Raw genomic sequence first — 41,501 nt, 5'->3', positions numbered from 1 at the left:
CCCCCACCCCCCCCCCCCCCCCCCCCCCCCCCCGCCCCCCCCCCCCCCCCCCCCCCCCCCCCCCCCCCCCCCCCCCCCCCCCCCCCCCCCCCCCCCCCCCCCCCCCCCCCCGAAACTCTAAAAAGAGCTCAGACATGCCGCTCAATTGGGGCTAAGAAACCAGTTATCCATTTACTATTTCAACAACATATTTAATAGATAACCTCCCCAAAATAAAAACCAAAGCATTTTTTATTTATCTGATTTTTAGCCTTCACCAGAATGTAAAAACATTTGTGATTCATAAAAATTTAAACAATTCTCCATTGTTTCAAAAAGACAAAAAAATTCCTGACGGTGAAGTCAGGAACTCAAATATAGAATTAAAATTAATTTTTGACAATGTAACCATCCTGCTTAACAATCGTTTTTCCGTTTCGGTCAGTTACGGTTAAAGTATACGGAGCTTTTTTCGCCGAATTTGTTAAATAATTTCTCCAGATCTGATAAGTATATCCGTTATTATTAAACTCATAGTAATAATTTCCACCCGTTCCGTCCGGAATTAATTCTCCGTCCGTAATAATCATACTTGGCTTAGAAGTAACCTTTCCGTTGACTGCCCACGATTGATAAAGATAATTTCCGTTCGGTTGCTTATCAATTTTTATTTTAAACTTTTTCGTTTTAAAAATAAATGATTTCGGAACCTTTTCCTGTTGATAATGAATTTCTGAAACCGGATTTTCATTAAAAGCTGCTGCCTGTACCAATGAAAACTGTGCAATACAAAATACTCCTAATAAAATTTTTCTGATCATTTTAGATATATATTACACAAAAAATTAATCAAATTTAAAGCCAATTTATAACGATAGGGTTCGTTTTCCGTCTAATTTCACATTAAAAACCACCTGATTTTGATTAAAAAATAATATCGCTATAAAAATAATTATATTGATTATCAGTTAATTAATAAATATTCAGAAAAATATTTAATTTTTTTGAAACAAGTAAATATTTTTCTTGCGTACATTTGTATCATCAAAAGGATCTCTTTCCTTTCTTATCAAAATGAAACTAATTAACTTTAAGTTTTTTCTTTTAAAAGTATCAGAAATCATCTTCACGATTTTCAATACTTCTCCTCCTGCACTTTCTTAATTTTTACGAAAGAATTATCATATAATTCGTACTCTGTTTTTCTTTTATGAAAAAATAGAGCACAATTTCTGTTTTCAAATTTAATCAAACAAAAAAAACAAACAAACTATGGAATTAGGTTTTCATGGCTGGATGATTCCGGTCGTTATTGCACTGTTGTGCATCATTTTTTACAAATTTATCTTAAGAATTTTCTTTGGATTAGTGATTGTTCCACAAGACAGAATAGGATTGGTAACCAAAAAATTCGTGTTGGTTGGTAAGCAGGAACTTCCCGAAGGAAGAATTATCGCTACCAACGGAGAAGCTGGTTTTCAGGCACAGACTTTAGCTCCCGGAGTTTATTTCGGAAAGTGGATCTGGCAATATTCTATTGATTTTCAGCCTTTCACCGTAATTCCCACAGGAAAAATTGGTTTACTTCTTGCCAAAGACGGGGTAGAACTGGAAACCGGAAGAATTTTAGGAAGAAAAGTAGACTGCGATTCTTTTCAGGATGCGGAAGCCTTTTTAAAGAATGGAGGAAGAAAAGGTCGTCAAACCGCCATCATTGCTCCCGGATCTTACAGAATCAATACCTTATTGTTTGAAATCGAACTTACTGACATGACTCAGATTCCCGATAATGCAGTGGGAATTATCACAACCATGGAAGGAAGTCCGTTGGAAGAAGGACAGATTGCCGGAAAGATCATCAATGACCATAATAAATTTCAGGATGTCGATACTTTTTTAAACAGCGGTGGTTACAAAGGTCTTCAGGAACAGGTGATTTTGGCGGGTTCATATTTCTTAAACCCTTGGTTTACAAAAGTTGAAATGGTAAAAATGACGGAAATTCCTATCGGTCATGTTGGAGTCATTATCAGCTATGTAGGAGAAGAAGGGCAGGATTTGAGCGGCGTAGACTTTAAGCACGGAAATATTGTAGAAAAAGGACATAAAGGAGTTTGGGCAGAACCTATCGGTCCCGGAAAATATCCGATTAACCCTTACATTATGAAAGTGGAACTTGTTCCGACAACCAATTTAGTTTTAAACTGGGCTTACGAAAGAAGCGAATCTCACCAACTGGATAAAAATCTTTCTACGATTACCGTTCGAAGTAAAGACGGTTTCCCTTTCAACTTGGATGTTTCGCAAATTATTCACATTCCGACGTATGAAGCACCAAAAGTAATTGCCCGTTTCGGAAATATGATCAATCTGGTAAGTCAGGTTCTGGAACCTACCATCGGAAATTACTTCAGAAACTCTGCGCAGGACAGCGATGTAATTGCCTTTTTAGGAACCCGTAAAGAAAGACAGCAGTCAGCGAAAGATCATATCAGCAGTGTTTTGGAACAATATAATGTAAATGCCGTTGATACTTTGATCGGAGCTATTGTTCCTCCTGAAAGTTTAATGAAAACTTTAACAGACAGAAAGTTAGCAGAAGAACAGAAAATTACTTACGAAACCGAAATGCTTGCTCAGGAAACCAGACAGGCTCTTGAAAAAGAAACTGCTGTTGCAGATATGCAGAAAGAAATTGTAAAAGCAGATCAGGGCGTTGTGATTGCAGAAAGAATTGCCGATGCATCCGTGAAAAAAGCAACCGGAGACGCGAATTCCGTAAGATTACAGGCAACTGCGGAAGGGGACAGACTGAAACTTTTAGCAACCGGTGAAGCAGAAAAAACAAGACTTCTTGCAAAAGCCGAAGCGGAAAAAATCGAATTGCTGGCAAAAGCTAGTGCAGAGCAGATTTCATTAACAGGTAATGCAGAAGCGGAAAAAATCCTTGCCATCGGTAAATCTAATGCGGAATCTTACAAATTGTCTGTGGAAGCAATGGGCGGAAATAATTTCACGCAGTTAAAAATCATGGAAAATATTGCCAGCCAAAACGTAAGAATTATGCCTGAAGTGTTGATCGGCGGAAACGGAGATTCAGCCAACGGAGGAATCAGCGGACTTTTGGGATTACAGCTTTTGGAGCAGGTTCAGAAGAAAAATTTAGAAACGGTTCCTGTAACTGAGGAAAAAGGAGATAACCATGCTTAATAATTTCTGTCAGAATCAGAATCAAAAAAACACAACATCATATATATTCAAAGTACAGAAATTTTTTCTGCCTCACTTTAAAAACTTTTAACCATTCTATATATCTTTTGCCGGATTTCGCTGCAAAAGAGGAAAGCTCCAGATTTTGGAGCTTTTTCCTTTTATGCAGTATAGTTTGCAAATGCTTCTTCCAGACTTTGAAACTTGCCTTTAAATTCGTCAATCGGGCAGTCCTGCAGAATATTTCCTTTATGGATAAGGATCACGCGCGAGCAAAGTGCTTCCACTTCCTGCATGATGTGCGTGGAAAGTAAAACCGTTTTTTGTTGACCGATTTCTTTCACCACATTTCGGATTTCGATGATCTGGTTCGGATCCAGTCCGTTCGTAGGTTCATCCAGAATCAAAAGATCAGGCTGATGAATAATTGCCTGTGCAAGGCCTACTCTCTGTTTGTATCCTTTGGAAAGCTGACCGATCTTTTTAGATTTTTCAGGCGTAATTCCTACGAGCTCAATCACTTCATCTACCCTTGAAGCCGGAATTTTGTGAATATTGGCAACAAACTGTAAATATTCTTTTACATACATTTCCAGATACAGCGGATTGTTTTCAGGAAGGAAACCTATCTTCTTCTTGCTTTCGATTTCGTTTTCCGTGATGTTTTTTCCGTTAAAAATTATTTCGCCTTCATCAATTTTCAGTGCGCCGACAATGGATTTCATTAAAGTCGATTTTCCGGCTCCGTTCGGACCCAAAAGACCGATAATTTCATTTTTATCAATGGAAACGTTAATGTTGTTCAGAGCAGTCTGCTCACCAAATTTTTTGGTTAAATTGTTTATTTGAAGAGACATAATTTCGTAATGATCTTTTTGCAAAAATAAAATAAAAAAACTCATCCGTATGAATGAGTTGATGCAATATTTTAAAAAGTTTAATTATTTTTTCGACTTCTTACCTGTACCGGAAGCAGATGGTTCTGCGGCTGGCTGAACTGCAGCTTGTTGCGGATTGGAAGCACTCATTGTCTGAGCATTATTCTTGGTTCCGGGTTTTTCATAAAGCGCAGATTTTCCGTTGGTTCTGCCAAAGATTTTATCAATTTGCTTTTTGGTCAGAAGCTGGGATTTTCCTACGAATTTTCTGTTTTTGTTGATATACTGGATAAACTGAACAGTAGGAGTACCATAGTTTTTCTCAAAATGCAGTTCAATGATATCGTTCGGAAGCTCCAGAATAATGTTTCCTACAGGAATATCAATAAAGCCGTTTTCGATAAGTTCATAAAGTCCGGAAACGTCCTTATTAAGATTCTGAAAAGAGAATGATCTGAAGGTATTAAGGTTTGCCGTATTCAGATCCTGATAATTGAACGTAAATTTATCATCTTTTTTATATAAACCTACGGCATTATCTTTACCAATTTCTATCAGAGTTTCGTTTTTCAACACCTTGATCTGTGAGGAAACTGAAATACCGATCATACATACAAATAGTAGAATTATTTTTCTCATGAGTAGATTTTTAATGCTATATAATGTGGTATTCTAAAATTAACAAATAAAAACGCGAAAAGTAATTTTTACGCCCTCAAAAACAAATGTAACACTTTTTTTTAATATTTGTTAATGGGATTTAATAGATAAAACTTATTCTTTACTGCGTGAATTATATTAAATCTTTGAAATTTAATTATTTATGAAAGATACCCGATCTCTGTTAATTAATTGATAATTCTTAAAACAGTGTACTTATCTCATAATAATTTAAAAGTCAGCAGCTTTGTCCTATTATAAAAGCAATGCTTCAAATAATTATTTCTGAAAATTATTAAAATAGGGATTGGAATTTTCGATAACAGAATGGCAGTTCGGGAATGGGAATGTTGATTTTTTCATTTCGTGTATGTTTATTTACTGGCAAATTTAGCAAAATAATCTTTGCAAATCCTACAGTTTCCTATTAAATGCCACTTTTAATAAGGTGCAGCAATTTCGAAGCTGCCATAGTTCCCATACTGAAACCGTCATTGATGATACACTCATACGAATCGTCCAGATATCGTGGAAGCGTACCCTCTGTAATGGCAATAACTTTTACATCGGAAGTCTGTACCTTCTTTTTGATAAGAGAACTGTGCAGCCCGGCAAGCGTTTCATCACTCATCGCGAAATAACCGTCAAACTGTTCATAATCCAGAATAATATTCAGTTTCTCTTTTACACTTTCCGCAGACTCACAATAAATTACCTTGCATTCCATTTCCGGATATTCTTTTAATTTTTGCAGGAAAAAATCTCTTCGGGTTTGCGTGATGTCCAGATTTTCATCCCCGAAAATGGCAAGAATCTTTTTACATTGGTTTTGGGCAAGTTTTTCCGCGGCAGCTTCCACATTCAGTTTATTGTCGAAAACAATCTGCTCAAAAGAATTCTGAGAAATCGTTTTATCAAACATTACTACCGGAACTTCTATTTCCCTGAGTCTGTTTAAGTGGGAAAGATCTTTCGTTTGTCTTGTAAGAGAAATAAGAATTCCGTCCACACGCGAGTTGATGCAGGTAATGATATTTTCTTCCTCCATTCCCACAGATTCTTCTGAGGACAATACAAAAAAATGATATCCTTCTTTATGCAGCACCGAAGAAATTCCTCTTATAATAGAAGGTATAAAAAACATCGACATTTCTGGAATGATAAGTCCGATAACTTTTGAAGATTTTTTTCTGAAATTGATCGCAAAATCATTCGGAATATAATTAAAAGTTTCTGCAGCCTCCTTCACTCTCAGCTTTACAGCATTGCTGATATCAGGATGATCTTTCAGTGCTCTGGATACTGTAGATACACTGATATTGAGCATTTCTGCGAGGTCTTTTATTGTGACTCTTTTCATTTTTAAGTTAATTGAGGCAATTTTTGGGTTAATTTAGTGATGTTTTCGGGTTAAATTTAAGTTAAAAAATGTTAAAATAACCTTTATAAAAGTTAATAAAAAGTTAAAATTTTTAAAAGTTATCCACCGCAAACGTTTGCGCAAACGTTTGAAATTAATATAAATTTAACACAAGGGAAAAATTATGTTTTGAATATGTTAAAAAAAATACTTTTAGACCATAATTAAAAACTCTCAAAAATTATGGAATCAAAAATTTTTACCAAATTGCTCATTTTCGGTGCGATGAACACAGCAGCATTCATGTTTTCTCAGAGTACAGAAAATGATACAATTACAAGAGGAAAAGCGATTGATGAGGTTGTGGTTACCGGAAACGCAAATCCTAAAGCTTCTATTAAAACCAGTACTTCTATATCTACCTTAAAAATGAAAGATATAGAGAATGCAGCTCCAAGAACTACTGCAGAAATCTTCCGTACCATTCCGGGAATCCGTTCAGAATCTTCAGGGGGTGAAGGTAATTCGAATATTACGGTAAGAGGGGTTCCTGTTTCAGCAGGAGGATCAAGATATCTGTTGATTCAGGAAGACGGTTTACCGGTAATGCAGTTCGGAGATATTGCTTTCGGAACTCAGGATCAGTTTACAAGATTCGATTCTTTTGTTGCCAGAGTGGAAGCGTTAAGAGGAGGTTCAGCATCCGTTTTTGCAAGTAATTCTCCTGCGGGGATCATCAACTTCATTACGAAGACCGGAGAAAAAGAAGGCGGAAGCATCACGCAGCAATTAGGTTTAAACTATAAAAACTACAGAACAGATTTCGACTATGGAACTCAGATTGCGGATAATACGTTTTTAGCTTTAGGAGGTTTCTACAGAATCGGGGACGGACCAAGAAAAACAGGATTCAACTCTAATAACGGAGGACAGTTCAGAGTATCTTTACTGAAAAAGTTCGAGAAAGGTAGCTTCAGAATTTATGCTAAATTTCTGGATGACAGAACGGCTTCGTATATGCCGATGCCGGTTGCGGTTTCAGGAACAGATGCAGATCCGAAATGGTCTTCTTTATCCAATTATAATATCCTGAACGGTGCGTTACAGACAATTAATTTACAGCACGATAGAACATTAGGGAACGATGGTAATATCTTCAACAGCGATGTTTCAGACGGAATGCATTCTATTTCAAAAACCATCGGTGCGGAATTCAATTACGATCTTGGAGAAGGATGGAAATTTGAAGACAGAATCCGTTACTCAGCAAACGATGGTCAGTTTATTGCGCCTTTCCCTGCAAGCGTAAGCAAAGGAAGCGATTTCTTCAAAGCTTCTAATTTTGCCAATTTTGGAAGTGCAGTGTATGCAGGAACCAATACTCCGGTGGATATGAATGCTTATTACATGAAAATTGCACTTTTCAATGTAAAGCTTAACAACTTCAATAATTTTGTGAATGATTTTAACATCAGCAAAAAATGGAGCAATGTGAAATTCAACGCAGGATTGTACAAAGCTACCCAAAACATCAATATGGACTGGATGTGGAACAACTATATTCAGGAAGTAAGCGACAGCAATGCAAGATTGGTAGATGTTAAAAACCTTTCAGGAGCTTTCATCACAGATCAGGGGTTACTTAATTACGGGATGAAAGACTGGGGGAATTTAAAAAGAAACTACAACACGAAATATGACATTACTGCGCCTCACGCACAGATCGAAATTAACGCAACCGATAAATTAACCATTGATGCGGGTGCAAGATACGATATCGGAAAAGTGACAGGAACTTTCTCTGGAGGAACCGTTACCTATACAAGCCGTGATATGAATGGAAACGGAGTTATCGATATTCCTGAACAATTGGTAGGTTCTAACGACAATATCAATGTTCCTGTAAAATACAGATACGGAATTTTCGGATATTCAGTAGGTGCTAATTATGCTTTAAACAGCAAAAATGCCGTATTTGCAAGAGTGAGTCAGGGTGGAAGTGCTTCTGCGGACAGAATTTTATTCTCAGGATACAACTATACCAATAATGATGATCCTGCTTTGGATGCTGTAAAAGTAAACAAAGTAAATCAGGTGGAAGCCGGTTACAAATTAAGAGGAGCAGGATATTTCCTTAATACAACGCTTTTCTATGCAGGAACTAAAGAAGCGAATTACGAAGCAACTACACAGAGAAAAACAGAAAATAAATACGAGTCTCTTGGGGTAGAATTGGACGGATATTATAAAATTGCTAAAGGTTTTGATGTAAAAGCAGGACTTACCTATACCCATGCGGAAATTAAAAACGCACTTGATCCGACTGTTGTTGGAAACACGCCTAGAAGAACACCTAAACTGATGTACTCCGTAAATCCTAACTTCAACGTAGACAAACTGAATGTTGGTTTCTATCTTATCGGAGCAACAAAAGCTTACACTCAGGATTCAAACAAATTAATCATGCCTGGTTACGCGATTGTAAACCCTTATATTTCTTACCAGTTGATGAAAAATCTTTCGGTTAGCGTAAATGCAAACAACATCTTCAATACCATTGCAGTTACAGAAGCTGAAGAAGGATCTATCGCAGGAGGAAACGGAATCGTAAGAGCAAGAACGCTTCCGGGAAGCAGCTACAGCGCAAGTGTAAAATTTGACTTTTAATACTTTTACCTTAAAAATGTGGAATGAATGAACGTTCATTCCGCATTTTTTTCAAAAAAATAAAATATGTTTAGACAGGAAGCCATTGAAATTATAAGAAAAGCCATTACAGAAGAAGGAATTCTGGCATCTGCACAACAGAGAGACAACTACGCAAGAGTATGGGCGAGAGATTCTATGATGACGGGATATGCCGGAATTTTAGTACATGATGAAGAAATCCTTGCCGGACTGGAAAAATCTGTACTTACACTCGCCAGACATCAGGCAGAAAACGGACAGATCCCTTCCAATGTGGTAAATGATAAAGCAAGCTACGGAACACACGTAGGCAGAACAGATGCCACAACATGGTGGATTGTTACAACTTGTGAATATCTTAAAAGCAAGCAAAATGAAGAGCTTAAAAAAAGTCTAAAAGAAAAAATTTATAAAGCTCTTTCATGCCTTAAAAGCTGGGAATACAACCAGAGAGGTTTGGTGTACAGTCCGTTAGGCGGAAACTGGGCAGACGAATATGTGACTTCAGGATATACTTTGTATGATAACGTTCTGAGATATTGGGCTTTAAAAAACGCCGCTGAAATTTATGATGATGAAACATTGAAAATTTTAGCGGAAAATACAAAAAAGCTGATTCAGGAAAATTTTTATAAAAATGAAAACGGAACAGATTCAGCCAGATATCACGAAACAGCCTATTCGAAAGTTTTACCCAAACCCTATTTCTATGCTTCGCTGAATGCTAACGGATATGACGGACGTTTTGATCTTGCAGGAAATGCGCTTGCTCTTCTAATGGATTTTGATCTTGATACAGAAGCTTTTTCAGAATTTCTGAATGGTGTAAAGGCTGAATTTAAACATTGGATGCTTCCTGCATTTTATCCTGTGATTTTTCCGGGAGACGATGATTGGCGCCTGCTGGAAAACAACTACAGCTACAGTTTTAAAAATGAACCTTATCATTTTCATAACGGAGGTTCCTGGCCGATATTTCTGGGCTGGCTTTGTCTCGGACTTAAAAATAAAGGCATAAAAGACATTCCTGAAAAAATCCTGAAGCAGTACGAAGAACTGATGAATGAAAAAGGAGAGCATTTCAGAGAATATTATTCCACAGATCAGTTATTGCCATTGGGAACGGAGCAGCTTTGCTTTTCTGCATCGGGATATCTTTTAATGACTTATTAAGGTAGTTTTTCAAATTTTTCATTTTAAAAAAGTAAAAAAATGGTCGGCGATATTATAGAATTAAAAGAGAAACATCTGGCAACAGCCAAAAAAATAACAGCAATATTAGAAAAGCGCTTTTCGTTGAATGGAAAACAGAAATTAGCTATCGGAATTGCGGGAGAAAGCGGAAGCGGTAAATCGGTAACGGCTTTTGCCATACAGAAAATTCTGGAGCAGGAGAATGTAAAAAGTCTGGTGTTGCAGATGGATGATTATTTTAAGCTTCCTCCGAAAACCAACCACGAAAATCGTCTGAAATCTATTGAAAATGTGGGAATTCAGGAAGTGGATCTTGAAAAACTGTCCCAAAATATAAAAGATTTTAAAGCAGATATTCATGAGATCGAAAAACCGCTGGTTTACTATAATGAGAATCTGATCAGTAAAGAAAAAGTAAAAACTTCAGAATACGAAGTCATTATTGTAGAAGGAACGTACATTCTGGAGATTGAAGAATTTGATTTTAAAATTTTTATAGACAGAAACTACAAAGACACTCACGAAAACCGCATGAAACGTAATCGTGACGAACAAAGTGATTTTGTAGAAAAAGTTTTGGAAATTGAGCATCAGATTATCCGCAGTTTCAAAAATAATGCAGATCTTATTCTCGGAAAAAACTATGAACTTGTAAACACAGATTTATGAACGCAAAAAGAATCATTCCGCGCCTGAGTTTCTGGCAGATCTGGAATATGAACGTCGGATTTTTCGGCATTCAGTACAGTTTCGGACTTCAGCAGACAGCGGTTAACCCCATCTATTCTTTTTTAGGAGCCCACGCAGAACAGCTTCCGATTCTTAATCTTGCCGGTCCTATTACAGGGCTGCTTATCCAGCCTTTGATCGGAGCCATCAGTGATAAGACCTGGAGTCCGAGATGGGGGCGAAGAAAACCATTCTTTTTGTTGGGTGCAATATTCTGCAGTATTGCCTTGTTTTTATTCCCTTTCAGCTCATCGATTTGGATGGCGGCAGGACTTTTATGGATTCTGGATGCGGCAAATAATACGGCAATGGAACCTTACCGCGCTTTTATCGGAGACAAACTTCCCGAAGATCAGCAGACTTTTGGTTTCCAGATGCAGAGTCTTTTCGTTGGCGCTGGGATTACGCTTGCGAATCTTTCCTTATTTGTTTTTCAAAAATATTTAGGCGGAAATTCTGCAAACGGAGGAATTCCGGTGTGGGTTTATTATTCCTTCTTTCTGGGTTCATTCTGTTCCATTGCTTCTGTGGCGTGGTCCGTTTATAAGACACCTGAAATTCCTCCAACAGATGATGAAATTGAAGAATTAAGAATAGCAAAGGAGAAAAGTACATTTTTCACACCTTTTACAGAAATCATTGTGGCAATAAGAGAAATGCCGAAAGTACTTTGGCAGCTGGCACTGGTTTATCTCTTCCAGTGGTATGCGCTTTTTGTCTATTGGCAATTTATTACACCCATGCTGAAATCTTCGCTGTACGGAATTTCTGAAGCTGATGAAACCAAAGCAAATGCAATAGTAGAAAGTGCCAAAAAAGGAGTCTCTATTGTATCTTCCGACTTAAGCTGGGCACAAGGAATACTTCATCAGGTTGAGGTTGCTGTAGGACAAACGGGATTAATGAATGGTTCTTACAATATTGTTACCATGCTTTCCGCTTTGCTTCTGGTTCCTTTTGCTAAAAAATTTGGTTCTAAAAACACATATATATTTTGTTTGTTCCTTACAGGTTTAGGCATTATGACCTTACCTTTTATTAAAAACGAATATTTCATTTTGCTTCCTATGGTAGCATTGGGAATTGGATGGGCTTCAATGATGGGGTTACCGTATTCCATGGTTTCTCCATCTATTCCTCACAGCAAAAGGGGAGTTTACATGGGAGTTATCAATATGATGATTGTTATTCCGATGCTTATCCAGACTTTATCCTTTGGTTTTGTATTTAACAACTTTTTAGGAAACAATCCCTGTTCTGCAATTATTTTAGCCGGAGTGCTGTTTGTTGTAGCGGGAAGTTGTGTATTCTTAATAAAACAGGATGTGGCAAAAAATTAAAATTAATGTAAAATAGATCTTCATATAATTTGGTTAGGAAGCGCGCTGCAAAATTTTTGCAGCCGCTTTTTATTTGAATATAATACCTTTTATAATATTGAGAAATTTATATGAAAGAAATAGGAGAGAGCCTAAGAATTAAGAAAAAGAAATAGGATATAATAAAATCGGTGTCAAACAACTCTGGTTTATAGGATTAAACTACTCAGGAAAGGCTCGGATAGTTTAGTTTAAATTTTTAAAATAAGCCGTATTTAATCTCATAATTCATTTTTAGTTCTTAGTAAACGGAATATTGTTATAAAATCCGATCTGGATCTGTCCTCGGTTTCTGTTTTCCTGAATCTGATTCATGTATCCCGCTTCAATTCTCATATTTTTATTAATGACATATCCCAAAGCTCCGTAAACTCTGTTTCTGTCGAAAACCGGACTGTCGAAATGAAGAAAAATTTCATTATAAGCCGATGCGTAGAATGTTTTGGGAAGCATTTCCTTATTATTGATCGGAATATTAAATCCTAAAAAATAACGGAACCTCATCCTGAAATCCTCTTCCAGAAATCGTTCTTCCAGACGATAACGATGCTGAATATTAAAACGTCCAAATTTCTGCTTTGTAATATACTGCTGAAAAATCCTGTGCTCTATATTTTCTGTTTTCTCTCCTTTCACGTAAGGCTGACTTAGAATAAAACCGTAACCCAACAAAACATTGTTATTGTTTTCTGAGAGATCGTAGCCAATTCCGGTACGGATTAACAGTTGCTCCAAGTCTCCTATTCCGTCGAAATTCCTGTACTGGATTTCGTTGTGAAAGTTCAGTTTTTTGCTGATTTTGTTATTCCCGAAATACATATACCAAGCTCCCAAATCACTTTTCTGAGCCTGTGAAATAGCTGCACCCAACGTAAAAATTCCTAAAACAGCTTTTTTTAAAATATTCCTCATGTATTTTTATTACTATTATCTATCGTTTTTAACAAATTTAATATTTTAAATCAATAATAGCAAACTGCATATTGTAAGCCGCTTATATTTTATTTGACCACAAAAAGCTTTTATTTAAGATGGAATAAGCGTCAATAGTTTATAATGAGCTTGTAAAAGTTGTACTGCTTACGAACAGGATATAAAAAAACTGACAGAATTTGTCAGTTTTAAAATACATAAAATATTAAGGATGCTGCTCCATTTTTGCAGGATCGTCATAATTTACCATCCAGTTGATCCCGAATTGATCGGCAAACATTCCGAAGTAAGCTCCCCAAAATGTATCGGACATCGGCATTGTCACATTTCCGCCTTCAGAAAGTCCAGCGAATAATTTGTCCGCTTCTTCTCTGGATTCTGCGTTAATGGAAATTGAAAAGTTGTTTCCCATCACCAGATGAGCGGCCTGATCGCAGCCTGCATCACTTCCCATTAAAATAGTTTCTTTCGAAATCGGCAGCGAAACGTGCATGATTTTGTCTCTGTCTTCTTCTTTCGTTTCCTGACCTTTCATCGGAGGCATTTCCCCGAATGTTCCGATGTAAGGATATTCTCCGCCGAAAACAGATTTGTAAAAATCGAAGGCTTCTCTGCAATTTCCGTTAAAAGTTAAGTAAACATTTACTGTTGCCATAGATGTGTCTTTTTTATAGTTTAGTTTTAATTTTTAACTTGTCTAAGCTTTTTTACCACAAAAGATTTTGACACTTTAGTTTTTTAAGTTTAATAGTTAAATGGAAAAAAGAGCACGTAAGTTAAAAATCAAAGATTTTTTCTCTTTGCAGACTTTTGAAATACTTTAAATTCGATAAAGTCTTTTGTCTCTTTTGCGGTTAATTTTAAAATGTGTTTAAACAAACTTTTAAATAATGATTCCGTCTGAACTTTTTATCACATAAGAGTTTAAATTGATTTTTAAACCTGATAAAAAGAACACTTTAGTTATTAAAAACCTTTGATTCTGCTCTTTTGTGATATTAAAAAGAACGAAACCTTATCTGTGCTGATCGATCAGGATCATATTTCCGTCGGGATCTTTCAGGTAAATATGTTCAGGACCGGAAGTATTTTCATCGGCTTCCTTCTGTAATTCCAGACCCTGTTCTTTCAATTTTTTCTGAATTTCCCGAACATCGTCGAAAGATTCAAGATTCTGTGCATTCTGATCCCAACCCGGATTGAAAGTAAGCATATTCCCATCGAACATTGCCTGAAAAAGACCAATGATATGATCTCCGTTTTTCATGATAAGATAGTTGTGATCGAGATTTCCAGCCATCTGGCTGAATCCTAATTTTTCGTAAAAATCCTTAGACTTCTGAAGATCTTTTACGCTGAGACTGATTGAAAAAGCACCTAAATTCATACTTGTTTATTGTTTAATGCCAATTTATATCCTGCCAAAACTAATCCCCATACTGCAATTCCCAAAACCCAGAACCAGAAAGGAGTCGGAAGCATCACCATATTGTAAATGGTAAAAAAAGTAAAAATAACTCCACAGATGATTGCTGATGTCGGTTTTCCGTTGTTGGCAACTTTAGTGGAAATAAATCCCGCGAGCAAGGCTCCCAAAGCGTAACCGAGAATCACGATAAATTTCCCCATGAACGGTAAATTTTCCACATACGCTTTGAATCCTTCAATATCATCCGGTCTTAAACCTGAAGGAAACGGATACAGCGCATGACCTAGTCTTTCCATCAGCCAGACTCCGATTGATCCGGCGATCATTCCTGCGATTACCGCTAAAATTCTTCTTAACATAGTGATTACTGATTGTTCATTCTTGTTTTGAGATCAAGCGTTCCGTCATAGCTTTTCCAGTCGCCGATCAGTTCGATGTACTGGGATTCCACTTTTTCAGTGTCTTTATTCCATTTAAAAGTATAAATGAATTTTCCATTTAAAATGCCGGAATGCTTTCCTTTGTTTTCTTCTGCCAGTTCGTATTCTCCGAAAACGGTTCCTCTTTTTTTAGCATCCTTATATTTGGTAATAATGAATTTGCCTTCGAATTTAGCATAGGTTTTATCAACGAGAGTATATCCCGAAACAAAATATTCCTGATCATTTTTCTTGTTCTGCTCGGAAATATTGATTTTCAGTTTGATTTCCTGATTTTTATTTCCGATGGTTCCTGTATACGCTTTGCTGTTATTCAGCCAGACATTGGAAATATCGGGCATCTGTGCAAAGATAAAATTGGAAAGAAGTACAAAAAGTAATAAAAGTTTTTTCATATTGTTTTTAGTTTTTTTAAACTCCGAATTGAGCGAGATGATGATTCAGATGTTTTGCAAACATATTGTTCCATTCCTGTGCTTTCAGTTTTCCGAAAGAAAAAGATTCTTTCCCGTCAAAAGCAGAAGTTCCCAATTGCTGTGTTTTCTGGATAAAGCCAATCAGTCTTTTTTTCTCTTCTTCAAAGTTTTTATGATCCGAAATAATAAACTGAGGCGCAGTGGGTCCGTTCTGCGGATATGCTTTTTCACCGACAACTTTAGATTTTACAAAAGATTTAAGGATGAATTTTGCAATAGCTTCCGGCTTTTTATGCTTTTCCGGTTCGTAAACCATTTCGTAAGACACGTTACAATGCGCCAACATCTGGTCTACAGACATTTTCCCCCACAAACCTTTGGTTTCCGGCGTAAGATTATTAATCCTATCAATGTAATTTTGAGCATCTTTTGCATCAAAAACGTTTTCCATAGTTTAATTTAATTGTTAAAAAACAAATATATCAGTTTTTTTTCATCCTTTTTTTATCATTTAATAAAAAGAATGCAATCCATTATAAATCATGTTATTAATGGAATAAAATTTAATCTTAGGATAAGGAGTTGTGATCAGAGTTTTCTTTCTAATTTAAAAATTAGGAGTGATATTCAGAATTGGTGATAATAAATGTTTAGAGAAACCGTTAACCAGAGTAAAACTATAATTTTGAAAAATTCTGTTGCTTTTTTATTGCTTTTCATTTGTTCTTTTTACAATGCACAGGAAATGGAATTATGCAAATGTGATCTTTTAAAAAAATCCGAAGACAGCATCAGCGCTTTTAATACAAAACATGAGTTTAAGGCGATTTCCAAAAAAGAAGCATTGAAGCCCAAGTATGATTACATTTCAGTTCAATATTTAAAAAAATATTCAAAATCGCAGGATATTGTCGATTCTTTGGAGCTTAAAATCAATAATGAGATAAGCAAAATCGTTCCTGATACAGCTTATGTTTCTTATAAAATTCGGGACTCTATTGAAAGACTTGAATATTCAGAAGAATGGATACATACGGAGAGAAAACCATATTTCTGACTTCTAAGGAGTATTCTAATTATTTAAAATATAATTATGGTATTAATTATTGTAATTACAGTAAAATTTTCAAATGTGATGATCAAAAAGATACTTATATTTTAACTTTTGACGGCTTAATAATTGGTGAAACCTATATTTTTATCAAAATTCCTGAAGGCTGGATTGTGAGAATCGGACATAGATGGCAAGCCTAAACAAAAATTCCCCGCAAATAGCAGGGAATTCATATTTAAATTAAGTTAATTTATCTCTGAACAGCTTTCTTCATCGCATCGGGACGAAGAATTCTGTATCGTACTTCCATATCTTTAGGAACGTAGAAAACCAATGGTAGCTTGCTGTTGTATCTTACGGTTTCCGGCTGAATATACACAAACTGTTTTGTCATTTTTTTATCCGGACAAGCCATTAGCGTTCCGGCAGTTTCTCCTTTCGATTCTACTTCATAATAATTGTACCCCCATCCCTGAAGATCCTGTGTATTCACTTTCCCGATTAAAAAATGTCTGTTACAGTCAAGCATTTTTTCTGCTCCTACAAAAAATTCTACTTTAAGGTCATTTTCATTCTTAGCAATCGGAAGCTGTACATACACCTGCTTAAAACCTTCTTTTGCTTTTGGGAACATTTCAATCTGCAATTTTTCAAACTTTTCTGTTTTCTTTTGCGCGAATGCATTTACTGCTGCAAACATCATTAATCCCGAAATAAGTGTTTTTGAAAATTTCATAAATTTTGTATTTATTTTTTATACATTCTTTAAGGACAAAAACTGTTCCAATTTAAACAATTGTTTAAATTAATTTACAGATGATATTGAAAAAAATTAGTTTTATTTTCTGAGAAACCAATCCGGAAACGGTTAGTGTTCTGATTATACTTACAGTGTTCTTTTAAATAACAGATGATGCTACACCTATTGTATTAAATTTAAAGTTGTTTAAACTCATTTCAGAATTAACTCAAACATAAAAACCTTACCTATTATTGTTCTTGCATAGTTTTATGGTTATTTATACAGTCGGAGAACCTTCTGAATCCTGATGATCGTTTTCTAAAAAGGAAAGAATATCTGAGTTCGGAGGCAGATTATATTTTTTTCTGAATCTGTTTTTTCTTATTTCGACAGTACTTACATTTACATGAGTATAAGTTGCAATATCTTTATTGGAAAAATTTAATTTAAGAAAAGCACACAGTTTAAAATCATTTTTATTGATTTCAGGAAAAGTCTTTTCAATGGTATTGCTGAATTCCGGATAAGCGTCTTTAAACCTTACTAAAAATGAAGGATCATTGTTTTGAGCCAGCTCCAGCACTTCTTTGGAAATATCATTAATTCTGTCCTGAAGTTGAGAGATCTGTTCCTCCTTTTCTGTAATATACTGGCTGGTTTCTTCTTTTTGTTTTCTTTCGGTATGATACTTTTTAAATATCCTTCCTGCAAAAAACAATATCACAACAAAGGCTGAGAAAAACAGGATTAATATGTAGTAAAACTGATTTTTTTTCTTTCTGTTGTTATCTTCCAGTAAGTATTCGTAAGTTCCGTTGATGTCTCCTTTCTCTTTTTTGCTCAACGCATACGCAAGATCTTTCGCTTTTTTCGTATAATACAACGAAGTTTTACTTTCACCGAGATTTTCGTAAATTGAAGATAAATCTTCATAGATGTATTGCTGCTGATAATCCTGCTTAAGATTTAAAAATAAAGGCAACGCTTTATTGTAATAATACAGGGCACTATCATTTTTGTTCACATTTTTAAATGCTTCTGCAATTCCCATTAAACCAAACGCAATATCATTGGGATTTTTTGCCTTAAGAGAGAGCGAATAGGCTTTTCTTGAATAATATAGTGCCGAGTCCGGTTTGCCCACCGCTGAATAAGAACTGCCCAGATTATACGCCTGTGTAGCGGTAACCGTAATTCTTCTGTATACATTTTTAATTTTTTCGCAGGAAAGAAAGCTTTTAAGATCGTATTTTAAAATAATTTCCGGCCCGGAACCCCTCATTTCTTCAATTTCTGCGTGTCTTTTATAAAAATCTCCCATGGCATAATAAAAGTCGTCTCCCTTCAGATTTTTCGATAAAGATTCTGCTGTTTTTAAAGAGCTGTCTGCTTCTTTGAAGAACCCTAAATATGCATACGCTGATGCTTTGGTTCCCCATGCAAATACCTGAAAAAGATAATTGTTTTCCTCCGATGCAATCTTTTCAAGCTGATTGGCATATTCAATGGCTTTTTTATTGTTTCCTGTGTATATATTAATGTTCACCACACTGTACAAAGCCCGCATTTTACCATAACCGTAACCCATTTCATCCGATAGTCTGTAGGCTTCAGATGCATCTTTTACTGCCTTTTTTATGTTAGATTTGCTGTATGTTGCCGAAATAATACTGTCGATCTGCTTTTTTGAATATGCCTGAGTCTTTATTTGGGAAAATACTAATTGAGATAATAAAATTAACAACCATTTAAAGTTTTGCATTATTTTTTTAATAAAAATAAGAAAATTTAGATATTTTTTTAATTAATCATTAGAATAACTTGTTGAGAAATTGATGGGTATCATCTCATGACTGATTAATAAATATTTTTTTCCATTTGGTAATGGTATTTCTGCTCATTTTAAAATGACTGGCAAGCTGGGTATTGTTGAGGTTATTGATCTTTTGATATTGCAGAATTTCGAATATTGTTTTTCGGTCATAAGAACGATGCTTATGATTAAAGTCTTCATTGCTGTTCCCAAATATAAGGTCATTCAGCTTCATAATGTCTACAAAAGACAGATACTTTTTGGAAAGTATCTGTACACATTTTTCTTTTTTTTCGGGATATTTTTCTGACAACAGATCATTGTAAATTCTTTTATAATTTGGTTTTTTTAATTCTTTCATACCAATAATAATATCTTTCTACTGTAAAACTTACCTTTTCATTTTCAAAATACACATACAGAACTTTCTTCATTATTTTTTTTCTTTCCACATAAATCCACAGGTCTTGTTCGGAATATTCGGAATCTTTTTCTCCAAGAATATGAATGATTTCCTGTTTGCTTTTTCCCTTCAGCTCTTGCCGGTTTGTATTTTCTACATTTTTATTTCTCATTGCTTATAGTGATGGAGGATCGTTTTTTTTAATGAGACTTTTCTCGTGTTTATAAATCCATTTATATAATGTAGTCTTAGGAATGTTATAGTGTTCTATAACTTCATTTTTAGACATTTTTCCTTTGTTGATTTTTTCCAGAATAAATTCAATAATTTCTTTGGTATAGATATTTTTCCGGAATTGCGGTAAGGAAGACTTTTTGGCGGTGACTTTATTATAATGTACGTTTCTCTGAGGAGCGTATAATATAAGATGCTGTGTATAAATTCTGAAAAAATCATATTCCAGTAATTTAGACCATTTCAGCAGATCCTCACAATAGAGATCTCTCCTTTCAAAATGTTCCTGTATTTCTTCTTCACTGCATTTAAAGAACTTCGCAATTCTCGCCATATCCAGATCACTTTCTTCCACTCTTTCTTTTAAAAGTGATCCCATGTGAATTTTTTTTAACTTCATAATAAGCTGATTTTTTTATTCCCGTTGTATGAATGAAAATGAAATACAGTAAATTTTTGTCCGGAGTATCATATCGTGTTTTTAGAATTCTTTATTTCCAGTAATTCCACTTCAGACCGTCAAATACCGCTAAAGATTTGCTTGCCGTATCATAACACATTGTTCCGACATGGGGTGACTTTACATTAATATGCGGATTGTTTATTTTAGGGAGAATCATTGCCTTATCCGATGATTCCAGTACCAAAACTCCTTTTGCATTGCTGAAAGGCGCACCTATCGTTATTCCTTGTCCCAGTTCTGGTCCGCTGTTTGAAGTTGCTCCGGCAGCATTTCCGGCATCAGAAAGGTTTTTCCACACACCATTTTCAAACATCTTCAATTTTAAATCACTTTTATCAAAAATAAAAGTCCCGTTATTATTGGATGTTAAACCCGTTGGAGCGCTGTTTACGGCAGGTAATATAATCGCTCGTGTATTGGAAGCAGAATCTTCAAAATCCAGTAAAGTACTGCTTCCGTTTACATTGGTTTTTGCAACAGCGATCTGCGCATGGGATATACTGAATATCCAAAAAAAGAAGAATAATATATATGCTTTATTTTTCATTATTTCCAATTTTAATTGTTGTTTTTAATTATTGCAACTTCTTACAATACAGTTCCATACAGTGCCGTTATATAACTTCACGCAATTGGCTGCGATATCATAAATAATCATTCCTTCCTTAGGATTAACGATGGCGTTTTCATTGGCTACTCTTGTAATAACAAAGCCTTTGTCTTTAGACTCCAATGCTATAAAACCGTTGGAAACCGCATCTGGAAAATCAGAAGATTTTGTAAGATATGTTGAGATCCCTATCAGTGAATATGAATAGTCCGGTGTCCCGATTGCCGCAGGCTGGGTACAATAGGAAGGACAAGTAATTATCTGTACCGGAACACTTACCGTAGGACTGTAACATCCTCCTGCAGCATCATAAAATGCAGCATAATACGTTCCGGAGACAGAAACTGCGTCAGGACTGGCTATTTTGTTGGAGTCCGTAGCCGGAGTCCCCGTATGCCACGTTACCGGAAGATTACCACTTTGTACCAATGCCGTAAGATTAACAGTAACAGCAGGACAAATGTTGGATATCACAGTACAGCCGTTAATACTTACAGTAACGGGAGCAGAAGTGGTACTGTAGCATCCGTTTGCCGCATCATAAAACGCTGCATAATAAATTCCTCCCTGATTTACGGCACCCGGTGTTGTCACTTTATTGGCATCCGTAGCTGTGGAACCGGTGTGCCAGGTTAAGGTAACGTCCGCATTCTGATTGCCCGCTGTAATTGTTGTTAAATTTACCACAGCTGCAGGACAGGTATTGCTTATACTATAAGTACTTAATGCCGGACTCGGATCGTCACTTGCCAGACATGGGATCGTTATCGTTGCGGGACAGTTAAAAGAAGGAGAAACGACACCGCCGTTGTTCGTATTACCGAAAGTGTTGCCTCCGCCATTTATGTAATTTGTATTTACCGGAGCTGTAGTTCTGGGAAAATATTCATGACTTAAATAACTATTAATACCGGATAACTGTAATTGATTATTAGCCAGCGTTAAAGTCCCGTGAGTTCCAAATTGGCTTCCACTGTATAACGCGATATCTGCCGCAGTATTTCCGTTGCCTGCCGGAAAACAAGCCGGTCCGGATGTTGTATTGCCTCCAACATTATTACCATAGAACAGGCATCCCGTAATGGTGCTTGCAGCACTTGTAGTACCTCCTGAGTTCACCATGAATATTGCGCCACCTAAACTGCCGTTTGTATAATTGCTGACAAACTTACTGTTGCTGATGCTGGTAAGACCGGAGTTTGGATAAGTATAAATAGCACCACCTCCCTGAATATTAGCATTGCTTACATCAAGAGTATACGGAGAACCGTTGTTGTAGAAAACACAATTATTTACCGTAAGAGTATTTCCCACTCCGCTGCTGCTGCCGTATGCACCTCCGCCATAAGCTTTATTTCCATAGAAATTACAATTGTTAAGGGTAACATAGCCGTTTGAATTTAATATGGCACCTCCAAAACCAACGTTGGTAACTGTATTATTACTAAATGTACATCCTGTAAAATTAGCTGTAGCAAAATAACTGCTATAGCCAATCTGTATGGCACCACCTCCCCATTGTGAGGTATTGCCGCAAAAACTGCTGTTGGTAGCCGTAAAATCTCCCATTGTGGTAATTCCGCCTCCACTGCCTACAGATGAAGTATTGGAACATCCAACCACAGAACTGTTATTAAACGAAATGGAAGTCGTATTGGTATTGGCATAAATTGCAGAAGCAAAACTCCCAGTACTCAGATTTTTCAGTAAACAGTTATTAAATACTGCTTTACTACCGGCTACAGTGGTAAGAAAATCGAAGGCAATAGCACACATGTCGTGTACATAAAGATCTGTAAAATTGATGGTTCCTCCGCCACCTGCCGAAAAGCCATTATTGCCCGTTACATAGACCCACGCACACGTTGTGGAACTTGCTGTTATATCCAGACCTTTTATTTCGGCAGATTCTGTACCCGCCATATTGGTTTGCCCGAATAACTGATAGGCTGTGCCTCCTGTAATCGTAATACGCGTCGTATTAATTACCGGATTATATCCCGAAAGATCATTACCTGTAGCCGTTGCAGGAAAACCTCCCTGTATAAGCACACCCGGACTTACCCTGATAACCGGTGCTGAAGATCCTCCCAAATAGGTGTAACCCGTATTTGCTTTTATATAGACTTTAGTGTTCGCCGGAATAGTACCTGAAGAAAGGCTTCCGAAATAAGAGCTAAATGACTTGGCATTATTCCAGTTGACACCGGTTCCGGCACCTCTGTTGGCGATGTCCAGAAAAACCTGTGCAGCTAAATTTTGTGAAAAAATAAAGAATATTAGGAATACAGAAAGTCCGGATATTCTTTTGTATATATTGAATAAATTACTTTTCATAACGTTGAAATTTGTAAATAATAAATCTTTGGATCTTAATTTAAGATGGGGGCAAAAGATCCTGCCACACAATAGGTAATCTTTGAAGGACAACTGAAAGTAGGTGCATTCAGCCCTCCGGAAATATTACTAAACACATTCCCCGTACCAAAAGTGTAGTTATTAGCTGTTGCCGTAAAAAATGCGTACGAGCGATAAGAGTTGGCAGCAGGCAGCTGCATCCTGCTGTTGACAATGCTGTATTTGCCGCTACCTGCAGAACCTGCATAAATACCGATGTCACAACCTGCGGTAACAGTAGAGGTTCCTAATTTATTATTTATAAAAGTTACATTACTAAGAGCAATATTGGTATCAATGCTTCCTCCGAAAATATTGCTCAGGAAAATAGCGCCTCCGTAACTTGTAGAAGGAACTGCATTACTGTCAAATACACAATTGCTGATATTGATGGTTTTCAGCAGTGATTGTCCTGTAAAAAGAATAGCTCCTCCGCCCTGATTTCCTCCTCCTGACGGTGAAGAACCGGTAGTAATGCTATTGTTGTAAAAATTACAGTTGGTAATAGAAGTCGTAAGATAACCTGCATCCAAAGACAATGCTCCGCCTCCTGAACAACAGCTCGTTTCCGAATTACTGTAAAAATTACAGCCACTCATGGTAAGAGTATTTATACCGCTTCCCGTAGGTCCCGGATTCAGACAAAAAGCTCCTCCCGTATAAGCTCCTGATGTATTGTTACTGAAAGTACAGTTGGTAACGGTCCAGTTACCCGCCGAAACTCCTGTGCCCGCTCCGTTTCCTAGAGCACCTCCCGAACCACTGGGTGTACTGTTACCACAAAATGAACTATTGGTAATAGTGGTTGTATCTGCAACACTTGCCACAGCACCGCCTCCGCCTTGTTGACCGGTGCTACTTTTATTATTGGTAAATGTACAACCATTAACAGTAAGTGTAGTTCCTGTTCCTCCCAAAATATCAATGGCTGCTCCGTCATTTGCTGCGCCATTATCGTGGAAATAGCAGTTGGTAAAAGTATAATTTCCGTCGTCCTGTGTCCAGAATGGCTGCCATCCCTGTCCATTGGTAAAATTTCCAAAATGGAAAAATTCACAATCCATTACTTGAAGGTCAATCGTAATGAGTGAACCCAAAGTCCCGTAATAAATTACATGAGAAAATCCTCCCGCAGTTAAATCTCCTTCTCCTTCAAAACGGATTCCTTTTATCAGCATACTGTTGACGGAACCTGTAGCATTCAGGAATTCGTAAGGCGTGGAGGTTCCGGCTCCCGAGAACTTAATATTGGTCTGATTCGCCAATGGATTGTAACCTGTAATGTCCGTTCCTGTAGCCGTTGCAGGAAAACCACCTATTAATCTGAATCCCGTTGCTGCAGATATTGCATTAACAGCGCTGTAATTGTACGTTCCGGCTTTCAAGTAGATCGTAGTATTGGCAGAAACGGTAGTAGCAGATAATGTTTGCAGAAAGGTAACTCCTTTTGGACTATTCCAGCTTGTTCCGGTATTCGAATTATTTCCTGTTGTGGAAACATAAATTTCAGCGGCTGAAATCTGATCAAAAGAAAGAATGAAAATCACTGATAAAAAAATTCCGTACATTTTTTTCAGAATTTTTTTGTGCTTAAAAAAAATTGGGTTCATCATTTTGTTTGTTATTTATCATCATTTTTATCTCGTTCATAAAACTTAAAAAGTAAGCAGAGAACATTTGAATGTAGTTCCTATACCAATTTGCTCATTAGTGAACAGATGAAGTATAAATCCATTAACTGTTGATAATTAAAATACATCAGAAATGGCTTTGTGAAAAATTTTGTGGAATGTGTTTTTTGATGAAGCAAAACTACTTCGTGATCCATTTGTAATCCAAATTTCGTTACCCTACATTTACTTAACAAATAAATAAAACACTGTTATTCAGATATTTAATTTAATAAGTTAAATAATCAATCTAGTTATTATAATGAAAATAAATTTTAATCTTTTCATTAAAAACTGAGTGATATTTAATTTTAAATTAGGCAAACCGTCAAAAAAAAACAGACCAGTGAATGTAAACTTGAATGATGGCGTTATAAAATTTACTTTATTTCTTGAAGATCAAAATCACAAAAGACCAAGATTATTAAATAGAAATTTGAGCTTACCTATAAGCTGTAAATTAATTGATTCTTTTTCAGCCTGAAACGTAAATAAAGAAATTTAATTCATAAAAGGCATATTTATTGTAAAGTATGAAGGACACCAAATAAAAAATTTAATATGAACAACGAAAAAAATGTAGCAGTATTAAACGATTTACTGAACATTACCAATGACAGAATTGAAGGATTTTCAAAAGTAGAAGACAAAGTATGGGATACCCATTCTGCATTGAGAAGTGACTACGACAATATGGTTTCTCAGTCTCAGATTATGAAAAATGATCTGATAAGACATATCAACGAACACGGAGGAGAAGCAGACAACACCACAAGTACAGCAGGAGCTTTCCACAGAGCATGGATAGATGTGAAAAATGCATTTTCAGCAGATAAAGATGAATCTACTTTAGAAAATGTTGTTTTCGGAGAAAAAGCAGCCATCGATGCTTATCAGGATGCTCTGGACAGTGGAGATCTTTCTCCTGAATGTTCCACACTGGTATCGGATCAGCTTCATCACCTGAAATCTTCCTATTCCAAATTTGAAAATCTTGAAGAAAGAAATTAGTACATACATTACCATCCAAAGAAGAGAGTTTTTTAGCTCTCTTTTTTGTGGTACATTTTAAAAATTAAATTACCCATGAATACCATCAACAGTATTGCCCTTATCGGTGGAGGACCGGCAGCTCTATTTGTCGTAAAACATCTGATTGCCGAAAAGGTTTATCCCAAAGAACTTTATATTTTCGAAAAAAATGAAACTTTAGGATCCGGTATGCCTTACAGCCATTACGGAGCTAATTTAGAACATGTCGCCAACGTATCAGCAAACGAACTTCCGGAACTTCCGCACTCTTTTACAGATTTTGTCCTGAGAAAAGATCTGAAAGACTATCCCGATTTTGCCGGCGGAGACAATGGAAATATCAATGAATATAAAGTAATCCCCAGGCTTCTTTTGGGAAATTATCTGGAAGACCAGTTTAATATTTTATTAAAAACCGCCAATAAACTCAATATTATAGTAAAAGTTTTCAAAAACACAAAAATTGTAGATATCGACAGGAAAAATGATGATTTTTTTAATGTGATTACAGAATTCGGTGAAATTCATAAAGTTTCTAAAGTCATTATCTGTACCGGACATCAATGGTCTTCTGAAAACGAAACCCGAACCAAAGGATGGTATGATTCTCCATATCCTCCGTCAAAATTTACTTTTGCATCTGATCATTCAGTTGCAATTCGCGGAACATCACTTACTGCAGTAGATGCAGTGAAAACTCTGGCAAGATTAAACGGAAAATACATCGAGGAAAATAATGATCTGAAATTTAAAATTAACGAAGAAAGTAAAAATTTTTCGATTACCTTATTTTCAAAAAGAGGATTTCTTCCGGCTTTAAGGTTTCATTCTGAAGGAAGTCCTTATTCTGAAGGCTGGATCATGTCTCATGACGAAATCTATGAATATAAACAGAAAAATAACGGTTTTGTGGATCTGGATTATGTATTCGATATTAATTTTAAGCAGCCACTAAGAAAAAAGAACGAAAAGTTTTACCAGGAAATTAAAGATCTCAGCATCGAAGAATTTGTTGAAAAAATGCTTGAACTGAGAGAAGAACTGGACAGTTTTCAACTTTTTAAAGCTGAATATGCAGAAGCCGAGAAATCAATAGAAAGACATCAAACTATCGCATGGAAAGAAACATTATCAGCTTTCAGCTACGCGATTAATTATCCTGCGAAACATTTTTCTGCTGAAGATATGATGAGATTAAGAAAAACTTTGCTTCCTCTTATTTCCGTTATCATTTCATCTCTTCCTCAGTCTTCATATAAAGAACTTATGGCACTTTATGATGCCGGAATTCTGAATCTGGTAAGTGTAGATGAAGACAGTTATATCGAATCTCATGACGAAGAAGGCATAATTTATCATTACACAGATGAGGCAGGAAACAAAAGATCAGATCATTACAGACTTTACATCGATGCTATTGGTCAACAGCCTGTCCAGTTCAACAATATTCCTTTTGAAGGTCTGAAAAAAGGAAGATTCATAAGTTCAGGGTATATTAAATTTAAAGATCCGGACAAAGGCAAAAATGAATTCGAACAGGATAACCGAAATATCGTACAAACTGAACCCGGCAATTATTATCTGCGCGTGGACGGACTGAATATTAATGATAATTTTCAGGCTATGGATTATTACGGAAGAGTTACAGAAGATTTGTACATCATGGCTGTACCATATATTGCAGGCTTAAATCCGGATTATTCCGGACTTGATTTCTGCGATACAGCAGGAAAAAGAATTGTAAAATCTTTATTGTAAATGTGAATTTATCATTTTATAATCTGAAATACACAGCTATATTTAAAATTTCCGTTTTCGACTCTTTAAGAAATTTTATTGAGCTATATATCCATCGTATAGTTTTCTTTTGTAACTTTTGAAATTAAATTTAAAATCATCTTAAGTAAATGATTCTAAAGTAAACTTTCATCATTTTTGCATTCAATCATTAAAAAAACAGAAATATGAGTTATCCAATTATTGTAGAGCAGAAAATAAATGCTCCGGTTTATAAAGTCTGGAGAGCATTAACAGATAAAGCTGAAATGCAGATATGGTATTTCGATATTTTTGATTTTGAACCGCAAATCGGGAGAATATTCAACTTTTACGAACCGGGAGATGAGAAAAAGTATCATCATCAGGGAGAAATTCTGGAAATTTTTCCTAATGAAAAGCTAAAATATTCATGGTCATATCCTGAGTTATCAGATAAAAAAACAACTGTAACCTGGGAATTGAAACCCGATGAAAACGGAACTTTAATAAAGCTTATTCACGAGGATATTGACTATTTTAACGATCTGGGTGAAAATTTTTCACGGGAATCTTTCACGGAAGGCTGGAACGGAATTTTGAAGGAAAGTTTAAAACCCTATCTCGAAAATTAATTAAATAGGAGACTTAAAATATAAGTGATGGCAAAATTCAATTCCCTTCGTCCCGTTTTATGGACAGAACAATTCGATGAAACAATCGGTTTTTATACGCAGATTCTTGGTTTTACCCTACAGGAAAGAAATGACGACTGGCAATGGGCTTTTTTGCAGAAAGATGAGGTGCAGATTATGCTTACAAAACCGAATCAGCATAAGAAATTCAACGGAATCGGGTTCACCGGTTCATTTTATTTTACGGTAAATAATGCAGATGAATTATGGGAAGAGCTGAAAGATAAAGCAAAAATCTGCTATGAAATTGAAACGTTCGACTGGGAAATGAGGGAGTTTGCAATCTACGACAACAACGGCTATATATTACAATTTGGTCAAGATGTACATGAAATTAGTTCAGAGGAATAAATTTTGCTAATTTTGGGAAAATTATTTTAGAAATCAATGAAAAAAAATATAATAGCAGGTTTTGCAGCGATTTTGTTGTTGGCTTCATGTAAAGATGACAAAAAAGTACTGGATTCTTTGGCAGATTACAACAACTCGATGATGGAAAAAGGATATCATTTCGGAGATAAACTGAATTTGCCGAAAGATGTGCTTGATGATGCAGAAACCATTTCAATTAGTTTTGGAGACAAAGAAACATCAGGTCTTACCATAGATCCTAAATTTTTTACGTTGGGCGACAATGCTGTTACTTTTAATATCAAAACAAAAGGCGGTGAAACATTAACGCAGGACGCCACCATCAATGTATTTGCTAAAAATCCAGAACAGAAAATTAATTACGAAATCATTGCCGAATATCCTCACGATCCGAAAAATTTTGTGCAGGGTTTCCAGATCGAAGGCAACACGATTTATGAAAGTGACGGACAGAACGGTTCTTCGCAGATTTTAAAATATACGTTAGGCACTACAACACCTTTGGCTTCTACCAAACAGGCTCAGGAAGATTTTTCTGAAGGAAGCACCATTGTTGGCGATAAAGTTTATCAGCTAACATGGCAGAGTAAAAAAGGATATATTTACGATAAAAATTCTTTAAAATTGATCAAAGAATTTGCCTATCCTAATGTTTTGGGTGAAGGTTGGGGATTAACCTACGACGGTAAAAACCTGATTGCTTCAGATGGTAGTAAATTGCTATATTTCCTTGATCCGAACAATCCTTCAAAAATGGTAAAATACATTGCTGTTGCAGGAAGTTCTCAGGCTTACGATCAGTTGAATGAACTGGAATTCCATAACGGATTTATTTACGCCAATGTTTGGCAGAAGCCCATCATTCTTAAAATTAATCCTGCGAACGGAGAAGTAGTGGGAACGTTTGATTTTACTGAAATTGCCAAGCAGAATACCAAAGGAAGCGACGACGTCCTGAACGGAATTGCCTTCAAAGGAGACAATATGCTGATAACCGGTAAAAACTGGTCTAAAATTTACGAAGTGGCAATCAAATAATTGTCGAACCTTTTGTTTTCTAATTTAAATAAAAACTTGAAGTGAAGAAAAGTCTGATCGCAGGTTTTGCAGCAGCTTTGCTGCTGATGTCCTGTAAAAACGATAAAAAAATTCTTGATTCTTTGGCGGATTATAACAATTCGATGGAGCAGAAGGGATATCATTTTGGTGATAAACTGAATCTTCCGGAAGAAGTTACCGACAATGCAGAAAGTATTTCTATAAGTTTCGGGGATAAAGAAACGTCAGATTTAACGATTGATCCTAAGTTTTTTGCATATGGCGATAATGAGGTGACCTTCAATATTAAAACGAAGGGCGGAGAGATTTTAAATCAGGATGCCACCATCAACGTTTTTACCAAAAATCCTGAAGCCAGTATTCCTTTTGAAATTGTAGCAGAATATCCTCATGATCCGAACAATTTTGTGGAAGGTTTTCTCATAGAAGGAAATACGGTTTATGAAAGTGACGGACTGGAAAAAGCTTCACAATTAATAAAATATACTTTGGGAAGTACAACTCCGGCGCAGACTGAAAAACAGCCCGCCGATATTTTCTCCGAAGGAATTGCTATTGCGGGAGATAAAATTTATCAGTTGACCTATCAAAATAAAATCGGATTTGTTTATGATAAAAATACGTTAAAGAAAATCTCGGAATTTCCTTTGCCGAATGAATTCGGAGAAGGTTGGGGAATGACCTATGACGGGAAAAATCTTATCGCTGATACAGGTTCGAATAAACTGTATTTTCTGGATGTAAATAATCCTTCAAAAGTGGTGAAAACCGTTTCTGTGGGTGGGAATAAGGAAATTTACAATCAAATCAACGAGCTGGAATATCACAACGGATTTATTTATGCCAATATCTGGCATCAGCCTTATATTTTAAAGATCAATCCTCAAACCGGTGAAACTGTAGGTAAATTTGATTTTACAAAGATCACGGAAGAATATACTCAGAATAACAGCGAACACGTTCTTAACGGAATCGCCTTCAAAGGAGATCATATGTTGGTGACGGGTAAAAACTGGTCGAAAATCTATGAAGTTGCGATTAAATAAGTTAAAATGAACCGCAATTTCTGTTGAAATAAATAAAAATAGTAAATTGGTAGCGTTCCTTTCCGGAGCGCTATCTTAGTAAAAGAATTTGAAATTATTATCCTTCATATTTGCATTGGTTTTCTGTTTGTTATCCGCGCAGAAAGCCCTTCCTTTAGACACGCTGAAACTGAAGGAAGCAAAAGATATGCTTGCCGACGATTACGGAAATCTGTATATCTATAAAAACAAAGATTTCAGCTTTACCAAATACGATTCCTTAGGGAGGCAGATCGGGAAGATGATGCTTACGGTTCCTTATAAAGTGCAGACGGTACAAAATCCGTTAAGCGTGCCTTTGTTTTCTGAAAACGCTCAGGAAATGAAATTTGTGGATCAGAACTTAAACGAAATCCAGAAGGTTGATTTTAAGCAGAAATTCGGGTTTATTAAAATGGCTTATGCGGAAGATCTGCAGCAGCTCTGGCTTCTGGACGACAGTACAAAACGTCTGATCCAGTATAATTTCAGAAATGAAACCACCATCAATTCTTATCCTTTTGATGCAAGTATTGACGATTTGACGGATCTTCTGGTATATGAAAATAAAGTGTATGTTTTAACCAGAAAATACATCCGTGTCTATTCATTAAAATTTGAAAAGCTCTTTGAAGCACCTTTGGAAAACGGAAAACGTTTCAGACGAGAGAATGAATTTATACTTGTTATTACCAATAATTCCATCCTGAAATATGTTCCGGAGAAGGAAATGGTGAAGATTTTTGAAGATCCGGATGCACAGATTGTGGATAAAAATACGCTGTCTTATTTTGAAATAAAAGCCAACAAACTTTATCTTTACAGTCTTGAAAAAAACAAGGAATCCAAACCACAAACAGAGCCTGATCCTAAGCAGAAAGCAGCGGAACAGGAGGTAGAAAAATCTGCTGAGAAAGCAGCGGAACCCGATAGTCCTGAAGGAAAACTGGAAAAGAAAACTCAGGAAATTGAAAGCAAAAATCCTGCGGAAAGTTCTCTTCAGAAGCTTCTTGATGATACTTCCCAGATTCAGGCTGCCGGAATTTAGATCTTTATTAAATTAAAAATATACTAGGGAAAATATGCACATTGCAGTTACAGGAAATATTGGAGCAGGAAAAACGACGTTAACGACGATGCTTTCTAAGCATTACGGTTGGGATGCCCAGTTTGAAGATGTAGATCACAATCCTTATCTGGAGGATTTTTACGCGGATATGAGCAAGTGGAGTTTTGCGCTTCAGATCTATTTTTTGGGAAGCAGATTCAGACAGGTAAAAGAGATCAGGGAAAGCGGGAAAAATATTATTCAGGATCGTACGATTTATGAAGATGCACACATTTTTGCAGAAAACCTGAACGATATGAATCTTCTTTCTGATCGTGATTTTAAAAACTACGAATCTGTTTTCAATCTGATGAAATCTTTCGTTTCTGCGCCGGATTTATTAATTTACCTTAAATCTGACGTTCCGAATCTGGTAAAGAAAATTTACAAAAGAGGAAGAGAGTATGAAGCATCCATCAGCATTGAATATCTTTCAAAACTGAATCAGAAATACGAAAAATGGATCTCCAATTATACGGAAGGTAAACTTTTGATTATTGAAGTGGATGATCTTGATTTCGTAGAAAAGCCTGAAGATTTCGGGTTTATTTTAGAAAAGATTGAGGCAGAACTGAACGGTTTGTTTTAACAAACTTTTATCAGACATTAAAGCAGTAATCGTTTTATTTCTTCTAAATTTGTTAAAAAAAATTAATTTTTAAATATAAATAGTCATGTTGGTGAAAGTTTTACATAATGGGAATTGTTCGAAATCAAATGCGGTTTTGGAATACCTCGATGAAAACGGAGTTCCGTTTGAGATCATCAACATTCTTGAAGATCCGCTGAGTGAGCTGGAAATTAAAACAGTATTAAAAAAGCTGAACCAGAGCGTCTTTCATATCATCAGGAAAACAGATAAATTGTATCTTGAAAATTATGCAGACAAAAATTTATCCGAAGAAGAATGGATTAAAGTTCTGGCGGAAAATCCTTCCCTGATCCAGAGACCGATTATTATTAAAGGTTCTGTAGCGATGCTGGGAAGACCGATTGAAAATGTCAAATATTTTATTGAGAAATAAATAATTCATTGAAAATTTAAACTAAAAAGTCAGCCGTTAAGCTGACTTTTTGTTTTATAAAAGAATGACGCCTTCTATTTTTGCGACTTCCTGATAAATGGTTACCACCTGATCCGCATCTAAAACGAATGCATTGATGTTGCAGGCTGTGTATTTTCCGTTTTTACTTTCGCGGTTTCCCAGTGTAAATTTGATCCCGTCGAAAACCTTATAAATCTCGGTAAGTTTTGCCTGATCGGTAGGAATAATAAATTTAAATAAATAATCTTCCGGAAAATCGTGGTGACCTTCCAGTTTTTCCCTCAAAGAGTTATAAAAATCTTCAGGGTTTGCGTGTTGATTTCCTTGTAATATATCCATCTGCTTTTTAAAATCTATATAAATATAGTCAAAATTTTTCTATTTCCCAAGCGGTCCCAGAAGCGACTTGGAATTTTGGATCTCATAATCTTCAATGATGTTGAAAATCCCGTTCACAAGCTGTTCGGAAGCCAATTGGCTTAATCCTCCCGAATTTGCAGAAGTTTTATTTCCACCCAGAAGACTTCCAAGTAGATTGCTTCCCGATAATGCAGTATTAATGCTCTTAACAATACCGTATTGGTTAAGCTGTTCTTCAACTTTCGGAGTAATGGCGGCAATAAGCTGTTGGGAAGTTTTTTCTTTCAGAATTAAAGTTGCTGTTCCTTTCTCCCCCTGAATAATTCTTGTGACATCATTTGCATTCAGGCTGTTAACAGCATTTACAAGGATTGGTTTTGAAATATTTACGGTGTAAACTGCCGCATCAGCAATATAAGCTCTTTCTTTTGCAACCAGAGAAGGAGCAATTTTTTCTAACATTGAATTGATGTCTCTAAGCTGTTTTGGAAGAGCTTTATCCACCATATTATTTTGTAAGAAAGCATCTCTGTTGCTGTATACATTCACTCCTTTATCAATTCCGTTCAGAAGAAGTCTTTTAATAATCGATAATCCGAGATCAGATGTTGTCAGAGTCGTACAAGACTGCATTGTTGTATTGATAACAGCTCCGGTTCCTATCATAAGAGCCGCCGCGATAATATATTTTTTCATTGATAGTGATTAAATTTTAAAAATTGTCAAATACCGAACCAAATTTATAACAGTAGAATTAGTTTAACAAATTTTATTATTCCTATTTACTATCGGAGTTTAACTTTTAGTCATTTCTTTTGGCATAGTTAAAATTTTTAAGAGCTATGTTATGAATAAATTATTAATTTTTTTAATTGAAAAGTATAAGTTTGCTATTAAATAATATGTAATAATAATAAATATATTGAATGATTTACTTAATGTAAATGATAATTAAATGTTTTTCCGTAAATCTAAAATATTAACAGATAGGTAAAAAAATTAAGTATAATTAACATTGTTTGATATATTTTTATAATTTTGACTAATGTCTTTTATTGAGAATATATATTTTTCGGTAAAAAACATCAAGTTTTTGATTGTACGAATAAAATTAAACTATATGAAACAACGTGATTTAAAGTATTCATGTCTCATTGCAGTTTTATACTTCGGTATGAATGTCAATGCGCAAACTACCCCAAAAGACACTGTTCCGAAGGAGCAGAAGATTGAGGAAGTTGTGATGATTGGATATGGATCTCAGAAAAAGGAGAATGTAACGGGGAGTATTGCTACAATATCTTCAAAGCAATTGGAAAATCAGCCCAATCCAAACGCGCTTAGCTCTGTTCAGGGGAAAGTGGCAGGGGTTCAGATTACAAATGGTGCGGCTCCGGGATCTTCTCCAAGAGTGGATATCCGAGGTATCGGAACTTTAAACGGAACAACGGTATTTATTGTTGACGGAAGTATAACAGAAGATATTTCTTTTCTGAATCCGCTGGACATTGAGTCGATGAGTGTTTTAAAAGATCCTTCTTCATTGGCTATCTATGGAGCCAAAGCTTCTAAAGGTGCTGTAATTATTAAGACAAAATCCGGTAAAGGTAAAAATGTCTTTAATTTCAATTCTTATATCGGATTAAAAAGAGTTTCCAATATACCTAAAATGGTTAATAAAGATCAGTATGTGGAACTTTACAATGAAAAATTAAAAAACCAGGGATCTACAACAGGATTTATCAATTCTTCCATGTTTCCGACAAGCACCAACTGGTTTGATGAGATTTTTAGAGATGCCATGATTAATTCAAATGATATCTCTGCATCCGGAAAATCAGACAAATTAACTTACTTTTTAAGTTTAGGTTATTTAACAGATCAGGGGAATTTAGCTGCCGGTAAAGGAATCAACAGTGGAGACGAGTTCCGCAGATTTACATCAAAGATTAATTTAACGTATAAATTAACAGATCATTTAACGGTTGGTACAAATTCAACATGGAGTACTACACGAAGAGATAATGCAAACAATCCTACATTAACAGCATATCTTTCTCCACCTGTATACAGCCCAATGAATGCAGATGGAACTTACGGTTATCAGACTCTTGTTTCATTAGCTAACCCAAGAGCTACTTTAGATCTTTTCAGAGGAAAGGATAATGGTAACAGATATTTGATAAACCTTTGGGGAGAATATAAATTCTGGGACGATTTTACATATAGAATAAGTTATACTCAGGATAATTCTGATGTTAAATCTTATTCTTATAATCCTGTTATCAACTACATTCCTGCAAGTACTTCACGTTCAAGCTTATTAAGAACAAACCAGATGTTGAGATCGTATGTTTTAGATAATACTTTAACATGGAGAAAGCAATTAGGAAATCATAACCTTGAAATTCTGGCAGGTATGACCAGAAACGAGGATTACGGACTTAATCTTAATACTTTTGGAAGAGATATCGTGTATAACGGTACAGAACAGTCTTTATATTTTTCAGGAAGTATCCCAACCACAAGCGGCGGAGGAAATAATTATGCGGACGGAGCTTCTTGGGAAGTAGGCTTCAGAGACAGGGTACAATCTTATTTTGGAAGAGTAAATTATGATTATAAAGGAAAATATCTTATTAATGCATCCATTAGAAATGATGGAACTACAGGATACAGCTCAGAAGACAGAACACACTGGTTCCCTGCTGTAAGTGCAGGATGGGTTATTTCCAAAGAAAACTTTATGAGCAATCAGAATATTTTTAATTTATTAAAAGTAAGAGGAAGCTGGGGAAGTTTAGGAAATCCGGTAAGAGGTCTTAATTACGTTTTAACCACGCAAACCGGTCTTAATGCTTATTTTGGAGGGGTTGCTTATCCGGGTGAAACCACAACAGATATTATTGATACATCAATTGGCTGGGAAACTATTGAAGGAACAGATTTCGGATTGGAAATGGCTTTCCTGAAAAACAGGCTGAAAGTTGAAGCTACATATTATAACAAAGATTCTAAAGATGTTGTATACGGAATTCAGCAGCCTTCTATTTCCGGAGCGCAGAATAAATTGGTTACCAATGCATTCTCTTTCAATAATAAAGGATTTGAATTTTCTGTTAATTATGAAGCAAACCTTACCGATAAAATCAAATTCGGAGTGTATGGAAATTTAACCACCCTTAAAAATGAAATCACTTCGGTTTACAACAACTCATATAACGAAACAGGACCTTATCTATTCGGAAGCACCATCACAAGACTTGAAAAAGGAGTTCCTGTAGGTTCTTACTACGGGTTCCAGGTAGCGGGAATTTTCCAGAATCAGGCACAGGTAAATGCTGCACCTAAGCAGGTGGGAGCTGCTGTCGGAGGATTTCAGTTCGCAGATATTAACGGGGACGGAGTTATTGACAATTCAGATAAAACATACTTAGGAAGCCCGATTCCGGACTTTACTTACGGATTCGGAGTTAATTTATCCGGATATAATGTAGATTTTTCTGTGGACTTCCAGGGAGTTTCCGGAAACAAAATTTACAACTACAACAGAGAGCAGCGTTATGGTAACGAAAGCTGGGATTTAGATTTCTACAACAACAGATGGAGAGGCGAAGGTACTTCTAATACATATCCTATGGTTACCAATGATCAGAACATCATCAAGCCCAACAGTTTCTATGTAGAGAATGGAAGTTTCTTCAGAATCAGAAATATTCAGTTAGGATATACATTACCATCTAACTTGTTTACGAATACAAAGATTCAGAAATTAAGACTGTATGTTTCTGCTCAAAATCCATGGACATCTTTTAAATACAACGGTTTTTCACCAGAAATATTGAATACATCAGACCGTGTTCAACTGGGGGTAGATCAAAACATTTATCCCTTATCTTCGATCTATACAATGGGGGTTAATTTAACTTTCTAAAATTAAAAAAATGAAAAAAGTATCAATACTGTTATTAAGTCTATTTCTTGCATCATCTTGCGGAAATGATTATTTAGATATAAAACCGGAAACTAAAAACGAAGCTGATAATTTCTTTACTACCGAAGCTGATGCTGTCTCTGCGACGACTGCTATTTATAGCTTTCTAAGAAGCTGGGAAAACTCTGCATTTCCGTCTCAATATGTTTTTGGTGTTCCTGCGGATGACGTCCTGAAAGGTTCAAACCCGGGAGATGCATCCTTTATGCTTGCTTATGATCAATTTACTTACACTGCTTCCGATGGCGGAGTGGAAGGATACTGGACAGGTCAGTGGAATGCTGTGGCAAGATGTAATCAGGTAATTAGTAATATTCCAAAGATTACCATGAATGAAACATTGAAAAAGAGACTTCTTGCAGAGGCTAAAATGCTGAGAGCATATTTCTACTTTAATCTGGTAAGAATTTATGGAGGTGTTCCTATCTTTGATGGTATTCCTTCAGATTTAAATTACAATATCCCTAGAAAATCCAAAGAAGAGGTGTATAATTTTATCATTTCAGATTTAATTTCAGCTTCAGAGGTTCTGCCTCAGACTTATTCTGCTGCGGATCAGGGTAGAGTTACCAAAGGTGCAGCGCTAGGATTACTATCAAAAGTTTATTTGTATAAAAAAGATTACCAGAAGGCATACGATGCTTCTAACCAGGTAATTGCAATGGGTTATTCACTAGATCCTGATTTCAACCACCTTTTCAGAATTGCAGGAGAATTCGGTCCGGAATCTGTATTTGAAGTAGACTGTGAATGTTCTTCATTAGGAGGAAGTCAATATGCAGAAGTTCAGGGTGTAAGAGGACAGTTTGGATGGGGCTTCTTCACACCGTCACCTTCTCTGGAAGCGGCGTTTGAAACCGGAGATATCAGAAAAGAGCTTACGATCTTAAGAGACGGAGAAACAACTCCGGAAGGAGATGTTATTGCGGTTGGAGATCCTTTATCAGTAAAAACATTTAATCAGAAGGCGTATGTTCCTAAAAGTTTAAATAATACTTCTTGCGGATATGGCTCCAGACAAAATATCAGAATTTTAAGATTTGCTGAAGTATTGCTAATTAATGCAGAAGCGGCAAATGAATTAGGAAATTCTGCAACCGCGATCACGAACTTAAATAAAGTGAGAACGAGAGCTATGTTACCTGTTACTACTGCAACCTCACAATCTGCATTACGTACTGCGATATGGAAAGAGAGAAGAGTAGAATTAGCGATGGAAGGAGACCGATTTGTGGATCTTGTAAGAACGGGACAGGCAGCCAGCGTCCTTGGAAGTTATGGATTTGTTGCCGGGAAAAACGAAGTATTCCCAATACCGCAAAACGCAATTAATCAAAGCAATGGGGTACTTGTTCAGAATCCTGGATACTAATCCTCATGAGAATTAAAAATTTTATAATACTAACAACTGCCATATATTTATGTGGCAGTTGTTCTTCTGAAGATATTGTAAATAACCAACAAAATCCGACAGCTCCCACCAACAACTACACCGATGTCCAACTCATCGAAATGGTACAAAAAGATGCTTTAAAGTATTTTTGGGATTATGCCGAATCGGGATCAAAATTAGCAAGAGAAAGATATCATACCGATAATCCTTCTCAGGATGCAAATATTGTTACGACCGGAGGTTCAGGTTTTGGACTGATGACTATTTTAGTGGGTATTAAAAACGGGTATATTTCCAGAGCTGAAGCGGTTTCCAGATTAACAACCTCTCTTAATTTCCTTCAGAATGCCAATCGTTTTCATGGAGCATGGCCACACTGGATCAATGGAACTAACGGTCAGGTTATACCTTTCAGCCAGAAAGATAACGGAGGAGATTTGGTAGAAACTTCATTTCTTGCACAGGGACTGATCTGTGTGAGAGAATATTTTAAAAATTCTTCAGATGCTTCAGAACTGGCAATTTCTCAGAAAGCCGATGTGCTATGGAAAGGAATTGAATGGAACTGGTACACGCAAAACCCCGCAGCTCCCAACATGCTTACATGGCATTGGTCTCCCAATTACGATTGGCAGATAAATATGCCGTTAAGAGGTTTTGATGAAACATTAATTACCTATGTCATGGCTGCTGCATCTCCAAATTACTCAATCGCTAAACCTGTTTATCAGCAGGGATGGGCAAGAAGCGGAAGTATAAAAAATACAGGATCACAGTTCGGATTACCTCTTGTAGTGAATCATAATGGTGCGAATGGTACAGTAGGTCCTATGTTTTGGTCACATTATTCATTTTTAGGACTGGATCCGAGAGGCTTGTCCGATGAATATGTAAATTATGGCGATGCTACAACCAATCATGCCAAAATAATGTATCAGTACTGCGTTGCCAATCCAAAAGGATGGCAGGGTTATAATTCAAAAAGTTGGGGACTTACAGCAAGTTATTCCAGAAATCCAAATACAGGAGGAGATGATTACGCTGCACATCAGCCAAATAACGATTTAGGAATTATTTCTCCTACAGCAGCATTATCGAGTATGCCTTACACACCAACGGAAAGTATGAATATGCTCAGATTTCTGTATAATGAAAATTATAGTAAATATGTAGGCGTTGCAGGACCTTACGATGCTTATTCTGTTCATTACAATTGGGTGACGCCAAGATACCTCGCAATAGATCAGGGAACCATTGCACCAATGGTAGAAAATTATAAAAGCCAGTTTTTATGGCAGTTATTTATGAATGCGCCCGATGTTAAACAGGGATTAATAAAATTAGGATTCCATTCTACACAGTATGGATTTTAAACAAAATTAAATTATGAAAAGGATAATACTTTCAGTCATCGCTATATCATCACTCTCGGTTTCGTGTAAGAACTCACAGATTTCCATACAGGAAGCATCAAAAGTTCAGATTGTAAAAAGCAACATCACAGACGAGCAGTTAATGGATAAGGTGCAAAAAGATGCTTTAAAGTATTTTTGGGACTATGCAGAACCCAATTCAATGTTGGGAAGAGAACGCTATCATGAAGATAATATCTATCCGGATAATGATAAACATGTTGTTACGACAGGAGGATCAGGATTCGGGCTCGCAACCATTTTAGTCGGCGTAGAAAGAGGATTTATCCCGAGAAAAGATGCGGTAAAAAGATTGAATACCATGATGGATTTTCTTGCAAAAGCAGATCGTCATAAAGGAGCATGGTCACACTGGATCAATGGCGAAACTGGCAAAACAGTTCCGTTCGGAAAAAAAGACAATGGAGGAGATCTCGTAGAAACCTCTTTCTTAACTTCAGGAATTTTAATGGTTCGTGAATATTTTAAAAACGGAAATACTGAAGAAAAAGCTTTAGCAAAAAAATGTGATGAACTTTGGAAAGGAATTCAATGGAACTGGTACACAAAAGGTGGACAGAAAGTCCTTTACTGGCATTGGTCGCCCGATTATCAGTGGGAAATGAACTTCCCGTTGGAAGGCTACAACGAATGTTTAATTACCTATATTTTAGCCGCTTCGTCACCTACTTATCCGATTGATGCTGAAACCTACTACAAAGGCTGGACAAGAAATAGAACCTACCTTTCAGATAAAGAAAAATATGGTCTTCCAATGTATGTAAAACACAATGGAGCAGCAGAATATGGAGGGCCTCTATTTTGGGCACATTATTCCTATATCGGTCTCGATCCGACGAACTTATCAGATAAATTAATCAAAAATTATTTTGATTTAAATAAAAATCAGGTTCTTATTGATTACAAATATTGCGTTGAAAATCCCAAAAACTGGAAAGGATATGGACCCAATTATTGGGGATTAACAGCCGGTTACTCAAGAAACGAGGACGGAAGCGCAGGATATGATGCACATTTTCCGCAAAATGACCGTGGGGTAATTACTCCTACTGCGGCGTTGAGCAGTTTTCCGTATTCTCCAAAAGAATCAATGGATTTTTTAAGATTTATTTATACCCAAAAACCTGAATTTATTGGCTCAGCCGGACCTTACGATGCAACGTCCATTCATTACAATAACTGGACAACGCCAAGATATCTCGCGATTGATCAGGGAACGATCGCTCCAATGATAGAAAATTACAGAACCGGATTTTTGTGGAAACTATTCATGAATGCGCCCGAAATTCAGCAGGGATTAAAGAAACTAAGCTTCAAATCGGAAAAATATCATATTAAATAATTTTTTAGGAGCTGTTTCCCGCTTTCCGCACTCGCTATTTTAGGGTTTCGGGGGGGGGGGGGCCCCCGCCCCCCCCCCCAAAAATTGGCGGACAAAAAGGGGAAAAAGGGGGGGTTTTAAAAAAAAAGGGTTTTTTTTTAAAACAAAAAAAAAAAAAAAAAAAAATT

Annotated in this window: 40 protein-coding genes; 20 read left to right on the top strand and 20 right to left on the bottom strand. The window is 36.2% G+C overall.

From position 1 onward, the window contains the following. Nucleotides 1-368: 368 nt before the first annotated feature. Nucleotides 369-800 (bottom strand): hypothetical protein, encoded by a 432-nt coding sequence (locus WFH39_RS20730; protein ID WP_336691303.1) that lies wholly within the window; start codon nucleotides 798-800, stop codon nucleotides 369-371. Between the two features lie 451 nt (nucleotides 801-1,251). Between WFH39_RS20730 and WFH39_RS20725 the strand changes: the two genes are divergently transcribed. Next, a complete protein-coding gene (locus tag WFH39_RS20725) occupies nucleotides 1,252-3,189 on the top strand; it encodes an SPFH domain-containing protein (RefSeq protein WP_336691302.1) in 1,938 nt (645 codons plus the stop codon). A 161-nt stretch (nucleotides 3,190-3,350) separates the two neighbouring features. Here the strand turns inward: WFH39_RS20725 and WFH39_RS20720 are convergent, their stop codons facing one another. The 3 genes from WFH39_RS20720 to WFH39_RS20710 form a co-directional block, all read right to left on the bottom strand. Beyond that, entirely contained in the window at nucleotides 3,351-4,046 is a 696-nt protein-coding gene (locus WFH39_RS20720; RefSeq protein WP_336691301.1) for an ABC transporter ATP-binding protein, read from the bottom strand. 84 nt (nucleotides 4,047-4,130) lie between these two features. Then, the gene (locus WFH39_RS20715; RefSeq protein WP_235130246.1) at nucleotides 4,131-4,706 is read right to left on the bottom strand and encodes a hypothetical protein; all 576 of its coding nucleotides are present in this window, start codon (nucleotides 4,704-4,706) and stop codon (nucleotides 4,131-4,133) included. Between the two features lie 448 nt (nucleotides 4,707-5,154). After that, nucleotides 5,155-6,087, bottom strand: a complete 933-nt coding sequence (locus WFH39_RS20710) for a LacI family DNA-binding transcriptional regulator (protein WP_336691300.1) — start codon at nucleotides 6,085-6,087, stop codon at nucleotides 5,155-5,157. Nucleotides 6,088-6,330: 243 nt separating this feature from the next. Here WFH39_RS20710 and WFH39_RS20705 point away from each other — a divergent pair, with 243 nt between their 5' ends. The 4 genes from WFH39_RS20705 to WFH39_RS20690 all read left to right on the top strand — a co-directional run bounded on the left by WFH39_RS20705 (nucleotide 6,331) and on the right by WFH39_RS20690 (nucleotide 12,038). Then, on the top strand, nucleotides 6,331-8,754 hold the full coding sequence (locus WFH39_RS20705) for a TonB-dependent siderophore receptor (RefSeq protein ID WP_336691299.1): 2,424 nt from the start codon (nucleotides 6,331-6,333) through the stop codon (nucleotides 8,752-8,754). A gap of 66 nt (nucleotides 8,755-8,820) precedes the next feature. Continuing rightward, nucleotides 8,821-9,948, top strand: coding sequence for a glycoside hydrolase 100 family protein (locus WFH39_RS20700; RefSeq protein WP_336691298.1), 1,128 nt, complete (start codon nucleotides 8,821-8,823; stop codon nucleotides 9,946-9,948). A 39-nt stretch (nucleotides 9,949-9,987) separates the two neighbouring features. Continuing rightward, nucleotides 9,988-10,638: a hypothetical protein gene (locus WFH39_RS20695; protein ID WP_336691297.1), complete on the top strand. Its 651-nt coding sequence runs from the start codon at nucleotides 9,988-9,990 to the stop codon at nucleotides 10,636-10,638. Beyond that, nucleotides 10,635-12,038, top strand: coding sequence for an MFS transporter (locus WFH39_RS20690; protein WP_336691296.1), 1,404 nt, complete (start codon nucleotides 10,635-10,637; stop codon nucleotides 12,036-12,038). Before WFH39_RS20695 ends, WFH39_RS20690 begins: the two co-directional genes overlap by 4 nt. 273 nt (nucleotides 12,039-12,311) lie before the next feature. Here the strand turns inward: WFH39_RS20690 and WFH39_RS20685 are convergent, their stop codons facing one another. From WFH39_RS20685 to WFH39_RS20660, 6 genes are all read right to left on the bottom strand, one after another. Beyond that, nucleotides 12,312-12,989: a DUF2490 domain-containing protein gene (locus tag WFH39_RS20685; RefSeq protein WP_336691295.1), complete on the bottom strand. Its 678-nt coding sequence runs from the start codon at nucleotides 12,987-12,989 to the stop codon at nucleotides 12,312-12,314. A 226-nt stretch (nucleotides 12,990-13,215) separates the two neighbouring features. Further along, nucleotides 13,216-13,665, bottom strand: coding sequence for a VOC family protein (locus WFH39_RS20680; RefSeq protein ID WP_336691294.1), 450 nt, complete (start codon nucleotides 13,663-13,665; stop codon nucleotides 13,216-13,218). A gap of 360 nt (nucleotides 13,666-14,025) precedes the next feature. Continuing rightward, the gene (locus WFH39_RS20675; RefSeq protein ID WP_214590208.1) at nucleotides 14,026-14,397 is read right to left on the bottom strand and encodes a VOC family protein; all 372 of its coding nucleotides are present in this window, start codon (nucleotides 14,395-14,397) and stop codon (nucleotides 14,026-14,028) included. Further along, on the bottom strand, nucleotides 14,394-14,798 hold the full coding sequence (locus WFH39_RS20670) for a hypothetical protein (RefSeq protein ID WP_336691293.1): 405 nt from the start codon (nucleotides 14,796-14,798) through the stop codon (nucleotides 14,394-14,396). Before WFH39_RS20670 ends, WFH39_RS20675 begins: the two co-directional genes overlap by 4 nt. Before the next feature lie 5 nt (nucleotides 14,799-14,803). Further along, on the bottom strand, nucleotides 14,804-15,274 hold the full coding sequence (locus WFH39_RS20665) for a hypothetical protein (RefSeq protein ID WP_336691292.1): 471 nt from the start codon (nucleotides 15,272-15,274) through the stop codon (nucleotides 14,804-14,806). A 16-nt stretch (nucleotides 15,275-15,290) separates the two neighbouring features. Next, nucleotides 15,291-15,746, bottom strand: a complete 456-nt coding sequence (locus WFH39_RS20660) for a DUF1569 domain-containing protein (RefSeq protein ID WP_336691291.1) — start codon at nucleotides 15,744-15,746, stop codon at nucleotides 15,291-15,293. Nucleotides 15,747-15,980: 234 nt separating this feature from the next. On the opposite strand from WFH39_RS20660, the gene WFH39_RS20655 reads away from it, so the two are divergent. Both WFH39_RS20655 and WFH39_RS20650 read left to right on the top strand, forming a co-directional pair. Next, complete coding sequence (locus tag WFH39_RS20655; RefSeq protein ID WP_336691290.1) at nucleotides 15,981-16,352, top strand: hypothetical protein; 372 nt, start codon at nucleotides 15,981-15,983, stop codon at nucleotides 16,350-16,352. Continuing rightward, nucleotides 16,319-16,549, top strand: coding sequence for a hypothetical protein (locus WFH39_RS20650; protein ID WP_336691289.1), 231 nt, complete (start codon nucleotides 16,319-16,321; stop codon nucleotides 16,547-16,549). Before WFH39_RS20655 ends, WFH39_RS20650 begins: the two co-directional genes overlap by 34 nt. Nucleotides 16,550-16,599: 50 nt before the next feature. Here WFH39_RS20650 and eco read toward each other — a convergent pair whose 3' ends face one another. From eco to WFH39_RS20610, 8 genes are all read right to left on the bottom strand, one after another. Next, complete coding sequence (gene eco / locus WFH39_RS20645; RefSeq protein ID WP_235130257.1) at nucleotides 16,600-17,085, bottom strand: serine protease inhibitor ecotin; 486 nt, start codon at nucleotides 17,083-17,085, stop codon at nucleotides 16,600-16,602. Between the two features lie 283 nt (nucleotides 17,086-17,368). After that, complete coding sequence (locus tag WFH39_RS20640) at nucleotides 17,369-18,853, bottom strand: tetratricopeptide repeat protein (RefSeq protein ID WP_336691288.1); 1,485 nt, start codon at nucleotides 18,851-18,853, stop codon at nucleotides 17,369-17,371. 85 nt (nucleotides 18,854-18,938) lie between these two features. Beyond that, complete coding sequence (locus WFH39_RS20635) at nucleotides 18,939-19,265, bottom strand: helix-turn-helix domain-containing protein (protein ID WP_235130259.1); 327 nt, start codon at nucleotides 19,263-19,265, stop codon at nucleotides 18,939-18,941. Beyond that, the gene (locus tag WFH39_RS20630) at nucleotides 19,237-19,479 is read right to left on the bottom strand and encodes a hypothetical protein (RefSeq protein WP_336691287.1); all 243 of its coding nucleotides are present in this window, start codon (nucleotides 19,477-19,479) and stop codon (nucleotides 19,237-19,239) included. Before WFH39_RS20630 ends, WFH39_RS20635 begins: the two co-directional genes overlap by 29 nt. Before the next feature lie 3 nt (nucleotides 19,480-19,482). Further along, a complete protein-coding gene (locus WFH39_RS20625) occupies nucleotides 19,483-19,920 on the bottom strand; it encodes a transposase (RefSeq protein WP_336691286.1) in 438 nt (145 codons plus the stop codon). A 112-nt stretch (nucleotides 19,921-20,032) separates the two neighbouring features. Further along, nucleotides 20,033-20,551, bottom strand: coding sequence for a hypothetical protein (locus tag WFH39_RS20620; RefSeq protein WP_336691285.1), 519 nt, complete (start codon nucleotides 20,549-20,551; stop codon nucleotides 20,033-20,035). Between the two features lie 24 nt (nucleotides 20,552-20,575). Next, nucleotides 20,576-22,951: a right-handed parallel beta-helix repeat-containing protein gene (locus tag WFH39_RS20615; RefSeq protein WP_336691284.1), complete on the bottom strand. Its 2,376-nt coding sequence runs from the start codon at nucleotides 22,949-22,951 to the stop codon at nucleotides 20,576-20,578. Nucleotides 22,952-22,986: 35 nt separating this feature from the next. After that, entirely contained in the window at nucleotides 22,987-24,579 is a 1,593-nt protein-coding gene (locus WFH39_RS20610) for a hypothetical protein (RefSeq protein ID WP_336691283.1), read from the bottom strand. 663 nt (nucleotides 24,580-25,242) lie between these two features. On the opposite strand from WFH39_RS20610, the gene WFH39_RS20605 reads away from it, so the two are divergent. The 9 genes from WFH39_RS20605 (at nucleotide 25,243) to WFH39_RS20565 (ending at nucleotide 32,791) form a co-directional block, all read left to right on the top strand. Continuing rightward, on the top strand, nucleotides 25,243-25,692 hold the full coding sequence (locus tag WFH39_RS20605; protein ID WP_336691282.1) for a PA2169 family four-helix-bundle protein: 450 nt from the start codon (nucleotides 25,243-25,245) through the stop codon (nucleotides 25,690-25,692). A 75-nt stretch (nucleotides 25,693-25,767) separates the two neighbouring features. Beyond that, nucleotides 25,768-27,471, top strand: coding sequence for an FAD/NAD(P)-binding protein (locus WFH39_RS20600; protein ID WP_336691281.1), 1,704 nt, complete (start codon nucleotides 25,768-25,770; stop codon nucleotides 27,469-27,471). A 206-nt stretch (nucleotides 27,472-27,677) separates the two neighbouring features. Beyond that, nucleotides 27,678-28,103, top strand: coding sequence for an SRPBCC family protein (locus WFH39_RS20595; protein ID WP_336691280.1), 426 nt, complete (start codon nucleotides 27,678-27,680; stop codon nucleotides 28,101-28,103). Nucleotides 28,104-28,130: 27 nt separating this feature from the next. Further along, a complete protein-coding gene (locus tag WFH39_RS20590; RefSeq protein ID WP_336691279.1) occupies nucleotides 28,131-28,514 on the top strand; it encodes a VOC family protein in 384 nt (127 codons plus the stop codon). A 36-nt stretch (nucleotides 28,515-28,550) separates the two neighbouring features. After that, nucleotides 28,551-29,573 (top strand): glutaminyl-peptide cyclotransferase, encoded by a 1,023-nt coding sequence (locus tag WFH39_RS20585; RefSeq protein ID WP_336691278.1) that lies wholly within the window; start codon nucleotides 28,551-28,553, stop codon nucleotides 29,571-29,573. 41 nt (nucleotides 29,574-29,614) lie between these two features. Further along, a complete protein-coding gene (locus WFH39_RS20580; protein ID WP_336691277.1) occupies nucleotides 29,615-30,640 on the top strand; it encodes a glutaminyl-peptide cyclotransferase in 1,026 nt (341 codons plus the stop codon). Between the two features lie 88 nt (nucleotides 30,641-30,728). After that, on the top strand, nucleotides 30,729-31,706 hold the full coding sequence (locus WFH39_RS20575; protein WP_336691276.1) for a hypothetical protein: 978 nt from the start codon (nucleotides 30,729-30,731) through the stop codon (nucleotides 31,704-31,706). Nucleotides 31,707-31,740: 34 nt separating this feature from the next. Next, nucleotides 31,741-32,355 carry a deoxynucleoside kinase gene (locus WFH39_RS20570; RefSeq protein WP_076394463.1) on the top strand — a complete coding sequence of 205 codons (615 nt, stop codon included), beginning with the start codon at nucleotides 31,741-31,743 and terminating at the stop codon, nucleotides 32,353-32,355. Nucleotides 32,356-32,440: 85 nt separating this feature from the next. After that, a complete protein-coding gene (locus WFH39_RS20565) occupies nucleotides 32,441-32,791 on the top strand; it encodes an ArsC/Spx/MgsR family protein (RefSeq protein ID WP_235130272.1) in 351 nt (116 codons plus the stop codon). Nucleotides 32,792-32,845: 54 nt separating this feature from the next. On the opposite strand, the gene WFH39_RS20560 is transcribed toward WFH39_RS20565, so the two are convergent. Together WFH39_RS20560 and WFH39_RS20555 are read right to left on the bottom strand one after the other, a co-directional pair. Next, on the bottom strand, nucleotides 32,846-33,151 hold the full coding sequence (locus WFH39_RS20560) for a DUF493 family protein (protein WP_087706271.1): 306 nt from the start codon (nucleotides 33,149-33,151) through the stop codon (nucleotides 32,846-32,848). A 39-nt stretch (nucleotides 33,152-33,190) separates the two neighbouring features. Next, complete coding sequence (locus WFH39_RS20555) at nucleotides 33,191-33,868, bottom strand: DUF4197 family protein (RefSeq protein WP_336691275.1); 678 nt, start codon at nucleotides 33,866-33,868, stop codon at nucleotides 33,191-33,193. 424 nt (nucleotides 33,869-34,292) lie between these two features. Between WFH39_RS20555 and WFH39_RS20550 the strand changes: the two genes are divergently transcribed. The 4 genes from WFH39_RS20550 to WFH39_RS20535 are packed head-to-tail and all read left to right on the top strand — an operon-like array spanning nucleotide 34,293 to nucleotide 41,334. Then, complete coding sequence (locus tag WFH39_RS20550; protein ID WP_336691274.1) at nucleotides 34,293-37,106, top strand: SusC/RagA family TonB-linked outer membrane protein; 2,814 nt, start codon at nucleotides 34,293-34,295, stop codon at nucleotides 37,104-37,106. Nucleotides 37,107-37,116: 10 nt separating this feature from the next. Beyond that, complete coding sequence (locus WFH39_RS20545; RefSeq protein WP_214590186.1) at nucleotides 37,117-38,538, top strand: RagB/SusD family nutrient uptake outer membrane protein; 1,422 nt, start codon at nucleotides 37,117-37,119, stop codon at nucleotides 38,536-38,538. Nucleotides 38,539-38,543: 5 nt separating this feature from the next. Further along, nucleotides 38,544-39,932 carry a glucoamylase family protein gene (locus tag WFH39_RS20540; protein WP_336691273.1) on the top strand — a complete coding sequence of 463 codons (1,389 nt, stop codon included), beginning with the start codon at nucleotides 38,544-38,546 and terminating at the stop codon, nucleotides 39,930-39,932. Between the two features lie 13 nt (nucleotides 39,933-39,945). After that, nucleotides 39,946-41,334, top strand: a complete 1,389-nt coding sequence (locus WFH39_RS20535) for a glucoamylase family protein (protein WP_336691272.1) — start codon at nucleotides 39,946-39,948, stop codon at nucleotides 41,332-41,334. Nucleotides 41,335-41,501 lie beyond the last annotated feature (167 nt).

The organism is Chryseobacterium sp. MMO-72 (genome assembly GCF_037146035.1).
GTDB classification, from domain to species: Bacteria; Bacteroidota; Bacteroidia; order Flavobacteriales; family Weeksellaceae; genus Chryseobacterium; species Chryseobacterium indicum.
Note: the sequence above shows the minus strand (reverse complement) of the source record. Positions and strands in the feature narration are given on the sequence as shown.

Excerpts from the sequence above, each read along its gene's own strand:
- WFH39_RS20730 (WP_336691303.1), bottom strand. The coding sequence starts at position 800 with ATGATCAGAAAAATTTTATTAGGAGTATTTTGTATTGCACAGTTTTCA.
- WFH39_RS20725 (WP_336691302.1), top strand. The coding sequence starts at position 1,252 with ATGGAATTAGGTTTTCATGGCTGGATGATTCCGGTCGTTATTGCACTG.
- WFH39_RS20720 (WP_336691301.1), bottom strand. The coding sequence starts at position 4,046 with ATGTCTCTTCAAATAAACAATTTAACCAAAAAATTTGGTGAGCAGACT.
- WFH39_RS20715 (WP_235130246.1), bottom strand. The coding sequence starts at position 4,706 with ATGAGAAAAATAATTCTACTATTTGTATGTATGATCGGTATTTCAGTT.
- WFH39_RS20710 (WP_336691300.1), bottom strand. The coding sequence starts at position 6,087 with ATGAAAAGAGTCACAATAAAAGACCTCGCAGAAATGCTCAATATCAGT.
- WFH39_RS20705 (WP_336691299.1), top strand. The coding sequence starts at position 6,331 with ATGGAATCAAAAATTTTTACCAAATTGCTCATTTTCGGTGCGATGAAC.
- WFH39_RS20700 (WP_336691298.1), top strand. The coding sequence starts at position 8,821 with ATGTTTAGACAGGAAGCCATTGAAATTATAAGAAAAGCCATTACAGAA.
- WFH39_RS20695 (WP_336691297.1), top strand. The coding sequence starts at position 9,988 with ATGGTCGGCGATATTATAGAATTAAAAGAGAAACATCTGGCAACAGCC.
- WFH39_RS20690 (WP_336691296.1), top strand. The coding sequence starts at position 10,635 with ATGAACGCAAAAAGAATCATTCCGCGCCTGAGTTTCTGGCAGATCTGG.
- WFH39_RS20685 (WP_336691295.1), bottom strand. The coding sequence starts at position 12,989 with ATGAGGAATATTTTAAAAAAAGCTGTTTTAGGAATTTTTACGTTGGGT.
- WFH39_RS20680 (WP_336691294.1), bottom strand. The coding sequence starts at position 13,665 with ATGGCAACAGTAAATGTTTACTTAACTTTTAACGGAAATTGCAGAGAA.
- WFH39_RS20675 (WP_214590208.1), bottom strand. The coding sequence starts at position 14,397 with ATGAATTTAGGTGCTTTTTCAATCAGTCTCAGCGTAAAAGATCTTCAG.
- WFH39_RS20670 (WP_336691293.1), bottom strand. The coding sequence starts at position 14,798 with ATGTTAAGAAGAATTTTAGCGGTAATCGCAGGAATGATCGCCGGATCA.
- WFH39_RS20665 (WP_336691292.1), bottom strand. The coding sequence starts at position 15,274 with ATGAAAAAACTTTTATTACTTTTTGTACTTCTTTCCAATTTTATCTTT.
- WFH39_RS20660 (WP_336691291.1), bottom strand. The coding sequence starts at position 15,746 with ATGGAAAACGTTTTTGATGCAAAAGATGCTCAAAATTACATTGATAGG.
- WFH39_RS20650 (WP_336691289.1), top strand. The coding sequence starts at position 16,319 with ATGGATACATACGGAGAGAAAACCATATTTCTGACTTCTAAGGAGTAT.
- eco (WP_235130257.1), bottom strand. The coding sequence starts at position 17,085 with ATGAAATTTTCAAAAACACTTATTTCGGGATTAATGATGTTTGCAGCA.
- WFH39_RS20640 (WP_336691288.1), bottom strand. The coding sequence starts at position 18,853 with ATGCAAAACTTTAAATGGTTGTTAATTTTATTATCTCAATTAGTATTT.
- WFH39_RS20635 (WP_235130259.1), bottom strand. The coding sequence starts at position 19,265 with ATGAAAGAATTAAAAAAACCAAATTATAAAAGAATTTACAATGATCTG.
- WFH39_RS20630 (WP_336691287.1), bottom strand. The coding sequence starts at position 19,479 with ATGAGAAATAAAAATGTAGAAAATACAAACCGGCAAGAGCTGAAGGGA.
- WFH39_RS20625 (WP_336691286.1), bottom strand. The coding sequence starts at position 19,920 with ATGGGATCACTTTTAAAAGAAAGAGTGGAAGAAAGTGATCTGGATATG.
- WFH39_RS20620 (WP_336691285.1), bottom strand. The coding sequence starts at position 20,551 with ATGAAAAATAAAGCATATATATTATTCTTCTTTTTTTGGATATTCAGT.
- WFH39_RS20615 (WP_336691284.1), bottom strand. The coding sequence starts at position 22,951 with ATGAAAAGTAATTTATTCAATATATACAAAAGAATATCCGGACTTTCT.
- WFH39_RS20610 (WP_336691283.1), bottom strand. The coding sequence starts at position 24,579 with ATGTACGGAATTTTTTTATCAGTGATTTTCATTCTTTCTTTTGATCAG.
- WFH39_RS20605 (WP_336691282.1), top strand. The coding sequence starts at position 25,243 with ATGAACAACGAAAAAAATGTAGCAGTATTAAACGATTTACTGAACATT.
- WFH39_RS20600 (WP_336691281.1), top strand. The coding sequence starts at position 25,768 with ATGAATACCATCAACAGTATTGCCCTTATCGGTGGAGGACCGGCAGCT.
- WFH39_RS20595 (WP_336691280.1), top strand. The coding sequence starts at position 27,678 with ATGAGTTATCCAATTATTGTAGAGCAGAAAATAAATGCTCCGGTTTAT.
- WFH39_RS20590 (WP_336691279.1), top strand. The coding sequence starts at position 28,131 with ATGGCAAAATTCAATTCCCTTCGTCCCGTTTTATGGACAGAACAATTC.
- WFH39_RS20585 (WP_336691278.1), top strand. The coding sequence starts at position 28,551 with ATGAAAAAAAATATAATAGCAGGTTTTGCAGCGATTTTGTTGTTGGCT.
- WFH39_RS20570 (WP_076394463.1), top strand. The coding sequence starts at position 31,741 with ATGCACATTGCAGTTACAGGAAATATTGGAGCAGGAAAAACGACGTTA.
- WFH39_RS20565 (WP_235130272.1), top strand. The coding sequence starts at position 32,441 with ATGTTGGTGAAAGTTTTACATAATGGGAATTGTTCGAAATCAAATGCG.
- WFH39_RS20560 (WP_087706271.1), bottom strand. The coding sequence starts at position 33,151 with ATGGATATATTACAAGGAAATCAACACGCAAACCCTGAAGATTTTTAT.
- WFH39_RS20555 (WP_336691275.1), bottom strand. The coding sequence starts at position 33,868 with ATGAAAAAATATATTATCGCGGCGGCTCTTATGATAGGAACCGGAGCT.
- WFH39_RS20550 (WP_336691274.1), top strand. The coding sequence starts at position 34,293 with ATGAAACAACGTGATTTAAAGTATTCATGTCTCATTGCAGTTTTATAC.
- WFH39_RS20545 (WP_214590186.1), top strand. The coding sequence starts at position 37,117 with ATGAAAAAAGTATCAATACTGTTATTAAGTCTATTTCTTGCATCATCT.
- WFH39_RS20540 (WP_336691273.1), top strand. The coding sequence starts at position 38,544 with ATGAGAATTAAAAATTTTATAATACTAACAACTGCCATATATTTATGT.
- WFH39_RS20535 (WP_336691272.1), top strand. The coding sequence starts at position 39,946 with ATGAAAAGGATAATACTTTCAGTCATCGCTATATCATCACTCTCGGTT.